This window comes from Desulforamulus ruminis DSM 2154, from assembly GCF_000215085.1.
Classification (GTDB): Bacteria; Bacillota; Desulfotomaculia; order Desulfotomaculales; family Desulfotomaculaceae; genus Desulfotomaculum; species Desulfotomaculum ruminis.
Genome location: NC_015589.1, coordinates 2,191,519 through 2,249,189, shown reverse-complemented (window position 1 = coordinate 2,249,189; position 57,671 = coordinate 2,191,519). Strand labels below are relative to the sequence as shown.

The following is a 57,671-nucleotide window of genomic DNA, read 5'->3' as shown; positions in this document are numbered from 1 at the left end:
CATTATGGTGGCAACGGGCAAAGGGGCTGAATTGGGCATTCTCATCAAGGGCGGCGAATATTTAGAAAAGGCTTACCAGCTCAATACCGTAGTGCTGGATAAAACCGGTACCATTACCCATGGCAATCCAAAGCTTACGGAGATACTGGCCTTTGGCGCCTATGAAGGCCGGGAGGCCGAACTGCTGGCTTTGGCCGGAGCGGTGGAAAACAGCTCGGAACACCCCCTGGCCCGGGCCATTGTGGAAGCGGCGGCGGAAAAAACCGCTGGGCTGGCCGCGGTTTCTGATTTTACGGCCATACCGGGACACGGGATACAGGCCAGGGTAGAGCAGAAGGAGGTCCTGCTGGGCACCGTTAAGCTGATGAAAGATCATCAGGTGGATTTCACGCCCTGGCAGAAAAACCGGGAGGAATTGGAAGAACAGGGTAAAACGGTGATGCTGATGGCGGTGGACGGTTCGCCCGTTGGTTTAATTGCCGTGGCGGATACCGTGAAGGAAGAATCTGCTTCGGCCATCCGGCAAATGCTGGCCATGGGCATTGAAGTGTGGATGCTGACCGGCGACAATCAGAGAACCGCCCGGACCATTGCCGCCCAGGTGGGCATCCAACAGGTTATGGCGGAGGTGCTTCCGGAAGATAAGGCACAAAAAATACGGGAGCTTCAGGAACAAAATAAAATTGTCGGCATGGTGGGGGACGGCATCAACGATGCTCCGGCCCTGGCTATCGCAGATGTTGGGTTTGCCATCGGCACCGGGGCCGATGTGGCCATGGAAGCTGCGGATATCACGCTGATGCGCGGGGATCTCTGGGGGGTTGTGGACAGCATTATCCTATCCAGAGCCACCATTCGCAATATCCGACAAAACCTGTTTTGGGCTTTATTCTATAACACCGTTGGTATTCCGGTGGCGGCCTTTGGCCTGCTCAATCCGGTTTTAGCCGGAGCGGCCATGGCTTTCAGTTCTGTTTCGGTGGTAACCAACGCCCTGAGATTAAAAAGATTTACCCCCCATCACCGGGGTTAGAGAGGACAAAGGAGGAGAATACTAATGTCAAACACTATAAAACTGCAGGTACGGGGAATGAGTTGCGGTCATTGCAAGGCGGCCGTTGAGAAGGCGGTTAAAAAGCTCTCCGGCGTGCAGACCGTAGAGGCTACCCCGGCGGAAAACCAGGTGGTGGTTACCCATGACGGGTCCACGGATTTAAAAACCGTTAAAGAGGCCATTACCGACGAGGGTTATACGGTGGTAGATTAGACCAAAAAGGATGAGGTGGTAGAGTGGCAGACAGTTCGGAATCCATTCATGAGCTTTATGACCTGGCCGTGGTTGGTTGCGGTCCCGCCGGCCTGGCGGCGGCTTTAAACGGAACCATTCGCAAAAAGAAAATCATTTTGTTTGGAACGGACTTTTGCAGCCCTAAACTGCATCACGCTCCTAAAATTGAGAATTACCTGGGTTTACCCAATATTACCGGAGAGGAACTGCGTAAAAAATTTTTAGCGCATCTTCAGGAAGTAAAATTAAAGGTAAACCAAAACAAAATCAGCGGCATTTATCCTGAAGGGGAAAACTTTACCCTGCAATCCAGAGACAAATTTTTTAAAGCCAGGGCAGTGATCCTGGCCACAGGCGTGAATACCGTAAAACCCATCCAGCGGGAACTGGATTACCTGGGGCGCGGGGTCAGCTATTGCGCCACTTGCGACGGCCCTTTGTATAAAGACCGGAAGGTCATTGTACTGGCTTACAACCGCGATGGACTGGAAGAGGCCAACTTTCTTTCGGAAATTGCCTCGGAAGTGTTGCTGGTGCCCCTGCTTAAAGAAGAAGAGGCCGCCCGGGTGCGGTTGAATGAGAAAATAAAAGTTGTTAAAGGCAAAGCCATGGGCATTACCGGAGAAATGTGGGCCACCGGGGTTGCGCTGGAAGACCAGCAGCTTACGGCGGACGGCGTGTTCATTGTTCGTGAATCGGTGCTGCCGGATCAGTTGGTGCCTGGTTTAAAGGTGGGCAGCCAAGGGATTGAAGTGGACCGGTGGGGAGCAACCAATATTCCCGGCGTTTTTGCCGCAGGGGACTGCACCGGAGCGCCCTACCAGCTAAGTAAGGCCACCGGGGAAGGACAGGTGGCAGCTCTCAGCGCCGCCAAATATCTCGATGAATTAAAGAGCAAAGTGAAGGAAGACAGACCCCTGGCCACCGTATAAATTTGCAGGCATTAAAAAAGAAGGCCCTCATAGGGTCTTCTTGGCCTTTCCGGAGGAAGAACTAGACAAAGCGTTTAATCATAGGGTAATTTTCATCATCAAAAGCATAGCTTACATAAGAAAAAAATCCTTGCCGGCCCCAGAAACCCACGGTATTATCCTTTGGATTTGAGGAATTAACTCTGGCTTCTAAAGCAATGGATTTGCATCCCTGGTTTCTTACCACTTCCTCAAATAACTGGTAAATTTGCCTGCCCATGCCTTTATTTCTTAAATGAAAGGGAATCTGAAAAAAATGAATGTAGGCTTGAGAGAGACCCATGGGGTCTTTTTTTAGTTCGTAAATTAGATAGAAATTCTCCTCCTCAATGTCATTGTTATGATCGGCGTCCGTTATGTATACACAGCGGGGAAATAATATGTGTTCGATAAAACAAAGGCGGGTTTGCAGCAATCTTTCCAGCCGCAGGCGAAATATGTCCAGGTTCGGGTCAGGAGCAGGTAAATAGTGCACCCGTATCTTACTCCTTTTATGATGATTTCCTTATAAATATAGCACTAACCCCTTTTTAAAGGAACAAAGAACAACAAATAATTCTAAAATTCTTTTATTAACAGAAAATTGTCAAATATTAAAAGGATTTGACATACGAATTAAGGAAAAAATGGAAGGATTATCTATTTTTTGAGAGAATTATTTTTGACAGAGAAGGGAAAGGAGTGATGCCCGATGTGGAAGCCCAGCGATTTTTTAGCCAGGGCTGTTTATAAGGGAGGCTTTTGGCAAGTGGTGGCTTGTTTGTTTGAGGCAGCCGGAGCAGGCAAACCCGCCTTGCGTTCTCTGGAAAAGGCCCTCCAGAAGAACCCCCGTCAGGCGGATCTTCATTTGCAGGCCAGCCGGATCTATTTGAAAATGGGGCAGGTGGATCAAGCGGCCCTGCATTGCAAAAAAGCTGCCTCCGGGTTGGGACCCGGCAGTTTTTTATACTGGCTGGACCGAGCCTCCAACGGAGGCATAAAGCCGCACCGCTGGGATGAACTGGAGATTCAGGAGCACCACCAGGAGGATTTTTCTACGAAAGTCGAATGCTCCGGGGGCGACCGGGTTTCCGAATTTAATAACAGCGGTCTTTATCTTTTGGAAATGGGGCGCTATCGTGAAGCCCTGGCCTGCTTCCAGCAGTCCCGTGAGCTGGGCGGCAATGATCCGGCCATCTCATTTAACACCGGGCTGGCCTTAAGTAAAATGGATCGGCATCAGGAAGCCCTGGATTTTTACACCGAAGCTCAATCGCAGGGCTTTTCCAGTCCTGAACTCTTAAATAACAAGGGCTACAGCTTGTTTTATTTAGCCCGGTACGAGGAGGCGCTGGTCTGCTATGAAGTGGCCAGACAATACCTGCCCCGGGATCTCGGCCTGTTAAGCAACATGGCTTCCTGCTATCATCAAATGGGGCGGGTGGAAGAGGCCCAGGGCTGCTACCGCAGCGCCATCAAAGCTTGTCCCCATGACGGGACCCTGCACAATAATCTGGGGGTTTGTCTGGAAAAGATGGAAAAAGTGAAGGAAGCCCTGGAATGTTACCGGAAAGCCGTTGAGTGCTCTCCCCGCAACTGCACTTTTTTGTTAAACCTGGCGGAATGCTTGTTTCGACTCAACCGGTTGGACGAAACCTATGGTCTGGTGGAGCAAATCCTCGATTATGAACCCAATCATTATCAGGCCTGGGGGTTGCGAGGAGAAATATTGGTGGAACAAGGGAAGATGAGAGAAGCGGCGGAGTGTTATGGAAAAGCTCTGGGTATCGCCGTTTAAAAGGGACATTGGAGAAGCGACTTTGCATAGCGTCTGAAGAACGGCAGATAACCCAGGGAACAACCGGACTAATAAGAAATAGAATACGGATTGAAAGGATGACACGGAATTACGCGGATTTCAATTAAAAAATCCGTGAGAATCCGCGTTCTATTCTCTTTTTATTTTTGGACAATAAAGGGCTGCGCAATTCAACCATTCCGGTTTTTTTGCGATAGCCCTATTTTTTCTGTGACCCGCTGGAGAAGGTTATTGTAGAAAAAAAGAAAAAATCCTTCTTTGCGGCAGGGAGAAAGCCAACGGAGGCGAAATATAGTAAAGTTCAGTACCGGGAGAAATACTACCATTCGAAGGAGGAGGATGCATGTACGAGTTAACGGTTAACGGCAAATTCTCCGCTGCTCATCGTCTATGCGGTTATCCCGGTGATTGTGCCCGATTGCATGGACACACCTGGACCGTCCAGGTAAAGGTCATTGGCGAAGAACTGGACCCGCTGGGAATGCTGGTGGATTTTAAGGAGATCAAGAAACATCTGGCAGCGGTCATTGACCGGCTGGACCACCAGTTTTTAAACGAAATTCCCGGCTTTGGACAGGGGGGAGTCAACCCCACGGCGGAAAACCTTTCTTTTTATATATATCGGTTACTGGAAAAACCCATTCTAGAGATCAAGAAGGGCATAAGATTAAAGGAAATTTCCGTATGGGAATCGCCGGATGCCTATGCCACTTACCGGGAGGAATAAGTGTTGAAGGCTGTTGTTTTGTTATCGGGAGGGCTGGATTCCGCTGTCTGTCTGGCCTATGCCAGGACGGAAGCTTCCGTTGAATTGGCCTTAACCATGGATTATGGGCAGCGTTCCGCAGAAAAAGAAATTGCCGCCGCCGCCCAATTGGCACGGTATTATCAAATTCCCCATAAAGTTATTGCCTTGCCCTGGTTGGCAGAGATCACCCATACCGCGCTGGTGCAGAGGGAAGAGGATCTGCCGGAACCGGCTGCAGCGGATTTGGACAACCTGGAGCTGGGAAATCAAACGGCTGCCGCCGTATGGGTCCCCAACCGGAATGGACTGTTTCTCAACCTGGCCGCCTGCTTTGCCGAGTCTCTGGGCTGTTCCCTGGTCATCGCCGGTTTTAACCGGGAGGAGGCCGCCACTTTCCCGGATAATACGCCTGAATTTACCCTGGCGGCCACTGCGGCCATGGCTTACTCCACCGCCAACAAAGTAAAGGTGGTCAGTTATACCGGGCACCTGGATAAGGGGGAAATTGTGGCCCTGGGAAATCGCCTGGGAGTGCCTTGGGAGTCCATCTGGAGCTGCTACCGGGGAGAATCAAGCATGTGTGGAAGTTGTGAGAGCTGCCGGCGTTTGATCAGGGCCTTTGCCACTGCCGGGCTGACCCTTCCCGCTTCTTTAAAGGATTTTGCAACCACCGGAGGTGAGGCCAATGCTGGTTAGGGTTGAAGAGAAAGAGATAAAATATGACGGAAGGCAGTTGTCTTCCCTCTGGGCTTTTCGAAATTTTGGTCTGCAGGGGGACAGTATAGTTTGCTTCCGGGGAGGCTGTCAGGTAGAATTGACCGAAATGGTGGACCTGGCCGATGTGAGGGCCAATGCCCCCATTTATAGTGAAGATATGCTGCATTTTATCATTGAACATTTTGATATGGATCTGGAAAAAGCGGTGGTCAGGCAGCGTTTATTTATCGCCATCATCAAGGATTGCCTGAATCGGCAGGCCAAGGTTGATTTAATCCGCCGGGGCGACGATCTGTATTGCGGGGAGCGCAAGCTTTCGGTGTCTATTGCCACGGCCAGCCCGGTATCCACCTTAATCCATACCGGACTGAACGTATCCTCCCGCAACACCCCGGTGCCCGCCATCGGTTTACTGGATATGGGCTGGCCTTCCCAAGACATTTTAAAACTGGGCCAGACCATTGCCCGGGCCTACCAGGAAGAAACCGGGGGCATCCGGTTGGCTCGTTGTAAAGTCAGGGGTGTGGGTTAATGGACGGGTACTTGCAGGAAATTTTTTCTTCCGTTCAGGGAGAAGGCCCCTATGTGGGGGTGCGGCAGGTTTTTGTGCGTTTTGCCGGATGTAACTGGGATTGTGCCTATTGCGACACGCCCAAGCAGGCGACGCCTCCTTCATGCCTCGTCGAACCAATACCCGGCCAGCCGGAGCTTGTGCATTTGGCGAATCCCCTGGAACCGCAGCAAGTGGCCGAACTGATTCGGCAATATTTTACTTTAGCCCTGCATCACTCGGTGAGCTTAACCGGCGGAGAGCCTTTACTACATGCAGATTATATTCAGTCCCTGGCCAAAGAACTGGCCGGAACCCAACGGGGAATTTTTCTGGAGACTAATGGAACCTTGCCGGAGGAATTGCTAAAGGTACTGAACGACATTGCCATTATTAGCATGGATATCAAGCTGAAAAGTTCCACCGGAACCGAAACCCCCTGGGAAGTGCAGGAAAAATTTCTGGAGATCGCCGCCCGCAAGGAAGTTTACGTAAAAATCGTTATTACAGGCGCTACCAGCGATGAAGAAGTACAGAAGGCAGGGGAAATGGTAAGCCGGCGGGCTCCCCAAGGGGCATTGATTTTGCAGCCGGTTACCCCCAGGAACGGCGTTTTGGCGCCCACTGCCGGCCGGGTTCTTCATTTGCAGGAATTGGCGTTAAAATATGTACAAAATGTAAGAGTTATCCCACAAACACATTTAATGATGGGGCAGCGATAAGGAGTTGACAACCATGTTTGATAAACCGAAAATAGAGCAAGCCGTTCGGATGATTCTTGAGGCCATTGGGGAAGACCCGGACCGGGAAGGGCTGTTGGAAACACCGGCCCGGGTAGCCAGGATGTACGAAGAAATTTTTGCCGGGCTGTCTCAAGATCCCCGGGAGCATCTAGGCAAAACCTTTTCCGAAGAACATGAGGAAATGGTGCTGGTGAAGGATATTCCCCTGTACAGTGTTTGTGAGCATCATTTAATCCCCTTTATCGGTAAAGCCCATGTTTGTTACATTCCCAGACATGGCAATGTAACGGGACTTTCCAAACTGGCCCGGCTGGTGGAAGGATATGCCCGGCGTCCGCAGTTACAGGAAAGGCTGACCAAGCAGATTGCCGACGCCGTTATGGAAGAGCTGCGGCCCTACGGCGTGGCGGTTGTGGTTCAGGCGGAGCACCTCTGCATGTCCATGCGGGGCGTACGGGCTCCCGGAGCCCATACCGTGACTTCCGCCGTACGGGGAATATTCCAGAAGAATGAAGCTTCCAGAGCGGAGGCCATGAGTTTAATTTTGAAAAGTGAATGATGGTTTGTTTGATGGAGGGAACCCTGTGGAAAAGAAAATGACATCAGGGAAATTGGAACTGGTGGCTGCCAAGAAATTTGCTCCCTATGGGGAAATGTACAAAGTAGTGGATTTTTTAAACAAAACCCTGAAGGATAAGCAGGTCATCTTTGGTTTAACCAAGGATGAGAAGGGTCAGATGACCCTATCCATTTATGAAACCTAGGAGGACCTATGCGCGTTTTAATTTCTAATGATGACGGCATTTATGCCGACGGCATTGCTGCTCTCAGAAAGGCCATGGAAATGGTGGCGGACGAAGTCTACGTGGTGGCGCCGGACCGGGAACGAAGCGCCTGTGGACATGGCATTACCGTGACCCGTCCCATCCGGGCCAAGGTACACCGGTTTAAATCCGGCCAGGCCAAAGGCTGGGTGGTGGACGGCACGCCGGCGGATTGTGTCAAACTGGGGCTGGAATCTTTACTGGAAGCCCCGCCGGATCTGGTTGTGTCCGGCATTAACCTGGGGCCTAATTTAGGCACCGATGTTTTGTATTCCGGAACGGTTTCCGCCGCCTTTGAAGGAGTAATTAACCACGTACCTGCCATTGCGGTTTCGCTGGCAGCCTGGGAAAACTTAGATTATACGGTGGCGGCGGAATTTATGAAAGAATTTGTGCCCAAAGTAATGGCCAACCCCTTGGAACCAGGCATATTGCTGAATATCAATGTCCCCTTGAATTATGACGGCAAAGGCATTCAAGTTACTCGCTTGGCCCGTCGGCGCTACATTAATGTTTTTGACAAACGGGTGGATCCCCGGGGGAAAATTTATTTTTGGATGGCCGGAGAGCCTCACAACCTGGACGAGGACGATTTGGAAACCGATGCTGCAGCCGTAAACAACGGCTATGTTTCTATTACGCCGCTGCACTTGGATTTAACCGATTACTCTTATCGCAAAAAAATGGCCGGCTGGCTGCCGGCCAAATAAAAGTTATGAAGCTCTCTGCAACAGAGGGCTTTTTTATACCAGTTCATTGGCCTTGGCCAGGGCGATCTTCACAAAATTACCGCACTGGCGGGAAGTAAGATTGCCGTAATCACTGTGTTCCCCCAGGATTAATCCTTCTACTCCCTGGGCATTGGCAGCATAGTGTTTCATTTTCCAGTTCATCACCTTGTCACGTGCCATTGTTATTCCTCCTTTTAAAATTTTAAAATTGTCTTTCACATCGGAATACCATCTGCCCGGTTTTATCCCGTGATGGACGCTCCAGACCGATTTTTTTCCGACAGGTGAAAAAATCCATTCCTTTTGCCAGGCTTTATCCAGAAAATCCATTTAAAACAAACAAATATTATTTCCTTTTTCTATGGCTAGTATGCTGCAAAAACAAACAAATTATTTTACTAAGAATCTGGTGCTAAAACCATGAATTTATTTTTAAAAAAATTGCTGGCCTTTAGCTAAAAGAAGCGATCTCCCAAAGCGCCTTTAATGCGCAGAAAATCTTTCCGGTGAATACCGCCCAGCAAAAATAAAAGGAGCAGATAAACAAAGCCGCCGGCAATTAAAGAAACGATTAAAGTTAAAAGGGAAGAATAGGGCAAAAGAAAAATTTTAATTTGCCAAATAACCAGGCCCATGCCGCCGGATGCCAAAAGCGGTTTGATAATATCGTGGGACAGGTTGATTTGATAGCCGATCAGTTTTTTCAAATCATAATAATTTAACAAGGCCATCAAAATATAACAAAGATTCAGAGCCAGACAGGAACCCAGAATACCCAGTTTGGGTATAGAAGTTAGATAATAAAGACCGAATATTTTAAAAACCGATGCCAACATTAAGTTTTTAAAAGGACGCATGGCTTCTCCCATGCCCTGCAGAATGCCGGTGGTGGTCTGCTGGAAATAGAGAAAGGGACCGCCAATGGCCAAGACCCAGAGAATTTTGCCCGCTTCCTTGTAACCAAATAAAACACCGCACATTTCCTGGGGCAACAGGAAAAAAGCCACGGCACAGGGTAGACCCACTCCGCAGGTAATGCGCACGGCCACGGAGGTTCTGTTTCTCACCAACTGGCGGTTTTCCAAGGCTAAAGCGTCCGAGATAGCCGGTATCAGAGCGGTGGCCAGAGCAATGGTAATCATGGTAGGGGTAAATAACAGGGTTTCCGCCACGCCGATCAACAATCCAAAAACCGAAGTTGCTTCCGTTAAACTGAGGCCCGCTGCCTGGAGGCGCTGGGGGATAATCACCGCGTCCGCCGACATAAGCAGGGTGCTGACAAAGCGGGACAGGGTGACCGGAATACCCAGGTTAAAAATCCGGGAGCAGGACTGCTGAAAGGGCTCCGGCAGGCTGCCGGAAGTCCGGTTGATTTGAGAGCGTCCTTTAAAATAAAAATAAAGCATGGTGAGGCAGCCGGTTAATTCCCCGATGACAACCCCCAGAGAGAGACCAATGGCCGCATATTCAATTCCCCGGGGCAGCAGAAAATAAGCAATGCAGAGGCCGGCCGACACACGCATTAACTGTTCCAGGGTTTGGGTAATGGCCGTGGGAGCCATTTGCTGCAGCCCCTGAAAATAACCGCGAAAAGCGGAACAGATGGAAACCAGAAATACACCGGGAATTAAGCAAAGAAAAATATAATAGACCTTGGGATTGGGAAAAACATATTTCAGTAAAAGAGGGGATCCTACTACCAGCAGAGCCGTAAGTAAAAGGCTGGAGCTAATTAAAAAGAATAGACAGATGCGGAAGATCCGGTGGGCTCCCCGGTAATTTTTTTTGGCAATTTCCTCGGCCACCAGTTTGGAAATGGCAACCGGAATGCCCAGGCTAGCCAGTACCAGCATGAGAATATAAACTGGGAAGACCATGTTGAAGAGTCCGATGCCTTCCGGTTTGATCAAGCGGATCATAATCATCTGGTAGATAAAACCGATGACCCGGTTAATAAAGCTGGCTGTTAAAAGAATTAAAGCCCCGTAAACAAAAGATTGTCGAGACATGTCCATTTTCCTTTCGTGTATTGGCCAAGCCGGTGGCTCACTACCTATTTTTATGTATGGACAGGGGCTTGTATGAGCCTTGCAAAGAAAAAGGAAGGGGACAAAAATAAAAACTCAATTTTTAGTAAATTAAGAGGATTTGCTTAAAATATGTAGAAACATTTACATAATTTTAATTCCCTTGACCTTGATTTCTGGGCTTGTTAGCGGGTAAAAAGCTACCCCTGAAAAGGGGTACTTTTATGCCAATTTGCCCAGGATTTGGTTGAAGGTATAGAATTAGTTGATCGGGGAAACCATTATTTACAAAGGAGGCCTGAATTTTGAAAAACTACCAGTCTAGCCAACTCCGCAACGTTGCAGTGGTGGCCCACGGCGGTTCCGGAAAAACTTCCCTGGTGGAAGCCATGTTATTTAACACTGGAACTCTTTCCCGCCTGGGACGAGTAGAAGACGGAACGACAACCTCTGATTATCATCCAGAAGAAACAGCCCGTAAAATGACCATTCACACCAGCCTGGTGCCGGTTGAATGGAATAACACAAAAATTAATTTACTGGATACTCCGGGCTTTTCAGATTTTATTGGTGAAGTAAAAGGCGCTCTCCGGGTAGCTGATGCAGCTTTATTTGCCGTTTCTGCAGTGGACGGCGTTCAAGTTCAACATGAAGTGATCTGGGAAATGGCCGAAGGGCTGCCCAAGATCGTGATTATTAATAAAATGGATCGTGAAAATGCGAACTTTGATAAAGTTCTTGATAATCTCAAAGAGAAATTTGGGGCAAATTTTGTTCCCGTACAGATTCCCATCGGTTCCTTTAACGACTTTAGCGGCATAGTGAGCGTGATGGACCGCAAGGCCTTTAGCGGCGACGGTAAGGGCAAAGAGATCCCGGTGCCCGGTGATCTGGAGGATGCGGTTGAAACCTACCGGGAATCCCTAATTGAAGCGGCCGCAGAAGGGGACGACGAGCTCACCATGAAATACCTGGAGGGCGAAGAACTGACCCCTGAGGAAATTAAAGACGGTTTTCGCAAAAGCATCGCCACCGGCAAAGTGGTTCCGGTGCTGGCTTGCTCCGCTACTAAAAACATTGGTGCCGCTCAAATCCTGGATTTCCTGGCTTATTACGCCCCGGCTCCCCAGGTCGAGGAAGGGCCCATGGCTGCCCTGGTATTTAAAACCATCGCCGACCCCTATGTTGGCAAGATGAATTTTATAAGAGTCTTCCGGGGTCAATTTAAGAGCGATACACCGGTTGTCAATGTGAAAAAGGATAAGCCGGAAAAGATTGGTCAAATCCTCTATGTACGGGGGAAAAGCACCGTGCAGACGGATACCGTTCCTTGCGGGGATCTGGCCGTACTGGTTAAACTTCAGGATACCGGTACCGGAGACACCCTGGCGGATAAAGATAAGCCCGTGGAATTAGAGGGCATTTCATTCCCGGCCCCCACCCTGACCACCGCGGTGGTTCCCAAGAGTAAGAACGACGAGGATAAACTGGGAGACGCGCTGTTAAAATTAACCGATGAAGATCCCACGGTGAAGGTGCAGAAAAATACCGAAACCAAGCAAACCTTGCTGATCACCATGGGTGAGGCGCAAACTCAGATTATGGTGGAGCGCCTGAAAAAGAAATACGGTGTGGACGTTGTACTGGAGGAGGCCAAGGTGCCTTACCGGGAAACCATCCGCAAAAAGGTTGAAGTGGAAGGCAAACACAAGAAACAATCCGGCGGCCGGGGGCAATACGGCCATGTTTGGATTCGTTTTGAACCCACAGAGGAGCATTTTGTATTTGGCGAAGAAGTATTTGGCGGCGCCGTACCCAGAAACTACTTCCCGGCCGTAGAAAAAGGCCTGCGGGAAGCGCTGGAGGAAGGGGTGCTGGGATTCCCTGTAACCGGTCTGAAGGCTACTTTGTATGACGGCTCCTACCACCCGGTGGATTCCTCTGAAATGGCTTTTAAAATTGCCGCTCATCTGGCCTTTAAGAAGGGTTGCGACCAAGCCAGCCCCGTACTGCTGGAACCTATTCAAAATGTTGAGGTTACGGTTCCGGAAAACTTTATGGGAGACATTATCAGCGATTTCAATACCAAGCGGGGCCGGGTGCTGGGTACAGAGCCCCTGGGCAGACTGGTAAAAATCCGCGCCCAGGTGCCTTTATCGGAAATGTACCGCTACGCCATCGACCTTAAATCCATGACCCAGGGCCGCGGTTCCTTCACCATGGAATTCTCCAGCTATGAAGAATTCTCCGGCCGGGAAGCGGAAATGGTCATTAAGAAAGCCAAGGAAGAAAAAGAAGCCAAATAGAACAAAAAACAGGAGTTCCCGCCGGGACTCCTGTTTTATATTTTAATCCGACGGCCGTGTATTCTTATTGCGCTTGGCAAAGCCGGCCATCTCATGTTCAATTTCACAACCGGCCCATTCCTGAGGGGCCGTTAAATCAGGAGCCTTTTTCGATTTTATTTCCGGTTGAATTTCCTCTGCGGATTCCTGGTGATACTGGCCGGGATTAAATTTAAAAAAATGCCCCATGGTCACCAACCTTTCTAATACAATTTTGCAAAAATAATTTGTGAGTAGATAGTTCTATTTTGAGCAAAACTAGATGCAATATACTAGGAAAGAATAACAAAGACCAATAACACTTTGTAGATCGGTGTTGACTAATAAATGGCTCTCTGTTATACTAATTCTTGCGTCAGGCCAAACGAATACGGGGGTATAGCTCAATTGGTAGAGTAGCGGTCTCCAAAACCGTTGGTTGAGGGTTCAAGTCCTTCTGCCCCCGCCAAGCTAAAATTAGAGGTTGTGGAATTTTTCCACAGCCTCTAATTTTTTGTGTTTATAGGTCAAGAACATGCTTTAGAAACTATTGAACCACAATACACGTCACATTCCATGAGAACTCAAAATCCTCATAAGAACTAAACATTTGGTTCCAGAATCGGTGATTTGCCAAGGGTCACGGCTTTTAATATGGGGTTTAAAATTATTCCTCCATTCCCAAAGAGTTAGGGCAATCTTGCTTATCTAATATCTTTAGAATGATTTAATATAATCAATATTTATTTGATAATTAACTTTTAAATATAAACTTTAAAGTCATAATGTAATATTTTGTCGATTTATTAAACATAAAATAGATAATACCTATAATTTTGTTTATAAAAAAGCATTGACAATGATAATCATAATCATTATCATTAGTTTATGACGAAATAGGGAAAAAATGCTAAAAAATTAGAGGATATTATCTGGTTGGGGGATGAAAAATCGATGTGGGAATGGCTATCAAAAAACACACCAAAGGGTAAAAGAATGGGATTCTTTTTCTCTTTGGTTTTGCTTTTGTTGGGGACCGTTGGCTGTGGAAATACTTTAACTCTTACGGGCACGGTGGAATCCACACAAATTGATGTCAATGCGGAAGTACCCGGGAAGATTATTAAGATCCTCAAGGAAGAAGGCGATTTGCTCAAGGAAGGGGATGTGCTGGCGGAGGTGGATGCCTCCAACCAGGAACTGGTGATGGAGCAATACCAGGCCATGACGGAAATAAAAGAGGCAGCCTTTGCTGAGTTAAAAAAGGGAAATCGGGCTGAACAAATTAAGCAAGCCGAGGCACTGACGAAAGAAGCCAAGGCCCAGTTGGACAAACAAAAAGCCGCCAGTAACATTGAGGAAAAAAAGGTGGACGATGCCGAACAGACAGCCCGGGCAGCCATGGAAATCGCTAAGGCGGATTATGAATATCTGCTGGATAAATATACAAAGCTGGAAAAACTAAAAGAGGCGCAGGCGATTTCCGAGGATGAATTCCTGGCAGCCAAGCGTCAACTGGATACGGCAGAATATCAACTGACGATCAAGAAAGAAAACTTGGAATTTGCCCAGCGACAAGCGGTTTTAACCAAAAACGGGCTGAGCAGGCAATCCGTTGAAGCTGCGCAGGCTAATTATGAACAAGCCTTGGCTCAATTGGAGCTACTGAAAAATGGAGCCACCGAAGAGGCCGTTAAAGCGGCGGAAGCGGATCTCAAACAGGCTCAGGCAATGGCAGAGCAGGCCCGGCTCACCTTCTCTAAGTATCAAATAAAGGCTCCCGCAGAGGGCGTTTATATAGCCAAGCGCATTGCTCTGGGGGATATGGTTGGCGCCGGCGGCAATATTGGAACCATCTCCGACCTGAAGGATCTGTGGGCCAATGTATATGTACCTCAAAAATATTTAGGCAGTGTGAAGCTAAATCAAGAAATTAGGATGGAAGTAAAATCCATAAAAAGCAAAATGATAAAGGGGAAAATTATATTCATTGCTTCCCAGGCGGAATATACTCCCAAGAATCTGCAGACAGATAAAGCCAAAGAAAATACGGTCTTCCGGGTAAAGGTTAAAGTAACGGACGGCAATATTAGTACATTGAAACCGGGAATGATTGTCAATGTGCACATTCCGATCAAGGAGTAAGGACATGCAATATGCCATTGAAGTGGAACAATTGACTAAAAAGTTTGGTGAATTCGTAGCGGTGGACAATATCAGCTTTAAAATTCCCAGGGGCAGCGTTTTTGGATTTTTGGGACCCAATGGATCAGGCAAATCAACAACCATCCGGATGCTTTGCGGTGTACTGACGCCAACCTCCGGAAAGGGTTTAATCCTGGGAAAAGATATCGTCGCCGAAACCGAAGAGGTTCGACAAAATCTAGGCTACATGTCGCAAAGATTCAGCCTTTACGAAGAGTTAACGGTAAATGAAAATCTAGACTTTTATGCAGGCGTTTATGGCTTGGATGCCCAGGAAAGAAGCGCAAGAAAAGAGGAACTTATCCATATGGCCAATTTAAAGGGCAAAGAAAAAAGCCTGGCCCGCAATCTTTCCGGCGGTTGGAAACAACGCCTGGCCTTGGGATGCGCCTTGATTCACAAACCCCGGCTGTTAATATTGGATGAACCTACCGCGGGGGTTGATCCGGTAGCCAGGAGAGTGTTTTGGGAGATCATCCATGGACTGGCCAAGCAGGGGATTACCGTATTGGTGACCACCCATTATATGGATGAAGCGGCAAGCTGTGATATTGTGGGCTTTATCTTTGATGGCAAAATGATTAACATTGCTTCTCCAAAGGAACTCATACAGCAAGAAAAGGTGGATAATCTTGAAGACATTTTTATTACTTACGTGGAGACATTATCCGGTATCAATGTACATCCTGATTTTACAGCCATAAAATTCTTGTCCAAGGCAGATGAAAGAGCAGATAAAAAGGTAGATTAATTGATGAAAAAATGGGTAGAAAAGTTGCTAAAAAAGGATCAATTCAGTTTTAAACGCTTTTTGGCCATTGCCAAAAAGGAGTTTATTCAAATTATTAGGGACCCCTTTAGTCTTAGAATCCCCATTAGTATGCCTATCTTGTGGATGCTTCTGTTCAGCTATGCCACTACAACGGATGTGGAGCAATTATCCACTGTGGTATTTGATCAAAGCAGGACTCAGGAGAGTCGTCAATATATCGAGAGGTTCACGGCTTCCAATTATTTTCTAGTCAATTACTATGTGGCCAGTGAGCAAGAACTCATTGACTTGATTGATGATGGCAAAGCAAAGGCGGGATTAATTATTCCCCCAACCTATACGGATAATATCAAAAGAAATAGACCTGTCCAAACCCAGTTAATCATTGACGGCACTGAGCCTACCACGGCGAGAACCGCTTTAAGCAGCGGAGCTTCGGTCTCTGAGGTTTATGCCAAGGAGAAAAAAGAAGCAAGCTTAAAACGCCTGGGCGTGTCTACCTCGGGAGGGATGCCGGACATACAAATGAATACCAAGATTTGGTATAACCCGGGTATGGAAAGTAGAGTTTTTATTATACCCGGTCTCATCGGCCTTATATTGCAAAACATCACTACCTTGTTGACCGCCTTTGCCTTGGTCCGGGAAAGAGAGCGGGGAACCATAGAGCAGTTAATCGTGACCCCGATAAAATCCGCCGAGCTAATTTTGGGAAAACTTCTTCCTTATGTGGCGGTTGGGTGTATCGACTTATGCTTTACGATTATCCTCGCAGTGTTTTGGTTCCACGTCACCATTGCCGGCAGTTTAACTTTGTTTTTAGTCATTGGGCTGCTGTTCATCGTATGTTCTCTTGCTTTAGGAATCCTCTTGTCCACGGTGGCTTCCAATCAGATGCAGGCATTGTTTTTAACGCTGATCGTATTGCTGCCCAGTATACTGCTATCGGGCTTTATATTTCCCAGGGAAGCCATGCCTTTACCGATTTATGCCATAACGAATTTTATCCCCCTGACCTATTTTATTAATATAACCAGGGGCATTTTCTTAAAAGGGGTTGGTTTAGAGCATCTATGGAGTGATGTATTGTTGTTGGGAATGTTCACCATGGTTTTATTAACCATCGCCATTCGTAAATTCAAAAAAAGTTTAGATTAAGGGGTGAATTGATTGGAATTAAAAGCCAATGCTCTGGTGGTCCGGCTTATGGTCATTGCTTTCTTCCTTTCCTGGCTGGAACACATCATTGAACGGACCATGTCTTTTATGGGGCTTCCTACGCCAACTAGCCTGGTAATCTATGTTTCGGTGCTGATGATCTTTTATAGTTTAACCCATAGCGGATTAACCTTGGGTAAAAAAAATTTATTGGTATTCCTAGGCATAACTTTTGTTGGAGCCTTTGCCGTTGAACTCATCAAAGTGAACACTGGATTTTTAATTTATACTACGGGGATGGGCGGCAAAATAGGGGGGGTTCCCTTTACTTTACCTTTGTGGTTTTTTATCTTGGCTTACGCCGCTTACTTTACCACAAACCTGATCTTTCCCCAGGACGGGGTCAGCCCTTCCCTGGGCAGAATTGCTTTTTTAAGCTTAGTGGACGGAATTGTCTGCAGCTCTTGGTTTACCATGGAGGATCCCATTAATGTTGCCCTGGGCAATTGGTCTTGGGGCATCCCGGGAGATTATTTTGGCTCACCCATTTCTATTTTCTTAATCTGGATCGCCACCTGCTCCTGCGTTACCTTTCTTTATCGGATTTATGAACGAAAACAGCAGCCGGTTTCCCGCCTTAAGGACACGCCGGTCATTGCTAAATATTTGCCTTTCTTTTCCTACACTTGGTTGGCCTTTAGCGCCTCGGTGGGTTCGGTTTCTTTGCAGGTGCCCAGTGCGGCGGTGGTCGGTTTCTTTGCCTCGGCCCCCTTTGTTGCCATGGGATTCTACCAGATTTATGAGCAAGAAAAACCAGCTTTTAAAGCAAGGCGAAGTATAAACCTGATGCATAGGGAGTTTTAAGATGAAGCAAAGAAAAGTGGTGGTTACGGGGATTGGCGTCGTCTCGCCCTTAGGAACGACTGTGCCGGAGTTCTGGGGAAATTTAACCAAGGGTGTTTCCGCAATCGAAAGAATATCAAGATTTGATCCAGATTGCTTCCGGTGTCAGGTGGCGGGCCAAATTCGGGATTTTCAAATTGAACGGTATTTTAAACGGAGAGACGTGCAAAACATTGATCTAGCCATTCAATATGCTTTGGCTGCTGCCAAAATGGCTTTAGCGGACGCAGAAATCCGAGAGGAACAGATTGTCCGTGAAGAATGGGGCGTTATTCTGGGCCAAACCGTGGGGGGTGCCTTAACCGGAGAAAAGGTGTTAAATGAGCAACAGCTCTTTCAGAATCACAACTTATATTTAAATTGCGTCATGGAGTCTAATTTGTACTGGTTTGCCAATGTGTTCGGGTTTTCCGGCTATGCCAGCATGATATCCACCGGATGTGCGGCAGGTACCGACGCCATCGGCTGCGGCTTCCATAAAATAAGAGAAGGGTTTATGGACATTGCAGTTGTGGGCGGTATGGAAGCGCCCATTGCTCCGTTAACATTGGCTTCCTTTGATGTGATTGGCGGCTTGGCCAAGAACAATCAATACCCGCAAAGGGCTTCTTGCCCCTTTAGCGTGGAAAGGGACGGCTTTGTTCCTGCGGAGGGAGCCGGCATATTGATCCTGGAAGAGTTGGAGCATGCCAGGCAGAGAGGGGCCAAAATTTATGGAGAAATCAAGGGATATGGCAACAATTCAAATGCTTACCATATGACAGCTCCTTTGCCTGAAGGAGAAAGGCTGGGAGAAGTCATACAGGAAGCCATTATGGATGCGGGCATTGAAAAGGAGGAAATCGGATATATCAATGCCCACGGCAGCTCTACGCCTTTGAATGATATAGCCGAAACCAAGGCCATTAAATACGCCCTATCAGAACACGCCTATCAGGTTTCCATCAGTTCAAACAAATCCATCATGGGACATCCCTTAGGAGCGGCGGGAGCCTTAGAGTTTATTACAGTGATTTTATCGGTGAATAGTGGCATGATTCCCCCCACAATCAATCTGGATCATCCCGATCCGGAATGTGATTTAGACTATACGCCGAACCAATGTAAATGCCGGAAGATAAAGCATGCCATGTCCATATCCTCTGGATTCGGGGGAGTCAATTGTTCGTTAGTTTTTTCAAAATATGCCTAGGATAGTTGGGGAATGGAGAATGGTATGATGAAAAACAGAGCAGTGCTGACAGGGATGGGAATGGTATCCCCCATGGGCTTTGGGGTAGAGGAAAATTGGTGCAAAATAAACCGTCCGGATGGCAAGTTATGTGAGGTGAATTTTTCCACTTATCACCTGGAGGATCCGCCGGATATCCAATATTATGAAGTAGACAAAAACAGAGTTAAAGAGTATTTTCCCAGTCAGTTGATGAAAAGAATGGATTATTTTATCGCCTATGCGTTAATTGCCTCAAAAGAAGCCATTCAAAAGGCTCAATTAGATCAAGAGATCAAAGAAAATGCGCAAAGAATCGGTGTTTCCATCGGTTCTACCTTTGGCGGCATGGGTTTTGCGGAAAGAGAGTCTTTGCGATTTAAACAATATGTTCAGAAGCATTGTTATCCTAAAATCAGTCCCTATCTGTCCATTGCCATGTTTCAGTGCGCTGCTTCGGGACAAGTCTCTATTTTAAACGGTTTGCAAGGGAAAATATATTCCATTCCCAATGGCAATACTTCCGGCATTGACACCATTATTAATGCCGTCCAATGTATTAACACAAACAATGTGGATGTGATGCTGGTGGGTAGTTCCGAAGCGCCCATTACCCCTTTTTGCCTTTCTTCTTTGTTTGAACTGGGCAAGCTGAGCCAAGAGGGGCCGGATCATCACCCTTACATTTTTTCAGAGCAAAACAAAGGATTCTTTTTAGGAGAGGGCTCCGGCATGCTGGTGATTGAAAATTATGCCTATGCCCAAAAAAGAAAGGCTAAGATTTATGCGGAAATCCTGGGTTGTTATTCTACCATGGACAAGGACGTAACTATTGCCGGCAAAAGATGCCTGGAAAAGATATTTAAACGATACGACATTCAAAAGAAAGACATTGATTTGATTATGGCGTATGGGGAAGGCACATCCAATGATAAAAAGGAAATCGAAATATTGGCGTCGGTGTTTGGAGAGGAATTGTTAAGCAATATCCCCATAACCGCCAATAAGTGCATCATGGGCCACGCTTTGGCCGCTTCCAGTGCCTTTGATATGATATTGGGGAATTTATGCATGCAATATAATCACATTTTCCACATGAATCAGGGCGATGACAGGCAATTAATTAATGAAAATCAATGGAACTATGTTAAAAATAAAAAGTTACAAAAGGATATCCGTTGCGTGCTGTGCTATGCGATTAGTTTTGGCGGTAATTTTTCCGCAGTAATCTTTAGAAAAATGGATTAACGGGGGGGATATGATGGATTTTCGCAAGCAGCAACAACTTAATAAAGCGGAAGAGCAGATTATTGCCGGCTTTAAAGGGTACAAAATCGATGAGGAATATACGGTTAATATTTATGATCGGGGCCAAGGGGAAGCCATTTTATTTACACCGGTGTTTGAAAATACCAACTTTATTTACGCCAATCAAATTAAATATTTTGAAAAGAAATATCGTGTGATCACCTATAGTGCCAGGGAATACAAAAGCAAAGAAATTAATGTGGATTTACTATCAAACGATATTTTGTCCATACTGGATATTTTACAACTGAAAAAAGTAAATGTGGTAACCATGTGCATTACCACCGGCAACGCCTTGCTTGCCTGCCTAAAGAGACCGGAGCTGTTTCAATCTTTTTTTATCACCAATGCCTTTGTACATATGCCTATTCCCGAATGGGAAAAGGTTTTGGCCAAGTTTTTAATTAGTATACTGCCGGATGCCATGGTAAAAAAGGTGCTGGTTAAAAAAATAGCGATCCCAGAAGAAAGGGTTTTTTTCCTCCCCAGGTTTCTGCCGGTAAAAAACTTTAAAGAAAAATTCAATCACAATGTCTTACCCATGCTGAATGCTGATCTAAGAAATCAGATTTACCAAATTGATGTCCCCGCCAGAGTGATTACCACAGAATATGATCCTTTTATCCCCATTAAATATACCAAGTTCATCCATGATCAGATGAAAAACTCAACTTTTACAGTATTGAGCGGACGCAAAGGACATTTTCTTTCTTTGCTTGACCCTGATTACTTTAACCAAGAGTTAGAGCTGTTTTTAACAGAAGTATTAGCAAGAAAGGTAAGTTAAGACCATGAGGCTGCATATAAGAGAATTTAAAATGATGAATACCTGGCCCAGAAGGTTTGTGCAGAAGCACTTGGAATGGAGAACTTTTCAACGTTTTGGATTGAATCCCTGGCAGAAAGAAGTGTTGGAAATTGGCTGTGGATCCGGTTACGGGGCTTGCCTGCTGCTCAATTCCTCACCAAAAGATTATGTGGGGATTGATTTAATGCCGGAACAAATTGCTTTGGCCCGGCAAAGGGGCTTGAAGAACGCCTCCTTTTTAAAAATGGACGCCGCAGATTTAAACCACTTTGCAGATGAAAGTAAGGATTTGATCGTCATCTTTGGCATTTTGCATCATGTACCGGAGTGGAAAAAGGTTATTAAAGAATGCTACCGGGTTTTGCGCAGGGATGGAGATTTTTACGTGCAAGAACCCTGCAAAAGGTTTTTGCAAATTTGGGATTTTTTCCTGCGCTGGCATCATCCCCTGGATAGTTGCTTTAGCTTAAAGGAGTTTGAAAATCAACTGGTTGCAGAAAAGTTTACTATATTACACCGAAGAAATTTTGCTGGCATGGGGCTGTACCGAGCCCATAAAAAGTGTAAATAAAAACATGCTGAACAGGGAGGTCCGGGCTTGCCTTATGGTATCGTAATACCCCTTTTAGTGGGGATAGCCGGTCATTTACTGGTGAAGATTTACAATGTGCAAGGGGGGGAGGCCCCGGGGATTGTTCATCTTCTTTCTGCGGTTAGCTTTATTGCATATTCCTTTTTACATGGAATCCGCTACCAGGGGTATAAACAAACAATCTGGTTATTCCTGGTCTCATTTTTGGTATCGGCTGTGTTCTTGGGGGGACTGCACCGACAAGGATATATGTTTTTTTCCAGTCATATGCTCTTGTTTGGGTTTCCCCTGCCGGTTATTTTCTGGTTCTTTGCCCTGATATATAACAGTATTATGCTGGCGGAATGGATTGTAGGCGAGGTAAACAGAATCATAGACAGGACCGTGCAAGCCTTATTGGCCTCCTTTATCAGCAGCGCTTATTTGCTGGTTGCTTGCCCCTTGATGTGGTTGCGTAAAGACTGGGGTTTCACAGTGGAAGGCAGCTTTTATCATACCCCCATTGACCAGTACTTCCTTTGGTTAGGTATGACTTTTGCTATCGCCCTTTTATATGAGCGGGTTGGCGTAAAAATGGAGAAGAGAGAGCATGGTTTAGGAAAAAATGGTTATGGTTATGTGCTGATATTCTATGCCTGGTTAATGTTTTCAGCCATGCTCACGGCTTTTATCTATGAACTGGAGGGGTTGTTTCTTATCTCCTTATTCGGCATGGGCCCGTATATCTTGCTTTATTACAGAAGAAGGGCATGCTCAAGACGGGGATAGGAAAAATGGGTTCACTCAGTAACTTGAAATAGGTGATGGAATGCAGCGGGTGTTTGTAACGGGGGGTACCGGATTTATAGGATATCATATTGCAAAACGATTGTTGCAGAACGGATATAATGTACGCCTATTGGTGCATAGCTCCCGTAGAAAGCTGGATATTCTTTTCCATCCAAAGGTTGAAGTGGTAACCGGTGATATTTTGGATGTGGATGGGTTAAGACAGGCCATGAGGGGATGCGGCATCGTTTATCACGCTGCGGGAATTGTAACCTTTAATCCTAGTCTGGCCGTTAGAAATTATGCTGTAAATGTGCAGGGAACAGAAAATATTTGCCGGTTAGTCTTAGAGTTAGGTATAGAAAAATTGATTTACACCAGTTCAGCCGCAACCATCGGCAAGAATCCCTCGGGTTTATCCGATGAAACAACAGCTTTTAATTTATGGGATATTAGCAGTCATTACAAAAAATCCAAGGTATTGGCTGAAAACAAAGTAATGGAGTTTTATAAAAATTTTGCTTTGCCGGTGGTCATTGTAAACCCTTCCGTTCCCATTGGCACCCATGACTTTAGACCGTCTCCCTCCGGAAGCCTGGTGATCAACCATTTGAAGAGCAAAAAGCCGTTGATTTATGCCGAGGGCGGTATGAACTTTGTCGATGTGGAAGATGTGGCCCTGGGGCACCTTATGGCGGAGAAAAAGGGGAAAGTGGGAGAACGGTATATTTTAGGCAATCAAAACCTAAGCATATACCAATTTTATAATTTACTGGACACCGTCAGTGATAAAAAAACCATTAAGGTGAAATGTCCTTACTGGGCAGCCTTGCTGGTGGGAAAGTTATCCCAGCAAAGAGTTAGACACAGCACCCGCGAGCCGAAATACGCCAGCGAGGGCGTTAAGCTTATGAGGAAGAAAATGTTTTATGATGTGAGCAAGGCAAGGAAGGAGTTGGGTATTTCCTTTACTCCCCTGGAAAATGCCTGCCGCAAGGCCTTGAGGTGGTTTGCCACGGAATATGGCCGCGCAGGTGAGGATAGATAACCATGCGTTATAGAATAAGGATAAATTAAGAAAGAATAGGGTTAACCATGAGAGTGATAGAGGAGATTATCATCCAGGCTTCTTTGGAGGATGTGTTTCAGGTGGTTTCCGATTATCAAAGGTGGCCGGAGTTTCTTTCGGTGAATAAAAAAGTAACTCTCTTAAAAAGGGAAGCGGGCCAAGACTTCTATGAGGTGTTTCATCAGAGAAACGGAACACTGGAAAAGTCCATCTGCGTGCGGGAAGAAATCAGCAAGCGGCATATAAGGTTCCAATTAACCAATCCCCATTTTACCTATCTCAAAGGGGAATGGATCCTGGAGCCCTCTGGTACCGGAGTGAAACTGATTAGCGTGCACGACTTTGAACTGAAAGTACCCTTGGCTTTTTCCTTTATCAAGGGTTTACTAGAGCGTTTACTGGTGAAAAGACTTTTTTTTGATAAAACAACCCCCGTCACGCTGCAGGAATTGAAAAAACGCGCTGAGGAAAAAGGAGTGGGCCGCATTGCTGAAAAGTAAACAGATGAGAGGCATACGAAGGGTGCCGGTGACCCTTAGGATTCTAGCGAACAAAGAAATTCGCAGGTTGCCCGTCAAGGTGGTTTTGGGATTAAGTGAACTCTTTAAAAATAGTAAAATAACCAAATTTGCAGGAAAATACTATATGAATTCCTTTACTCCGCCTTATCCTAGCCCGGCCTTTACACAATTCCTGAAGAGCATCCGGTACTTGAGGAGTGGACAAGGGATTCCTGTATATACGGATATTGCTATTACTAAAGTGTGTCCTTATCGCTGCTGGCACTGCAGCTATCAAAAAAGAGAAGTCGGGGAAGATCGCTCTTTGGAACAGCTTAAAAGGCTGATTGGCGATTTGCTGGATATGGGTGGCTGCATCATCGGGATAACCGGAGGAGAGCCACTGACCAGAAGGGATTTACCGGAACTGATCGCTTCCATTGATGAACGGGCAGCCTCCCTTTTGTTTACCACCGGATTTCTTTTAACCACTCAATTGGCAGGGCAATTGAAGGAAGCGGGTCTTACCATGCCCATTATCAGCCTGGACCATTATAAAAAAGAGGTGCATGATGAACTGCGGGGCTATAAAGGAGCCTTTGAACTGGCCATTGACGCCATCAAAATATTTAAGGAAAAGGGTTTTTACGTATGTTTGACCATGGCGCCAACGAAAGATGTGGTCAATGTAAAAAATGAAATCCACAAATATTTAACCTTTGTACAAGAGCTGGGTGTTCACGAAGTGAGGATCGCTGTTCCCTCATTGAGCGGCAATTTGCTGGGAAAGTCGGAACTGGAATTTGGGTATAACGAACGGCAGTTATTAAACGAATTGAACCTTTACTACAATACCAAAACCAACTACCCCAGCGTTTCTTCCTTTTCTTTAATTGAAGGAAAGGAACAATTTGGTTGCGGGGCGGGATATCATTTTTGTTTTATTGATCATTTAGGCAATGTATGCCCTTGCGATGTTTCACCCTTACGGTTTGGCAATATAAATGACAGTGCCTTCCGGGATATTTGGCGTAAAATGACAGGCTATTTTCATAGCCCCCGCAGCAGTTGCTATTCCAATGTGGTAAGCAAATCGGTGCAAGAATTGTTTGAGGGTTATTTACCCCTGAGCCAACAATCATCGGAAGAAATCGTGAAAAAAATGCCGCCTACTGTTGTGGAGTATGAATTGCCTGATTTTTATAGAAAAATTGGCTTTAAAAAAAGGCGGATTGATGGAGTAGAAACCTATGAGAATAGTCGATTTAACCAGCCCTTTACACACCCAAAGCGTTGCTCCCACGAAGGTAAGGATTAAACGGGTAAACCATATCAAAGGAGCTAAGTTGCTTGCTCTGGAAGCCCTGGTTGCTGAAAAGAGTATTGTTAAAAAACTACGAAACATTTTCTTGTTTTTGCTGGGATATAAAAAAATGGGCCCCAAAGACTTTCCCCATCAAGAAGGGCTTGCCTGGGAAACCATCCATACCATGACCCACAGGGGCACACACATGGATGCTCCCTATCATTTTGGTTCCATGTGCGGCCAGGAAAAGGCAAAAACCATTGAAGAAGTTCCTTTAGAATGGTGCTTTAGGAACGGGTTGCTATTGGATTTTACCCATAAAAAAGCGGGAGAATGGATCCTCAGGCAAGAGATTATTGAACAATTACAAAAAATCCGTTATGAAATAAAACCCTTGGATATTGTACTGATCAAAACCGGTTGCGATCAATATTGGAATAAGCCTGCCTATTTGACGGCATATCCCGGCTTGTCTAAGGATGCTTTATATTATTTGTTGGACAAGGGAGTAAAAATCATTGGCATCGACAGTTATAGTTTAGATCGACCTTCCTTTATAATGATGGAAGAATATAAAGAGAAAGGTAGGAACCATGATGCCTTGTGGCCATGCCATTTTGCAGGCCGGGATAGGGAGTATTGTCATATCGAGCAATTGGCCCACTTAGATAAAATCAATATGCCCACTGGTTTTAAAATTTGTTGTTTCCCCATGTTGATTGAAAAGGGAAGTGCCGGATGGTGCCGGGTGGTGGCCATCATTGAATAAATTTATGAGGAGTCCTGGCGGGAAGCCCTGGGTGGACGGTGGAGTGGGACAGATATTGCTACATAACGGCCGAAAACCCCCTCAACGAGTATCTTCGGTGTGAGGGGGGGTTGAAACTTGGAGCGAAATGGATACTTCACTGTTTAAAGTATCGGGTTGTTTATGCTTATCTAATTTAAGCAGCAACACTCCAAAGATAATAAGAAATGCACCGGATAGTTGTATGGTTGATAGTCGTTCACCTAAAATTAAAAAAGCCAATACTGTTGCTATTACAGGTTCTATGGTACTTAAAATAGAAGTTTTGCTGGCCCCTAAAAGGGCTATCCCTTTTTGATAACAACAAAGAGGCATAATTGTAGATAGTATGGCTGTTCCAAGGCCTACGATCCACATGGGCAACTGGGAATGTCCCGAGGGAAAATTTATTGAGGGATAAACGGCAATAGTAACCAATAAACAAACAATTGTTGTATAAGCTGAAATAGTAAAAGGATCCGACTTGTCGGAAAGATACTGTCCATTAATATTATAGATGGCATAAAATATGGCTGACAATATACCATAAAAAATACCTATCATGCTGATTTTCTGTCCAGATAGGTTCACAATATTGGCGACAAGCAGGCAACCGAAAAAGGCAATAAGTATCGTTGCTCCTTTAACTAAAGATATTTTCTCTTTAAAAATCAATGCCGACATAAGTACAACCATTAATGGATACGTATAAAGCAGTATATTTGTAATTGTGGCGGACGTATACTTAATTGATAGAAAATAGGCATACGTACATCCAAAGAACACGAAGCCTTGGATGACTAATTGAATAAAATTTAATTTAGATATATTGAATTGACTTTTTTTTCTGACCAGCATTATAAGAATCATTAAGACACTGGCGATAAAAAAACGCGAAAATAACATCACGTCTTTGGTTAAACCAAGGTTATACCCCCATTTTATGAATATGGGCAAGGCCGCAAAACCTATAGCCGCTAAGATAATTAAGACATAGCCATTTAGCATTATTTCATTTCTCCCAACTAATTTGGAACAGGCTATCAATATGATAAAGCACTGTCAAATGATCCTTAATTCACAAGATCTAAATTAATTGTAAAAGCAAATTCCATTACTGTATAATACCTATCGCTTATACCGGTATAAGCAACAGGCGGGCCCTACGGTATTTGCGGCCCCATTGTACCCGATATACATATCGGCATTCTTCGCAGTCCATGAGATCACCCAAGGGGTAATATGCCAGGGAAGAGAAGAACCGTCCTGTTTGGACGGTTACAGACTGTCAAGTCTTAGGACTTGGCTTTTTTTGTTTTTAATCAGACATGAGTTGATGTGGGACCCTAAACTCCTGCAATCACTGCAAGTATTAGACTTCTGGAATCAAATCCCTGTAATATTTGTCCAGGAACGACACGGCCATACCGTGTCAAAACTGTAAATCCACGCTAAAATAAATGGTCTTTTCAATTCATATTTTTGGGAAGGATAATATAACAAAAAGGAAGGGCTTTCTGCCCTCCCTTATATTGTTTGAACTATTTCAGCTTGCTAAATATTTGTATTCATTTACTTATATTACCTTGGCATCGAAAAGTGTCTTAAGGTTTACTTCTTTGAAGATTAGTCCTTTCCACCTTAATTATAACATATAAAAAATTCTAAATGCAGACTATTTGTTCCCATTTGCTGCTGCTATAATGCAATAGTGCGTTAATGCGATTTGTTGGAAGGTATTATGGAAGAAGGAATGGCCAAAGGAGGGAAACGTATGAGTTCACTTGTTCTTGGTTTTCAGGATATTGACAAAACAAAAATCATGGTTGTTGGGGGTAAAGGCGCGAACCTGGGGGAACTTGCCAAGATTGAAGGAATACGCGTACCGGATGGCTTTTGTATTTCCACTGAAGCCTTTAAAAGAATCATTGGGGAAACGCCCGAGATTAACGAATTACTGGATCAGTTATCTCTTCTCAAGGTAGAAGACCGGGATAAAATCGGTGAACTTAGCGCTGAGATTCGCAGAATCATCGAAGGCATAGCCATTCCTCAAGACATTAATGAAGAAATCACCCGCCTTCTCTCCAGGCTTGGAGAGAAAAATGCCTATGCCGTACGATCCAGCGCAACCGCAGAGGATTTACCGACGGCCTCCTTTGCAGGCCAGCAGGATACGTATTTGAACATTATTGGAAAGAAGTCAATCCTAAAGCACATCGGCAAGTGCTGGGCGTCGCTGTTTACCGAGAGGGCGGTAACCTACCGCCTTCAAAACGGCTTCGACCACCGTAAAGTCCATCTGTCTGTAGTTATTCAAAAGATGATTTTTCCCCAGACGGCAGGAATTTTGTTTACTGCTGATCCCGTTACTTCCAGTAGGAAAGTGTTATCTATTGATGCCAGCTTCGGACTTGGTGAGGCCTTGGTTTCCGGCCTGGTGAATGCTGATAGCTATAAAGTGCGTAACGGCAAGGTGATCGATAAGAAGATATCCGCCAAAAAGCTGGCTATTTATGCTTTAAAAGATGGTGGTACGAAAGAACAAAAAATTGAACCTGAGCAGCAGAATAGGCAAGCGCTGACGGATGAACAGATTTTGCAGCTTGAGCGCATGGGCAGAAAGATCGAAGAACATTTCGGTTGCCCCCAGGACATTGAATGGTGTTTGGTTAATGATACATTTTATATTGTCCAGAGCCGGCCCATCACAACTTTATACCCCATCCCTGAAGCAAATGATCAAGAAAATCACGTCTATGTATCTGTCGGTCATCAGCAAATGATGACCAACCCCATGAAACCATTGGGGATGTCGATATTTCAGTTAACATCTTTTGGCCCCCGGTTTAAAGCTGGTGGAAGGTTGTTTGTGGATGTTACCCATATGCTGGCTTCACCCGATAGCAGAGAAATTTTATTAGATACCATGGGACAACACGATCCGCTCATGAAAGACGCACTCATGACCATCATAGAGCGAGGAGATTTTATAAAATCGCTGTCAAATGATAAAAAAGTACCGAGTGCCGGTAAAAGCAATAATGGTAAGCCTGGGGATTTTCTAACACAAATGGAAAACGATCCGGCAATCGTTTCTGATTTGATTAAGCGTACTCAAACATCCATAGAAGAGTTAAAACAGAACATCCAAACGAAATCAGGATCGGATTTATTTGATTTTATCCTGGAAGATATCCAGGAGTTAAAAAAGATTTTATTTGACCCTCAAAGTTCGGCTGTATTTATGGCTGCTATGGATGCTTCATCATGGATTAATGAAAAAATGAACCAGTGGTTAGGTGAAAAAAACGTAGCAGGCACCCTTTCTCAATCTGTACCCAACAATATTACTTCGGAAATGGGTCTGGCGTTATTGGATGTGGCAGATGTGATTCGTCCTTATCCGGAAGTCATTGATTATTTACAACAGGTAAAAGATGATAGCTTTTTGGAGGAACTGGTTAAGTTTGAGGGTGGACAGGAAATTCAAGACGCTATCTATGCTTATCTTAACAAATACGGAATGCGATGTGCCGGGGAAATCGATATTACTAAACCTCGTTGGAGCGAAAAACCAACTACACTTGTCCCCATGATTCTCAGTAACATTAAAAGCTTTGAGCCTAATGCCAGCCATCGGAAGTTTGAGCAAGGGCGACGGGAAGCTCTGAAAAAAGAGCAAGAGTTATTAGATCGATTGAAGCAATTACCGGATGGTGAACAAAAAGCCCAAGAAACAAAAAGAATGATCGACCTAATCCGGAATTTCATCGGTTATCGTGAATATCCAAAATACGGCATGATTAATCGCTACTTCGTTTATAAACAGGCTTTACTGAAAGAAGCCGAACAACTGGTACAAGCCAACGTTATTCATGAAAAAGAAGATATTTATTACCTCACTTTTGAAGAACTTCGCGAAGTCGTACGCACAAATAAACTGGATTACCCGTTCATCAACAAACGAAAAGACGAGTACAAATTATACGAAAAACTAACTCCCCCACGTGTTATCAGGTCTGATGGCGAAATTGTTACAGGTGAGTACAAACGAGAAAATCTCCCAGCCGAAGCGATTGTAGGTCTGCCTGTTTCTTCCGGAGTGATAGAGGGACGAGCACATGTCATCTTAAACATGGAAGATGCTGATCTGGAAGATGGAGATATATTAGTCACCTCCTTTACTGACCCTAGCTGGACACCATTGTTTGTATCCATAAAAGGCCTAGTCACCGAAGTTGGCGGACGGATGACCCATGGAGCAGTTATCGCACGTGAATATGGCTTACCGGCAGTTGTCGGAGTAGAAAATGCTACAAAACTGATAAAAGATGGACAGAGAATCCGGGTAAATGGAACTGAAGGCTATGTAGAAATTATATAATAATACAGGGGGACGGTTCTGTTGTGTCATTTAGAAAAATAAAATATAATTCTCCTGAGATGATAAAATGCCAACACAGGCACACCCAAAGAGCGAATATACCATGTCATCTAGAGAGGAATTAATATAGTATTACATGGGTTGTGCAGGTAATCTGATGCAGGGTTCGTTCTTGTGGAAATAGAATAAGCGGTGCTCTGAACAAAGGTGTGCTTGACCAACCAGTAAAGATGCAGGATAAAGGCCTGCGGTGGAGGTGCTCGAGTGGGAAGGAAAACGAATCATGAAGCCCAGCAGCCGGCCAAGGAAGTGGCAGCCCTAACTTTATCCGAGTTCGAATCCCAGGCCACGGCTTTGATTGACGAGATCCCCGAAAAATTTTGCAGCCAACTCAATGGAGGTTTTCTGCTGCTGCCCGAGGTAAAAAAAGACGGGGATTTTTATGTTATGGGTGAGTACGTGGAAGACGGTGTTATGGGATGCTCCATCATCCTCTATTACGGCTCCTTTGCCAAGCTGCTCCAGGGGGAAAGCCGCGCCGAATGGCTGAATGAACTGCGGGATACAATCCGGCATGAACTCAGACACCACCTGGAGTCCCTGGCCGGAGTGGAAGATCTTGTTCTGGAGGAGATGGCGGAGCTTGAGGCTTTTATGAAGGAGGACAAATAATAGTCGGTTGCCGGTGTAAAATTAAGAAGGGTTTTCTTTTATACAAATACTATAAAAAATAGGGACGAATACGTAGAGGTTATCCACAAATTTTTAAAGTAATAATTTTAGTTGAGTCAACTTTGTTATACAGACAGTGGGAGTCGTCCTTTGTCTTTGTCTCCCCTCATGTTTTGCTTGGGTCAACTTCATCATAAGAAAGTGTGGTAACTCTGGTTACATTTCCTTTTTGTTTATCTTCCTGACTGGCATCCTGGGACCAGGCTTCATCATTTCCGGGAGCAATAAGAGGCTTATGTTTTTTCATTTCAATCCTCCTCATTTTAGCGAATTTACTTATTATCATGCAGATTCGTGGTTTAAATTATTCTATCTAGTTTAAAGACGGGGGAACGGTTCTTTTGTTTTGCTATACTGCGCCAAGGACAAAAGAACCGTCCTATGTCTTGAACATTTTGGGGATACACAGACATTTTTATTTAGTCGTGCTATAACCGGCTTCCCATAACATGTGCCAAGCTTTTTCAGCCGAGAAGCCTCTGTTTTTCTCGGTTTGAGATTCCGTATCTCTGGGATTGGCCCCGTATTCCGCATAGAGCTGATTAACACCTGCTAACAGGGTCATAGGAGTAACTTCATGGGCATTCATGGCTCTTTGGGGAAGGGTAACAAGTCTGGCTACGGCAGCAATTTTGGTTAACTCGATTGCCGAAATTTGTCCTTTGTCATATAAGGGCGTTCCCTTTACGGGGATCCGTCTCATGACTGCCATAACTTTAACATGATAATCCCTCGCCCTCAGCATTTCCGTTGCTAATTCATCATAGGAATGCTCAGGACCGATTGGCTCCACACAGTAGTATAAATCTAAACCAGCGTCACGAATGGCGTTAAGGGTATTTACCCTAATTTCCGGATTGACGGTGGTATCAATACCCTCCCTCAAACGGTGAATATGGTAAGCTCCTGTAAACCCAACATTCTTAAGCTGCTTGGCGGTTTCTAAATTAAAATCGCCTATATTAGCAACAAATCGAATGGTATCAGGCAGATGCCTGCTTATGATTTTAGAAATTTCCAAAAATTCGCTAACTGGATAGTCGGCGGTGGTCATTAGAAAAAAGTCATTAATACCACTGGAAATCAGCAATTCTAGTTCCGATAAGATTTCGTGGGGTTCTTTTCTCCATGTAACGGGTAAGGCGTAATGGCCTTGTCCCATGGAACAAAATTTACAATTCACAGAACAAGGTTCCGCATTGATGCCTATCTGAGCAAAAACCAAACCTTTATTATGAAATTGAGTACGGGAAAGGTAATTTGCAGTGGATATTAATTCATAAAAGTCCTGACTCCGGCAGTCAATATTTAGTAGGGTCACTGCTTCTTCTTGGTTTAACAATTTCCCTTGTTTTACCGACGATAATAAGTTTGCGGTTAGCATACCATTCCTCCTTAGAAATGCTCTATTATTTTTAGGCACCATTTCACGCTTCCTAATTAGCATAAATCCGTTTACTTATCAAGATTAATTTTTTAAAGCAATATAGGATAATATCCTATATTAGATATAGTCTGTTATTAATAATATTAGTATGGCTTGGCTTAATTTTCTTGTCAAGCCTATTTTTCTGCTTATACAATAAAGGAAGGGGTATGGATTTTTCGGGAAATGAGATAGATTGAGGTAGGAAGTTCGTTTTAGTTTTTTGGTATGGGCTGATCCTTTTGTCTTATACAGTTAAATTAAGATATAATTTGCTTCTGAGTTGCAAAGGTGAAGCAATAAATGTTAGGGAAAAAAGAGGTACCCGATGAAGAAGCAAAAATGACCGCAAAGAGCAACGAATGGGGCGCAACTAAAGAAATACAACAGATAGAAGAAGATAATGTGATTAAGAGACTATCCATTAGATAGATTGTATTGGTTAACAATTTAACGTAACGTAGTAGCCAGAGCCTAATGATACAAGAGAACTGTCCATGTGTCTGGAGAAAAGTAAAATCCACCAGGTGTGGATTTTACTATGACATTCATTTTTAATTATGTTCTTGACTTTTTATCTACAATACCAGACCCGATAAGATAATTATGGAAAAAGTATTCACCTGCTGCTATTAGTACACCTAAAACTAAATAGGCTGTTCCGTTTACCCTGAGACCTGTAGTGGCCATATCTACCAGGAAGAGGAGGACCATTGCCAGAACTCCATCGGCTATTGAGGCCACGATATTGCCGTAGTTTGGAAGTACATAGAGGTCACCTAGCAGATAATTAACCACTGTTCCGAGAACCGCCACGATAAGAGCCCATGTCCAATTATTGCCGGCTATTAAAGAAACTGCAATCCAGGAAGCAACAAAGGTCATGACCAGTTTTATAATAAGCGCTGTTGTAGTCTTACCCATTATAATCACCTCCCTATAAAAAAATAGTTTATTCTTTGAACAACTCCCTTCTCTGATAATCTGGCTTGTTTTTAATAAAAGTATGTAAAATAAATGATGTTTGCTGTAAAGGTCACTTCTCCTCAAAATAAAAAGGCAAAAAGGATCTGCCGGAAATCCATAAATATCTTTACTATAGCTCCACGAAAACAAGCATGATATAATTGTTAAAAATTACAAACTACTTTGAATGCATTACTCGGAATCCGATTTTATTGCAATGACATGCAAATATTTTAATGAATGAAGGAGAGATAGATGAAATTAAAAGGTTTATTCATGCTGGCCATCTTTGCTTTTACCTTAGTCCTCCCTAGACCGGCTGCGGCTGCGCAAATTTTGGTTAATGGGCAAGAACTGAACGCTGTTACCGTAATTGAAAAGGGGACAACCTTGGTGCCCTTAAGGGCAATCTTTCAATCCCTGGGCGCTACAGTGGATTGGGATAACGAAACCCGGACGGTAACTGCGGTGAAAGGCGATATTATCCTCAAACTGCAAGTCGGCTCCCAAACAGCCTACCGCAATGGCCAGCCGTTGAACCTGCTGGTTCCGGGTAAGGTGATACAAGGCAGTACCATGGTACCGCTGCGTTTTGTGTCTGAAGCACTGGATGCAAAGGTGAACTGGGATTCTAGTGGAATCATTACGATTACATCACCGTCACAGTCCTTTGATGGAAAGGTGAATATCGTTCCGGTGAAAAGGGTGGTTAACAGCGATCCTTTGTACGAGGCGATATTAGCCGGACTGGAAGAGGTTAAGGATTCGGCTGTATTTGATTTGGATAATAAATATCAATACGATGTTAAGAAAGTAGAAGACATTTCCAAACAGGTGCTGGAAGATCATCCTGATTTAAGTTATATAAATTTTGTGGAAGTTAAAATAAAAACGGGGCCGGTTACTCGCGCGGAAATAAAGTATGATTACTCTTTTCCCACGGAAAAAGTAAAAGAGATGATAAAGGCGGTAGAGGCTAAGTCCAGAGAAATTATTAATGAAGTAATAAAACCGAGTATGTCTGATCTGGAAAAAGAAAAGGCGCTGCATGATTATGTTGTTCTCAATACAGCCTTTGATTATATCAATTATAAGAATAATACCATTCCCAAAGAATCCTATTCTGCCTATGGGGTTTTAATAAAGGGCGTTGGGGTTTGCCAGGGCTATGCGTCCGCCATGCATAAACTTTTAAACATGGCCGGAGTGGAAGCGAAATTCATTACCGGCACAGGAAAGGTTGAAAACCGTTCTGAGCCCCATGGCTGGAATCTCGTTAAAATAAACGGGCAGTGGTATCATTTAGATACAACCTGGGATGACCCGGCGCCGGATCGGCCGGGTAAAGTAAGCTATAAATATTTTAACCTTACCGATAGTGAAATGAGAAAAGACCATTCTTGGGAATGATCATGTAATATTGCCGTAAACAGAGGACGATTCTTTGATCTTAACTTGCGTTAGACCAAAGAATCGTCCTCTGTTTTGGTACGAAGCAAGCTGGTTTTAAGTTTTACGCCATCAATTTGTAATAAATATTCGTTATGATTACAGCAATAGATACTTCTTTTTGGGGGAGCCAGTGATGAATGCTGCCGGTACAGATTGAATCCCGACAATTTGAAAGGAGAAAAGTTTGAAACATTGTAGTATAAGCAGCCACCGGAAAAAGGGCGCAACAAACCAAGCGTCCAAAGGCGGCGAAAAATTAGAGGGAACGGCTATTGTGTAGGAACTGAAACAAGGTAACCTTGTCGCTGCAAGATAAAAATGGCCTGATCAACAGAAACTTCGCGGTGAACCGGGGGTCTATCCTCTTTGTGGTAAAGTTCCTGGTTGTACGGCTCGCTCTTTTTTAAAATGTTGTAGATGGCAGTCAGCAGCATTCTGGCAATAGCGATAATCGCTTTTTTGTGACCGCGGCGCTTTTTTAGAGAAATGTAACGGTTCCGGATTTCCGGGTTCTGCTTGGCGCGAATCGCACAGAGTGCACATTGTACGAGTAGCGGCTTGATGTAAGCCCCAGCCCGGTTGATTCTGGTGGTTTTCTTCTTAGCGGGGCTCTCGTTGTTCTGCGGCGTAAGCCCGGCCCAAGAGCATAAATGCTTGGAGCTGGGGAACACGGACATATCCACTCCGATTTCCGAGATAATGCCGATGGCGGCAAAGGATTGGATACCCGGGACCGTCAGGACAAGGTTGAGTTGAGGGAGATACTTTTCAGCAATGGAAAGGATGAGGGATTCCAGATTCAACTTGCACCGTTCGAGATTGTCCATGTGGGAACGGATGATGCGTAGCTTTTCAGCTTGCTCAGCGCACATCTCTCCGTCCACAGCAGCGAGGACTTGCTCATCGGTAGCCTTCATTCCCTTGGTACGAAAAGCGGATACGTCTGTCATTTTCTCGGATGGCTTTTCCAAAAGCCGAGAGGTAATCGCAGAGGCGGCTTTACCGAACACATCGGAGAATACATCATCCAGCTTGATGTTCGAGACGGTCAGACAATTCTGCGCCCGGTTTTTCTCTCCGCTGGTGAAACTGGTGAGCTTCCAGCGGTATCGCACTAAGTCCCGGAGCTGGCGTATGTCGGCAGGTGGAATGAAGCTGCCGGAAACCAAGTCGTGCTTGAAGATGTCGGCAATCCACTTGGCATCTTTCTTGTCGGTCTTCTTCCCCCGAATGGCCTTAACGTATTTGGGATGGGCAAGGACGATTTTGCATGTTGGCTCCAGTATGTTGTAAATGGGTATCCAATACTTTCCGGTGGATTCCATACAAACATCACAGCAGCCGTTTTCGGAAAGCCATACGGCACAACGTCGCAGGTCCCCTGTAAAGGTAGAGAACCGTTTGCTCTTATAGGCGGTAACGCCTTGGCCATTGGTGGAGGCGATACAAGCTACAAGAAAGGACTTGTGGACATCCACATCCCACAGCAGATAGGGTAAACGATTTTGAGCATAACACATCCCCTCGAAACAGTATTTAAGGGAACAAGCAGGGACTGGGCGCTCACTGAAAGATTGAAGTAGTCCGTCTCTCCAAAGATAAGTTTACAGGGTTCAAAGCCCTACTCATTTGTGCTTGAAAGAGCTCCCGGCACACATAAATATACGGTCTAGCCTTCGGCTGTGCACACTCACCTCCACGTGCTCTGTAGTGTGCCTGTTTCCTCAAGCACATTCTAACAAATTACGACCAGCTGCGTTAGAGGCATCGGTTTCATTTCTCTTTTGTGCCTTGCAGCGCAGCGGAAAGGTATGGTCATAAATATGGATCATCAGTTGATGATTGCTTTTGCCCTCTGTACCCTGGCGGGCTTAAGCACAGGTTTTGGCAGCCTTATTGCCTTTTTTACAGACCGGACCAATACCAAAATGCTGTCCCTAGGCCTGGGCTTTTCCGCAGGGGTTATGATCTATGTGTCTATGATGGATCTTTTACCCCAGGCCCGGCATCAACTGGTTTTAGGGGGAGAAGGAGTTCTTGCCGATTGGATGGTGTTGGGCGGCTTTCTGGGAGGCATGCTGCTGATTGCCTCCATTGATAAATTTGTACCGGAACCGGTTAATCCTCACGAGCTTCAACTGGTTGGAGATTTGGCCGGACCGGCGGAGGAGAAGGGCCAGGAGGGTTTAAAAAGGGTCGGCTTGTTTACCGCCCTGGCCATTGCCAACCATAATTTCCCCGAAGGAATGGCAACCTTTGTTTCAGCGCTGCAGGATCCTTCTATTGGGGTGGCCATTGCCTTGGCGGTAGCCATTCACAATATTCCCGAAGGGATGGCGGTGGCTTTGCTGGTGTTTTACGCCACAGGCAGCCGTAAAAAGGCTTTTTTGCATTCCTTTTTATCCGGTATGGCGGAACCGGTGGGGGCGGTGGCCGGATATCTGCTGCTCCTGCCTTACTTAAACTACATCACCTTTGGGATTGTTTTTGCGGTCATTGCAGGCATTATGGTATATATTTCACTGGACGAACTTCTTCCCGCTGCCAGGAAGTTCGGTGAGCACCATTTATCCATTTATGGAGTGATCGGTGGAATGATGATCATGGCGGTCAGTTTAATTTTATTATAATAAACAGCCTGGAAGGACTTTGAAAATTAAGCGGCCGCCATTTTATGCTTCCCATAAGGATTTTTAAAAAAGCATTGCCTCATAATAATGTAACAGCTATTTTGAAATGGGGTTAAAGGGAATGATCACCGGTGCTAAAGAACTGGTTTTGGAAGGTTTAAACTGTGCCTCCTGCGCAGCCAGGATAGAGGAAAGAATAAAAGCCTTGGATGGAGTTACGGATGTGCATGTAGATTTTACAGCCAAAAAACTTACCCTGGAGACCGCCGGGGTAGAGGATTTGGAACGGGTGATTACTGAAGTGAGGGCAATCATTCGTCAAATGGAACCGGATGTGGTGGTAACCGAAAAAAGGGTGGACTTTAGCCGGCAAAAGTCTTTTCTGTTGATGGGGCTGGATTGTGTCAATTGTGCCGCCAAGATTGAGCAACAAATAAAGAAAATATCCGGCGTCCAAAGTGCCGTAGTAAATTTCCCGGCTAAAAAATTGATGGTAGAACTAGCCCATAACAGCCCTGAGACCGAGATTTATCAACAGATTAAACAAAAAATAGACCGCATTGAACCAGGGGTTAAGGTTGAGCAATTGTCCCTGGCGGAAAAAAAGATGAATCCCCGGGAAGAAACCAAGGCTGAAAGGAAAGGGACCCTTCGCCTGGCTGCCGGGGCGGCGCTGTTTGCGGCAGCTTTAATCTTTAACTTTACCACTCCGGTGGAAATCGTCCTTTATGGGCTAAGCTACCTGCTGGTGGGCGGTGAGGTCTTATTAAAGAGCGCCCGTAATATTGCCCGGGGAGAGGTGTTTGACGAAAATTTTTTGATGAGCGTGGCCACCCTGGGCGCCTTTGCTATCCGGCAGTTTCCGGAGGCGGTAGCGGTGATGCTGTTTTACCAGGTGGGGGAACTGTTTCAGGACTATGCGGTGAACCGCTCCCGCAAGTCCATTGCCGCTCTGATGGATATCCGGCCGGACAGCGCCAACCTGAAGGTTGGGGATGAAGTCAAACCGGTTCCTCCGGAAAGCGTTAACATTGGAGATATCATCGTGGTAAAGCCCGGTGAGAAGGTACCTCTGGACGGCAAAGTTATTGAAGGAAAGTCTTTGGTGGACACCTCCGCCATGACCGGGGAATCAATGCCCCGGGAAGTGGTACCGGGGGCTGAGGTGTTGTCGGGTTTTATTAATAAAAGCGGCCTCTTTTCGGTGGAGGTCAGCAAACCTTTTGCCGAGTCCACTGTCTCTAAAATCCTGGATTTGGTGGAGAACGCCGCCGGCAAGAAGGCGCCCACAGAGAACTTTATCACCAAATTTGCGCGCTATTATACTCCGGTGGTGGTCTTCGGAGCCTTGGCCATCGCACTGCTGCCGCCCCTCTTAATTCCTGGAGCTACTTTCCAGCACTGGATATACCGGGCGCTGGTGGTGTTGGTTATCGCCTGTCCCTGCGCCCTGGTCATCTCCATCCCTCTGGGCTTTTTCGGCGGCATTGGCGGGGCCTCCAGAAACGGCGTGCTGATTAAAGGCGGCAATTATCTTGAAGCCCTGAATGATGTGAAAATTGCGGTTTTCGATAAGACCGGCACGCTGACCCAAGGAGTATTCAAAGTAACCGGAGTGGTGCCGGAAGAGGTCTTTAGTAAAGAGAAGCTGCTGGAATATGCTTCTTTTGCCGAGGCGCATTCCAGCCATCCCATAGCCCGGTCCATTGTCGAGGCCTATAACCGGTCGGTGGATACCGAGAAGATTGAGGACTATGAAGAGATTTCCGGGCACGGTATTAAGGTAAAGGTTGAGGGCGAGGAAATTCTGGCGGGCAATAGCAAGCTAATGCAGCGGGAAGGCGTTGCCTATTCCCAGGACAAAATCATCGGAACGGTAGTTCATCTGGCGGTAAATAAGAAATACGCCGGTTATATCGTGATATCGGACGAAGTGAAAGAAGATTCCGCCACGGTAATGAAAAGGCTGAAGGAGATGGGCGTGCGAAAACTGGTGATGCTTACCGGCGATAACCGGGAGGTCGGTCAGGCGGTGGGCCGGTCCCTGGGGCTGGACGAGATTCATGCCGAACTGCTGCCGCACCAGAAAGTGGAGCAGGTGGAGCGGCTAAATCGGGAAAAGGGACCAAAGGAAAAATTGTTGTTTGCCGGTGACGGCATCAATGACGCTCCTGTTTTAGCCAGGGCGGATATTGGTGTGGCCATGGGCGGCCTTGGTTCCGACGCCGCCATTGAAGCAGCGGATGTAGTCCTGATGACCGACGAACCTTCCAAACTGGTTTCCGCCATGCAAATAGCTAAAAGAACCAGAGGTATTGTCTGGCAAAACATTATCCTGGCTTTGGTGGTAAAAGGAATCTTTTTGCTTCTGGGAGCCGGCGGGGTGGCTACCATGTGGGAAGCGGTCTTTGCCGACGTAGGCGTGGCCCTGCTGGCCATCCTGAACGCCATGCGGGTGATGCGTTTCAATCCGGTGTAATAATAAATAGCGAATGGGAATAGAACACGAATTGAACGGATTATACGGATTTTTAAAGATTAAAAAAATCCGTATAATCCGTGTTTATTTTTTTATTTTTTAGAAAAGAAGGATTCTTGCAAAAGAACGGAGTTGTGTTCGTTTTGCAAGAGTCCCTTAATGTTTTATGGGGATAAAATAAAATTTAATGATCCATTACAAAAAACAGGTGACAAAAAGTAACTTCCGTAATATTATAATATTAAAGTGATTGTTTGAATGTTTGATTAAGAAAGTTTCTCAATAATGGTTAGAGGAGGGATGACTGTGCAAGGAATCCATAACCATAATCAAAAAACGCACGGCGGATGTGGCTGCGGCAATTGCTCCCATACCGCAGAAGAAAATGCGGAGGTAAAGGATGCGCAGATGGCCCATTCCGGCGAGGGAGTACTGCCTGATAAAAAGCGAAATCCTTTATCCGGTGTTACATTAGGGAAGATAGATTATAGTACGGCCCTGACCAGAGAGTCCCATAGCATGCCCCAAAAACCGGAGGCCCTTTTGGAGCAAAGACAGCAGGGGCAAAAGAGCCGGTTCCGCATAAGCGGCCTGGACTGTGCCGATTGCGCCGCTAAATTGGAGAAAAGAATCAAGGCCCTGCCCGGTGTGACAGAAGCCAGTATTAACTTCGGAGCGGGTAAAATGACCGTCAGCCACACCTCGGCTCTGTCATCCATCTTGGAGGCCGTGAAGGCCGCCGGCTACCAGGCTCACTTAGAGGGAGGACAAAAAACCACGGTTTTCCGGATAAGCGGGATGGACTGCGCCGATTGCGCCGCCAAGCTGGAAAAAAAGCTCCAGGTATTAAGCGGTGTGACGGAAGCAAAAATTAACTTTGGGGCAGGAAAATTGACAGCGAAGCACACAGCCTCGACAGAAACCATTTTGAAGGCCATCGAGAATGCCGGTTTTCAAGGCCGGTTGGCTAACGAAGAAAGGAAGCCGGTGACGAAAAGTTTCTTCGCAGAGATCAAGATGATTCTAACGGTTCTGTCGGGCTTATTGGTTGGGGCAGGCTTTATCCTTTCTTATCTTAACATGCCGGATTTCATGGTAACGGCGGTTTATCTTGCCGCTATGATCAGCGGAGGGTTTTACACAGCCAGGAGCGGTTTGTATTCCCTCAAGTCATTGTCCTTGGATATGAATTTCCTGATGATGGTGGCGGCCATCGGCGCGGCAGCCATCGGGGAATGGGCGGAAGGAGCCACGGTGGTATTCCTGTTTGCCCTGGGCAATACTCTGCAGGCTTATACCATGGATAAAACCCGCAACTCCATCCGGGCGCTGATGGATCTCTCCCCCAAAGAGGCTTTGGCACGGCGCAACGGTCAAGAGGTACACCTGCCGGTGGAGGAATTGGTGGTGGGGGACATCATCATTGTGAAACCCGGTGAGCGCATCCCTATGGACGGTGAAGTGCTGGCAGGACGAACCGATGTAAATCAATCCTCCATCACCGGGGAGTCCATGCCGGTGGAGAAAACTGTTGGCCATGAGGTTTATGCCGGTACCATCAACGGTCAGGGGTCCATAGAAGTTAAAGTCACCAAATTGGTAAAAGACACCACTCTGGCTAAAATCATTAATCTGGTGGAAGAGGCCCAGGCCCAGAAGGCGCCGTCCCAGCAGTTTGTGGATGTGTTTGCCGGATACTACACACCGGCGGTGATTGTCACTGCCGTCCTGGTGGCCTTGCTGCCCTGGCTTCTTTTCGGACAACCGTTTCAGCCTTGGTTTGAGCGGGCGCTGATTCTGCTGGTGGTTTCCTGCCCCTGCGCCCTGGTGATTTCCACCCCGGTGTCCATTGTAGCCGCCATTGGCAGCGCCGCCAAAAAAGGCGTGTTAATCAAAGGCGGGGCCTATCTGGAAGAGGCCGGAGCTTTAAAAGTAATTGCCTTTGACAAGACCGGTACACTGACCGACGGCAGGCCGGAAGTGAACGCCGTCATTCCTGTTGGCAGCTTTGACTCTCAACAGGTAATGGAAATTGCCGCGGCTATTGAAAACCGCTCCCAGCACCCGCTGGCGGAAGCCATTTTAAGATATGCCCGGCAAGAGAACATCCCGGTGCCGGAAGGCACGGATTTTCAATCCTTCACCGGCAAGGGCGCCGCATTGCGGTTAAAGGGTGAACAGTACTACATCGGCAACAGCCGGTTATTTGAAGAGATAAAGGTATCCCTAAACTATCTGCAAGAACAGATTACGGCATTGCAGCAACAGGGTCAGACCGTAATGATTTTGGGCAGCGGCCAAGAGGCTTTGGGTCTTATTGCGGTGGCGGATAAAATCAGGGAGAGCAGCCGGGCCGCAGTGGCGGGAATGTACCGGGCGGGCATTGCCAAATTGGTGATGCTAACCGGGGATAATGCCGGAACCGCCCGGGTGATTGCCGGGGAACTGGGCATTGACGATTTTCGAGCCGAATTGCTTCCTGAGCATAAGCTGACAGCCATTCAACAATTGCAGAAGGAGAGCGGTAAGGTAGCCATGGTTGGAGACGGAGTCAATGACGCGCCGGCTTTGGCCACTGCCACTGTGGGCATTGCCATGGGCGGAGCCGGTACGGATACCGCCCTGGAAACCGCAGACATTGTACTCATGGCGGACGACCTGACCAAATTACCCTATGCCATGCACTTGAGCCGCCGGGCTCTGAGCATTATTAAACAAAACATCGGCTTCTCCCTGCTGGTAAAGGCTGTCTTCCTGGTGGCCACTTTCCTGGGAATGGCCAATTTGTGGATGGCGGTTTTTGCGGATACCGGCACCGCCCTGCTGGTAATTGCCAACGGTATGAGGTTGATGAAGGTGGGAGATCCCTATACTGAGACGACTGTCCGGCCAAAGCAATCCACTGTAGCCTGCCCCAGCCTATAGAAAGTAAAAGCGTACTATAGCCCAAGCCCGCATCCATCGAACGGATGCGGGCTTTTGGCATGTTGTTTTAACAGAGGAAAACTTCTTTTGTTCTCTTTTATATTTTAATGCTGTCTCAACGCAAACCAAGGAAAAAGTACAGGGACGCTTTTGGCGGTTGCTGTATACAATAGACCACGAGAACCCTTTCGCAGGTCTTATGGCCGGATTTTTAAAGGGTATGGATATTATTTACAAACAACTTAATGCAAATTTAAAGTTGTTATATGGGCGGATTAGTGGTAAAATTAGAATATAATTATATAATCTATATTTTTTAGCATCATAGTAAAAGCCTTAAAGATAGAAAATTGTTCCAAGAAAGGGGGAGGACTTCGTGGTACCGGGAAAATCCCGGATTTAAAAAGAACCAACAGGAAATGATCCGTTGGTTAGTAAAGGAGGTATAAGTAAAAACACTAGCTGAATAGGTTTTACAGGCAATCTTACCGAGGATGGTCCTTGTTGTGGTAGCAGCCTGTATTTTTTTATCAGGTTTCATTGATCCGATGTCTGGCAATGATGAAAATCGGTCTCGGGTTATTCCTCCTAGGAGTAACGGCTGTGATGTTACCCTTAGGAGAAATAATCGGTTCCGAACTACCCCAACGGGATTCTTTTATCACTTGGAGTGTAAAAAGTGGTAGGGATTGTCTGCCTAAGAATCCTTAAAAGGGCGGTGATGCAAAAATGATGACAGTAGGATGTGTTTATAGAATTTTAGATACCACTCCCAACTTAATCAACCAAAACGCAACCAATCAAGAAGTCATTGATACCCTAATACAAAAAGGATCTCCTTTTATGCATTCAATTTATGTTGTTGATGATGATGAGCGATTAACGGGGATCATAACACTGCAGATTGTTTTAGACAGCATTATGCTTCGTTTAGGATATACTCCGCAAAATATTAAAATCACTGAAACACTTTTTAAATATTCGATTTTCGGGTCGGCAAAGGACATTATGAAGCATGCCCTAGGTATCTATGTAAAAAAAGAAACTTCATTAGAGGAAGCCTTGAAACTAATGGCTGATTATAAATTAAGTCAACTACCGGTAATTAATGATGATCGAAAGGTGATTGGGGACTTAAATATTTTTGAGGTGCTAAAGCACATTTACTAATAAGCAATTATAATGTTCCCAATCAGTAGACTAAAAAGAATTTTAAGTGTTTTAAAAGACGACGATGCCGGAGGTTGTAAAAAGCCTCCGGCTGTTCTTGGCAGGTCATTATCAGGGATTTCACCGTTTTAGGTGCGGTCCCATCCCTTAGAAAAGTAAGCGTCCTATCGAAGAACCTTTACTTCGTATCCACGATGGAGCCTCCTCGCCCTTCTAGTTCGGCGCAATTCGAATAGGGATATTTGGATTTTCACTTTTTTATAATATCAATTTTAAATTGGGTGGTGTGTTTCTTATCCCCTCTCTTGATTCTCAGTAAACTGCGTGCTGTACTGCTTGTCCAACAGGATACCAGGCAATTGGATTAAAGCTTGATATATGAGAGGAAGTTGCGAATGTCAAGAGAATTATTCAACAAATTAAAAGAATCCGCTCAATCGGTTTTACCGATTAGCTTTATTGTATTTGTTTTGCACTTTACCATATCCCCCATGCCCTTTGGAACTTTAATGCTGTTTATAACCGGCACCATTTTACTGATTGCCGGTATGAGTATCTTTACCTTGGGAGCGGATATGGCCATGATGCCCATTGGCGAAGCTATTGGTTCCGAATTAACGAAATCACGGAAACTTTGGCTGATTATTCTCAGCGGTTTTATTCTTGGCGTGGTGGTTACCATCGCTGAACCGGATTTGCAAGTCCTGACCAAGCAGGTTCCGGCCGTTCCCGATTTTGTTTTGGTAGCTTCCGTGGCATTTGGTGTAGGCCTCTTTTTGATGCTTGCGCTTTTACGGATCATTTTTCAGCTTTCCCTTTCCCGGATGTTTATCATATCTTATATTTTGGTATTTGCTGTTGCGGCCTTTGCGGCTCCGGACTATTTAGCCATTGGCTTTGATTCCGGGGGTGTGACCACAGGACCCATTACAGTTCCCTTTATTCTTGCCTTGGGTGTCGGTATTTCAGCAGTTAGAGGCGGAAAAAACTCGGAGGAAGACAGTTTTGGCATTTGTGCGCTGTGCTCAATCGGTCCGGTTCTGGCTGTACTGATTATGGGCATGTTCTTTGATTCATCGGCTTCCGGTTATGCCTTTGAAACCACAGAGAACGTCAACAGCTTTAAGGAACTGCTTGCTCTCTACGGCCTGGGTTTTTTACAGTTTTTCCAAGAGGTTTTAACGGTGCTACTGCCAATTTTAGTAATCTTCGGGCTGTTTCAGGTGGTACGCTTAAAGCTATCCAAAACAAAACTAATACGAATCGTAATCGGGATTGTTTATACACTGATTGGACTTTCCATCTTCTTAACCGGTGTAAATATCGGTTTTATGCCCGCAGGAACCTTCCTTGGCCGGGAGATCACTGATTTATCCTATAACTGGGTGCTTATTCCCCTTAGCGCGGTGATTGGCTTCTTTGTTGTATATGCGGAACCCGCAGTGCATGTGCTTAATAAACAGGTTGAAGATATAACCAGCGGCGCCATATCCAAGAAGATGATGATGTACGGCTTATCCATGGGTGTAAGTGTTGCCCTGATCTTGTCGGTGGTTCGTATATTGACGGGCATTAGTATCTGGTATTTCCTGATTCCCGGTTACTTGGCCGCTTTAATACTCACTTTTTTCACGCCTAAAATATTTACGGCCATTGCTTTTGATTCCGGCGGGGTCGCGGCGGGAACCATGACGGCTGCCTTTCTGCTTCCTTTCGCTGTGGGAATTTGTGAAGCCGTTGGTGGAAACATTATGACGGACGCCTTTGGCATTATTGGCATGACCGCCATGATGCCTTTGGTAACCATACAAATCCTGGGGTTGATTTATAACATCAAACTGCGTCACAATAAAGAGCTGGAGGCCGAATTGGAATTTTCCATGGAAGATTCATTAAATGACTATGATATAATAGGCGCAAAAGACCAAGGCCTTTTAACCGAAACGGCGGGTACAGATGAGGACCGAACAAGATGAAATCATAGAGCCCGGGATTAAAAAAGAAGTGGGTAAGAAAATCACTGAACCCCCGGTATAGGGCGAACGGGCAAGGACAGAAAAAGTGATTGACAGCGGTTGAAGAAAGCCTGTGGGTCAGATCGAAAGGAGGAGTCACAATGCCCCCAGATAAGTCTGAAACTGCATCGATGGTTCTCATGGTGGTCGTTGTTAACAGGGGAAAGGGAGAAAAGATTGCCAGCCTCTTTGTGGACCATGGTGTAACCTTTAATTTGCTTACATTAGGTAAAGGAACCGCAGATAAAAAAATATTGGTGTATTTGGGTTTGGGTGAAACAGAAAAAGATATATTGTACTGTACCATGCCCTTGGAAACGTCCAGGCTTATGTTTGAAAAGCTGAATGAGCTGAACCTGAGTAAACCCGGTAAAGGGATTGCCTTTAGTATACCCATCAGCGGTGTTGCAGACGCAGCCTCATGCAAGCGATTGCAGGGCGCAGCACAGAAACGGGGAGGAATATCGATGGAACTGCCCTTCAAATACAATTTAATCATCGCAGTTACAGGCCAGGGATATATGGATGAAGTCATGGACGTGGCAAAATCTGCCGGAGCCTCCGGGGGAACCGTGGTGCACGCCAGGGGAGTTGGCCTAAGGCAGGCCGAAAAGTTTTTCGGCATATCCATCCAGCCGGAAAAAGAGATGATTTTTATACTGGCCAAACAGGAACTTTGTCAAGGAATTATGGAGACAATTACGGAGAAGATGGGTCTTAAAACCGATGCCAAGACCATTGTCTTTTCTCTCCCGGTCAACGGAGTGGCCGGACTGCCGTCCTCCGACATTTAAGGAGTAGAAGGGCAAGAAGCCATGGGGCCGGCTGCATCATTCCCGGCTTAACATGAAAGACGGCCTCAGGCCGTCTTTCATGTTAAGCGGTAATTTGTGAATCGTCCCTTTCCTTGGCGGTGTCCAGCGGTCCGGCATATTTTTCCAGGGCCCTGCCCGCCACGGCGGGAGAGACCATGGTGCCGGGACCTCCAATGCAGCCTCCTTCGCAGGCCATGCCTTCAATAAAGGTAAAACCATTGCCATCGGTTTTTTTGGCTGAAAGCTTAAGGGTGGTCAAACACTGGGATAAACCCTGTACCTGGGATATATCAACAAGGATGCCCGATAGATGCCGCTGCACGGCGGCGCTGACCCCGCCGGAGCGGGCAAACAGCCGTCCATAAGGGGAGGCGTCCTGCATATCCGCAGGCAATTGGGCGGCCGGGTCGATCTCGGCGGCCTGCAGAAGGGCGGCCAGCTCCTCAAAGGTTAATACCCAATCAATTTCCCGGCTGTCCGCTGCCTCCGCTTTTTTGGCAATGCAGGGGCCGATAAAAACTGTGGTGACTTTATCTTCATATTGCTTTTTAACCAACTGACCTACCACCTTCATGGGCGACAGGCAAGCTGAAAGATTGCCGGTTAGTTCAGGCATTTTTTGTACGATGGCCCGGGCGTAGGCGGGACAACAGGAATTAGTCATTAAACCGGCATCGTAATGGGCTTTAATTTCTTCCGCTTCCTCTTTGGCTACCTGATCGGCGCCCAGAGCAGCCTCCACCACCCTGTCAAAACCAAGACGCAGCAGGGCGGATTTAATATGGCCGGGAGTCACCTTAGGTCCAAACTGTCCGGCAATGGCCGGAGCGATAATGGCCACCCGGGGCTGCTCCTGTTTACGAAGGGAATCAATGACATTGAGCATTTGAGAAGTGTCCGTGATAGCTCCGAAGGGACAAACGGTGACGCACATACCGCAGGAAACGCACTTATCCATATCCAAAACCGCCTTGCGGGAATCATCCACTTTGATGGCCTTGATGGTACAGGCCCGCTCACAGGGACGGGTAATCTCAATAATGGCATTGTAAGGACAGGCTTTCGCACACTTTCCGCATTCAACGCAGGAATTTTGATCAATAAAAGCTCTGTTTTGAATGACCGAAATAATCTTTTTGGGGCAACTGTTCCGGCAGGGATGGGCAACGCAATTTTGGCAGGCGTCGGTTACGATATATTTGTTTAAAGAGCAGCCGTTGCAGGCTTCTGAAATGATGGTGATGGGTGACGTTTTGGCTTCGCCGATAACAATACGAATTCGTTCTTCCACAATGGCCCGCTCTTTGTAAATGCAGCAGCGGTAACGGGCCGGACCGTCCGGAATCAGTTCCTTTACCAGAGCAGCCATGTCAATGCTAGAGGGTCCTTGATCCAAGGGCCTGTTGAGAGCCCGGCGGGCTACTTTGGTAAAGATATTGCGTCGCAGGATGGTGATTTCAGAAACTGGATTCATGGAATGCCCCCTCCAGTATGGAATTATATTAAATAAAATTATCGCATGCTGATTATAACTGTGTCAATTTCTAGACAATAAGTTGCAATTTCTTAAAATATCTGTTGATTTTGAAAATAACTATGTATTAAATTTGATATATTTTAAAAAATTAAGATAATTGGCAATAGAACGATTGTAAAAATACCAGAATCCGGCAAGGATTTTGTATCTTTCATAAGAATATATTAAAATAAACTATTCCATTTTGGAGGTGCTTAATTTGTCCTTATGCATCGGAGTTCTCTACGGGGGACGTTCTGCAGAAAGGGAGGTGTCATTAAACAGCGGAGAGGCCGTATATCAGGCCCTGGTAGCCGCCGGGTATAAAAAAGTGGTTAAAATAGATGTAGGTTATGATTTAGTTGAACAGCTAAAGGCTCAAAAGGTAGAGCTGGCTTTTCCCGTTCTGCATGGGAAATACGGGGAGGACGGAACCCTGCAGGGTTTGCTGGAAATGATGGATATCCCCTATACCGGAAGCGGTGTTTTGTCCAGTGCCCTGGCCATGAATAAAATTGTCACCAAAAAAATTTTTACCTTAGAAGGAATTCCCACTCCGGATTTTACGGTTGTGACCCGCCGCCAGGTTTTGGACCAAGGACTGGAAGCGGTGGCCAAAGAGGCTTTAGCAAAAATGGGGGTTCCGGTTGTAGTCAAAGCCAACACCCAGGGATCCACCATCGGTATTTCCTTTGTGCATAAAGAAGAAGAAATGGCTTCCGCCATTGAGTCTGCGTTAAAATATGACTCAGACGTTTTGATTGAAGAGTATATTGAAGGAATGGAAGTCACCGCTTCCATTTTAGGCAACGAGAATCCGGTTGCCCTGCCCCTGATTGAGATCACCTCGGTCACCGGCGTTTATGACTATCAGGCCAAGTACACTCCGGGCATGAGCCACCATATTATCCCCCCGGGGCTTCCGGAGGAGGTTCAGGAAAAAATTAAAAACCTGGCGGTTAGAGCTTTCCAGTCCCTGGGCTGCAGGGGGTTGGGGCGGGTGGACTTTATGGTGGGGGAAAAGGGGATTTATACCCTTGAGATTAATACCCTGCCCGGCATGACCGGCACCAGCCTGTTTCCCGATGCGGCGCGCTATGCGGGCATTGAATTCCCGGAAGTGGCAGACCGGCTGGTCAAACTGGCTTTAGAATTCAATAAGCATCAACCGGGCTAAAAATCCCGCCTCAGGGTTACAGAAAGGTGGAAATGGTTAAAGTTATAACATATACGGAAGGAATTTTGTCGCCCCTTACAGAATTGTCTTAATAATGAGCCCATTTAGGGCAACTAGGGGGGTGGCAAAGTGGAGGACAAGCAGCAAAAAGAACTTCGCTGTATCATGTGTGGACAAGTTTTAGAGGTTGAACCAACCAGTGAGTGGGAAGAGGAAGATGATTTTATTCCCAAACCGAAAAAAAGCGTATCCTTTTGCCAGTTGTGTGAGGCCAAACTGCGCAAAGAATCAGACGATCAAATGAAGGGAAGAAAGCCCATGTAGCTGGAGAGCCGCTGCATGGCAAAAGTAACCGGAGGTGTTCTTATTGAATCGTGGGTCACGATTTACTCTGGGCCTGACCATTCTGGTCATTGCCTTAATCGTGTCTTTAATAGGCTGGGGTGCCGGATTGTATATCGACTGGTTATGGTTTGGCGCGCTTAAATACCGGCAGGTCTTTATTACCACCATGGTTTCCGACATCGGCTTGCGGGTCCTGGCGGGTTTGGCCTTGTTCGGGCTGTTGTTCTTAAACCTGATGTTAACCAGGAACTCAGTGTTACAGGCCGTTAAAGCCATCAAATCCTTTCGGCCCTTTCATCCGGAAGACGACAATGTCATTACCATTAATCAAACCGACTGGAGGGAAAGCATTACCTCCGGAAGATTAACGGCTGCCTTTATGGTAATCAGCCTAATTATGGGATTTTTTTACAGTTCGACGGTCGCCGGGGACTGGCCCACGGTATTAAAATTCTTCAATCAAACCCCTTTCAACATTCAGGATCCCATTTTTAACCGAGATGTTGGTTTCTATATTTTCAGCCTGCCCTTTTATTTATTCCTATACCGATTGCTGGTTTCCGCCATTTTAATCAACGCCTTTTTTGTGGCACTGGTCTATCTGGTGACCGACACGGCGAGGGGTGGTTTGGCCAAGATATTCCGCTTTGCCAGTGCCAGAAATCACCTGTCCGCCCTGGCTGCCTTATATTTTATTGTCAGGGCCTGGGGTTACCGCTTAAATCAGTACAATCTGCTGAATTCATCCGGCGGGGCGGTGCACGGAGCCGGCTATACCGATATCCATGCAACCTTGCTGTCTTATAAGATATTGATCGTTCTTTCCTTATTAACAGCGGCTGTCATTCTGGCCAATCTGTTTCTCAAACGGGCCCGTTTAACCGCCTACGCCATTGGCGGACTGATCTTGGGTTCGGTCCTGCTAACGGGCGTTTATCCGGCGCTAATTCAGAAGTTTGTGGTGGTGCCCAACGAGTTTACCCGAGAAAAACCCTATATTACCAATAATATTAAGTTCTCCCAGATGGCTTATAATTTGAACGAAGTGGAACGAAAGTCCTTCCCGGCCGGCCGGACGCTGACTGCCGGGGATATCCAGGAAAACCAGAACACCATTGAAAATATCCGTCTTTGGGATTGGCGGCCGCTGCAGCAGACTTACGCTCAACTGCAGGAAATGCGGCTGTACTATGAATTTAAAAACATTGACATTGACCGGTATCAAATTGACGGCCGATACCGCCAGGTCATGCTGGCCATGCGGGAAATGAACCAGGAGCAACTGCCCGATCAGGCCAAAACGTGGATTAACCAGCGCCTGAAATATACCCATGGTTACGGTGTGGCCATGAGTCCCGTGAACGAGGTATCCGGCGAGGGGATGCCCCATTTCTTCCTGAAAGACATTCCCCCCACCGCCTCCACGGATATTAAAGTCACCAGACCGGAAATTTATTATGGAGAGTCTAACGACGGGTATGTCATCGTCAATACCAAAACCGAAGAGTTCGATTACCCCGAAGGGGATGAAAACGCCTACACCCGTTATGAGGGTACCGGCGGTGTCAAGATTGGCAACTTTTTTAACAGAATCATGATCGCCTTGGCCATGGGCGACTATAAAATGCTGTTAACCAGTGATATCACCGCAGAGAGTCAGGTTTTATTCAACCGCAACATCAAAGAGCGGGTTTCCAAAATTGCTCCCTTTTTAAGTTACGATAGCGATCCTTATCCGGTCATTAATACCAAGGGTGAAATCATCTGGATGTGGGATGCTTATACCTTGAGCAACATGTATCCCTATGCCGAACCCTTTGACAACAGGGGCAACAACTATATTCGCAATGCTGTAAAAATAACCATCAACGCTTATAACGGAGATGTCAATTTTTATATTGCGGACTCCAAGGACCCGGTGATTCAAACCTACAGCAAAATCTTCAAGGGCATGTTTAAGCCCATGGACCAGATGTCGGCTGATTTAAGGGAACATATTCGCTATCCGGAAGACATGTTCTTGATTCAGTCCCGGATGTATGCTTCCTACCATATGGCGGATCCGCAGGTCTTTTATAACCGTGAAGATAAATGGACCATTCCTACCGAGAAGGTAGGGGACGAAGAGCAGGTCATGGAAGCATATTATACCATCACCGTTCTATTGGGTGAACAAGAGCCGGAATTCGTGCTGATTATGCCCTTCAACCCCCAGAACAAAAAGAACATGGTGGCCTGGATGGCGGCCCGTTCGGACGAAGAGAACTACGGCAAACTGATCGTCTATGAATTCCCCAAACAGGAACTGGTTTACGGCCCTATGCAGGTTGAAGCCAGAATTGATCAGGATACTACCATTTCTCAGCAGTTGGCCCTATGGAATCAGAGTGGATCATCGGTTATCCGGGGTAATCTGCTGGTAATCCCGGTCAAGGATTCCCTAATCTATGTGGAACCCATCTACCTGCAGGCCAGACAGAGTAAAATGCCGGAACTGCGGCGTGTGGTGGTAGCCGCAGGGGACCGGGTAGTCATGGAACCCACCCTGGATCTGGCGTTACAGAGGATTTACGGCGAGAATGTAAGTTTGCCGCCCAGTACAGGTCAGGCTCCCCAGGAAGAGACAGGGCAGCCGGAAGTTCCGGCATCTCTTCAGGAACTGGCCGGGGAAGCCGGCCGCCTCTATGACGAGGCCCAGAACAAACTAAAATCCGGAGACTGGGCAGGATACGGGCAATCTTTAGACCAACTGAAAGCAGTTTTAGAAAAAATGCAAGCCCAATCTCAATAAGGGATAAAAGAGGTGGCGCCAGGCCTGGTGCCACCTCTTTCTGTGTCTGAAAATTGTACATATTATTGACCCCTTCTAGACATCTATTGGCTGACATTTTAGTTGACAGTTATTGCTTAACTAAGTAAAATTGTGATAAGTTCTTATACATAAAGGGGGCGTAGAATGGAAATCGAATTCTAAATGTTTTAACAAATTATCTGTTGAAAGAATGAACATGGAGGGGAAAAGATGAGGAGAGCAGGAGTAAAGAAGGGGTTATTTTTACTGGTGGTCTTGTTGATGGTGAGCTTCGTTTCCGGTTGCAGCGGCGGCGGACAGGAGTCCAAGGCCCAGGAGCAGGCTTCCGATGTCATTAAAATCGGCGGCAATTATGAGTTGAGTGGACAGGTTGCCACCTATGGGAATTCTGCCAAAAACGGTATTGAATTATATTTTGATGAGTTAAATGCCAAGGGCGGCGTATTAGGCAAGAAAATTGAGTTTATTTGCCTGGACAATAAAAGTGAGGCCACTGAAGCGGCCAACGTGGCTTCCCGTTTGATTAACCAGGAGAAAGTGGTGGCTATTTTAGGAAGTATCACTTCCGGCAATACCATGGGCTTTGCCCAAATTGCCGAGGACAATAAAATTCCTGCCATAACCTCCGGTGGAACTAACCCTGACATCACTGTCGATCCCAACACCAAAAAGGTTCGTGAGTACATTTTCCGGTCGGTGTTTATCGATCCCTTCCAGGGCACGGTGATGGCCACCTTTGCTACCAAGACCTTAAAGGCCAAAACCGCGGCTGTCTTTGTGGAAAATAATTCTCCTTACAGCAAAGGGTTGGCGGAGTATTTTATAAAATCCTTTGAAGAACAGGGCGGAAAAATTGTAGGCAACGAGGCCTTCCTGAGTGAGGATCAGGATTTCAATGCCACGCTGACCAAAATTAAATCGGCTAAGCCCGATGTGGTGTTTGTTCCCGCCTACTATGAGCAGGTGGGGAAAATTGTGAAGCAGGGCCGTGATCTTGGCATTACCGTACCCTTTATGGGCGGGGACGGCTGGGATTCTCCCAAACTGGCTGAAATTGCCGGAGCCAAGGCTTTAAACAACGGCTATTTCAGCAACCACTATTCTCCGAAACAGCAAGATCCCATTGTGCAGGACTTTGTAGCCAAATACGAAGAAAAATATAAACAAACTCCGGATGCTTTAGCGGCTTTGGGTTATGATGCCGCTATCCTGCTGGTGAAGGCCATTGAAACGGCCGGCAGTGCAGAGCCTGAGAAAATTAAGGACGCTTTGGCAGGTCTGAAGGATGTGCAGGCTGTAACCGGTAAGTTTACCTTTGACGAAAATCATAACCCGGTTAAGGGTGCCGTAATTCTTGAAATGAAAGACGGCGAACAGGTATTTAAAGAGCAGATCATCCCCTAAGGAAGAGGCAAAAATCAACCTCCATGGCCACAATTGCGGTTATGGAGGTTTTGTTTTTTGAACCTTCATTTCATTTGCCATGTTGCCCCGGTGGTGGGCAAGAATAATTCGGGATGCCATCATTCTCGGGTTATGGTAAAATAAGTTAGCAACAATGAACGGGGGTGTAGAATATGGTTGGGCGTATCGCGGTATTGACCGGCGGGGGAGATGCTCCCGGCTTAAATGCGGTTATCCGAGCCATTGTAAAAACAGCCGTCCGGCAGTACGGTATGGAAGTGATCGGCTTCCGGGATGGATTTAAAGGGGTTATGGAAAATAATTTTTATCCGTTGACAGAAAAAGAAGTTTCCGGAATCTTACCCCGGGGTGGCACCATTTTGGGTACCACCAACCGTGATAATCCCTTTCACTATCAAGTGGCCAAGGGGCAGTTTGCCGACCGCTCGGACCAGTGTATTGAAACCATCAAAAAACATGCGGATGTGCTGATTGTGATTGGCGGCGACGGGTCCCTGGCCATTGCCCATGATTTAGCCCGGAAGGGTCTGCCGGTGGTGGGTTGTCCCAAAACCATTGATAATGATCTGGCAGTGGGACAGGCCAAAACCTTTGGTTTTGATACAGCCTATGCCTTTGCCACAGAGGCTTTGGACAGGCTGCATTCTACTGCGGAGTCCCATCACCGGGTAATTGTTTTGGAAGTCATGGGCCGCTATGCAGGCCATATCGCTTTGTATTCCGGCTTGGCCGGCGGAGCCGACATTATATTAATTCCTGAAATTCCCTTCCACTATCATAAAATTGCTGCCAAGATCCAGGAGCGGCTGGATCATAACAAGCGATTCAGCCTGGTGGTGGCTGCTGAAGGGGCCAAGCCCGTTGACGGCCAGATGGTTGTCAGCAAGATGATTGCGGACAGTACCGATCCGGTTCGTCTAGGCGGTATTGGTGAAGTGGTGGCGCACAAACTGGAAGAACTGACCGGCATTGAAACCCGGGTTACCGTGTTGGGTCACCTGCAGAGGGGCGGCAGCCCCACACCTCTGGACCGTATTTTGGCCACCCTGTATGGTGCGGCAGCCGTGGATTTTGTGGCCAGGGGAGCGTTTGGCCAGGTAGTTTCTTTGGACGAAGATCAAGTTGTTCCCATCCCGCTGTCCGAGGTAGCCAAAGGAATTCGCCGGGTGGATGCCCAGGGAGAGATGGTCCTTACGGCCAAAAAAGTGGGAATCTCCTTTGGCGACTAAGGTTAAACCTAAGGAAAAGATCAGGAGGGATAACGATGATTCGCAATTACATTGAACTGGCTGTAGAAGAAACATTGGATGATGTATTAAACCGATATGCTTTGAATCATCCCGGAACCTGTACCTGTGCAAGATGCCGGCTGGATATTATGGCTATTGCTTTGAATAACCTGCCAACCCGTTACGTGGTAACCGATGTGGGCGGCATTTTTACCAAAGTAGCCCTGGACCAGGTTGCCGGAAGAGCTCAGGTGATTGCCGCCATATTAAATGCCATACCCATTGTGCAAAAGAACCCCAGACACGAAACAAAAGAATAATGGTTTAGACTTCCACTCCTTTGTTTATACTTTTAGCAGTATATATCTTAGGGGTGACTTTTTTATGCGCATTGGATTCTTTACCGACAGCTATAAACCTTATATTAGCGGAGTGGTGCACTCCATTGAAACCTTTTCCAGGGAATTAAAAAAACTGGGCCATGAGGTGACCATCTTTGCCCCCAATTATCCTACCGCGGCAGAGGAAGAGAAGGTTTTCCGTTTCCCGTCCATTCCCGCAGTGCGGCATCCCGGTTTTTATATTTCCATTCCCCTGGCTCCCGGTCTAACCCGTTTTCTGGAAGAAAATGCCCCGGATATTGTTCACGTCCATTCACCCTTTATTATGGGCCGGGTTGGCGCCAGAGTTGCCAAAAGCCGTCATCTGCCCCTGGTGTTCACCTATCATACCCTTTATGATCAATACACCCACTACGTACCCTTTGCCCGTCAGATTAGCAGGGATTTAACCCGGAAATTCTGCATTGATTTTTGTAACCGCTGTGATTTGGTGATTACCCCCACCGGAGTCATTGGCAAACAAATTAAGGAAATGGGCGTAAGCGCTCCTATTCAAAGCCTGCCCACCGGCATTAACCAGGAAGAGTTTGCCGGAGCGGACAGGGATTGGCTGCGCAGGACCTATGGCATAAAAGAAGAGGAGTTTGTTTTGCTCTTTGTAGGCAGAATGAGCCGGGAAAAAAATGTTGGTTTTTTAATTAAAGTTTTAAAATTAATTATGGGAGGGTACGGGCTGTCGGCAAAACTGGTGCTGGTAGGGGAAGGACCCGAGACCGAGAACTTGAAAACCTTGGTGGCTGAACAAGGGCTGGTGCATCAGGTGATTTTTACCGGAAAAATAAGCCGGGAAAATCTTATCCGGGCTTACAGCGGCGCCGACCTGTTTGTTTTTGCCTCGGTGACTGAAACCCAAGGCCTGGTTATTGGAGAAGCCAAAGCAGCGGGAGTTCCTGTAGTGGCGGTGGACGCCTTTGGCGTTTCAGAGATGGTTGTGAATGGGGAGGAGGGTTACCTGGTGCCTCAGGATGAACAACTCTTTGTATCAAGGGTGGTTACTATCCTCAAAAACCCGCAATTAAGACAAAAAATGAGCAGACAGGTTCTGGTCAATGCCGCCAACCTGTCCGCTCAAGCTTGTGCTCAAAAATTAGCTCATTTTTATCAACAACTTCATGAGAGATACGCCCAGCAGCGGACATCCTCCCTTGGTTAAGTTACTTCTGGGGCTGTTCTTGCTTCAATTCCTGCTTTAGCTGGGAGAGCAAGGTGATTAATTCATCCAATTGATCTTCATAGAGTTCAAAAGATACGTTTTGTCTGTTGGCGTGGTCCAGATTATCCTTTACGGTGAGTTTTACCAAGAAGCTGGAGAGGGCGGGAAACTGTCCGCTGGGGGGTTTTACCACCCTTTGGGCCACAAACTGTTCCATGACATTGGAAATACAGGTACGATAAAAATAATAGGCCTGCTGTAATTTGGGGTTAATAATTTTTTCTTTAATAATTTTAATTTTTTGCTCCATAATGGCCTGGACCGTATGGCCTTCCTTGGCCGCGTCGCTTAACAACTGCTCTTCCCGATTATCCAGCAGCATCAAAGTGATGTCAACTACTTCTTCAATGGTATCCTGCACCCGGTCGGGGTCATAATGGGCAAAAACCTCCTCCACTTCCGGAACGGAATCAAGATTGATGACGGTTTCCTGATAATCAAAGGAAAAG

General features: G+C 46.2%; 53 protein-coding genes, 1 tRNA gene and 1 pseudogene (2 of these 55 only partly in view). 44 read left to right on the top strand and 11 right to left on the bottom strand.

Annotated elements, in window-relative coordinates:
* The 3 genes in view from DESRU_RS11260 to DESRU_RS11250 are tightly spaced (at most 24 nt apart) and all read left to right on the top strand, a layout consistent with a single transcriptional unit that may run on beyond the window.
* Positions 1-1,033, top strand: the 3' portion of a protein-coding gene (locus DESRU_RS11260; RefSeq protein WP_013842233.1) for a heavy metal translocating P-type ATPase. The gene continues 1,394 nt to the left of window position 1, outside the view; only the last 1,033 of its 2,427 coding nucleotides appear in the window; its start codon lies beyond the left edge, outside the window; the stop codon is at positions 1,031-1,033.
* Positions 1,034-1,057: 24 nt separating this feature from the next.
* Positions 1,058-1,267 carry a cation transporter gene (locus DESRU_RS11255; RefSeq protein WP_013842232.1) on the top strand — a complete coding sequence of 70 codons (210 nt, stop codon included), beginning with the start codon at positions 1,058-1,060 and terminating at the stop codon, positions 1,265-1,267.
* A gap of 23 nt (positions 1,268-1,290) precedes the next feature.
* Positions 1,291-2,220: an NAD(P)/FAD-dependent oxidoreductase gene (locus DESRU_RS11250; protein WP_013842231.1), complete on the top strand. Its 930-nt coding sequence runs from the start codon at positions 1,291-1,293 to the stop codon at positions 2,218-2,220.
* A gap of 61 nt (positions 2,221-2,281) precedes the next feature.
* Here DESRU_RS11250 and DESRU_RS11245 read toward each other — a convergent pair whose 3' ends face one another.
* Positions 2,282-2,734 (bottom strand): N-acetyltransferase, encoded by a 453-nt coding sequence (locus DESRU_RS11245; RefSeq protein ID WP_013842230.1) that lies wholly within the window; start codon positions 2,732-2,734, stop codon positions 2,282-2,284.
* Between the two features lie 216 nt (positions 2,735-2,950).
* Here DESRU_RS11245 and DESRU_RS11240 point away from each other — a divergent pair, with 216 nt between their 5' ends.
* The 8 genes from DESRU_RS11240 (at position 2,951) to surE (ending at position 8,349) form a co-directional block, all read left to right on the top strand.
* The gene (locus tag DESRU_RS11240; RefSeq protein ID WP_013842229.1) at positions 2,951-4,036 is read left to right on the top strand and encodes a tetratricopeptide repeat protein; all 1,086 of its coding nucleotides are present in this window, start codon (positions 2,951-2,953) and stop codon (positions 4,034-4,036) included.
* 364 nt (positions 4,037-4,400) lie between these two features.
* The gene (queD, locus tag DESRU_RS11235) at positions 4,401-4,784 is read left to right on the top strand and encodes a 6-carboxytetrahydropterin synthase QueD (protein WP_013842228.1); all 384 of its coding nucleotides are present in this window, start codon (positions 4,401-4,403) and stop codon (positions 4,782-4,784) included.
* Between the two features lie 3 nt (positions 4,785-4,787).
* Positions 4,788-5,501, top strand: coding sequence for a 7-cyano-7-deazaguanine synthase QueC (gene queC, locus DESRU_RS11230; RefSeq protein ID WP_041275389.1), 714 nt, complete (start codon positions 4,788-4,790; stop codon positions 5,499-5,501).
* A complete protein-coding gene (locus DESRU_RS11225) occupies positions 5,491-6,054 on the top strand; it encodes a DUF366 family protein (protein WP_013842226.1) in 564 nt (187 codons plus the stop codon). The genes queC and DESRU_RS11225 overlap by 11 nt, the downstream gene beginning before the upstream one ends.
* Entirely contained in the window at positions 6,054-6,794 is a 741-nt protein-coding gene (locus tag DESRU_RS11220) for a 7-carboxy-7-deazaguanine synthase QueE (RefSeq protein WP_013842225.1), read from the top strand. Before DESRU_RS11225 ends, DESRU_RS11220 begins: the two co-directional genes overlap by 1 nt.
* Positions 6,795-6,807: 13 nt before the next feature.
* Positions 6,808-7,374: a GTP cyclohydrolase I FolE gene (folE, locus tag DESRU_RS11215; protein WP_013842224.1), complete on the top strand. Its 567-nt coding sequence runs from the start codon at positions 6,808-6,810 to the stop codon at positions 7,372-7,374.
* A gap of 37 nt (positions 7,375-7,411) precedes the next feature.
* The gene (locus DESRU_RS11210; protein WP_081462073.1) at positions 7,412-7,579 is read left to right on the top strand and encodes a YpmA family protein; all 168 of its coding nucleotides are present in this window, start codon (positions 7,412-7,414) and stop codon (positions 7,577-7,579) included.
* Between the two features lie 8 nt (positions 7,580-7,587).
* Positions 7,588-8,349, top strand: a complete 762-nt coding sequence (surE, locus tag DESRU_RS11205; RefSeq protein WP_013842222.1) for a 5'/3'-nucleotidase SurE — start codon at positions 7,588-7,590, stop codon at positions 8,347-8,349.
* A 33-nt stretch (positions 8,350-8,382) separates the two neighbouring features.
* Here surE and DESRU_RS11200 read toward each other — a convergent pair whose 3' ends face one another.
* Positions 8,383-8,550: a hypothetical protein gene (locus DESRU_RS11200; protein WP_013842221.1), complete on the bottom strand. Its 168-nt coding sequence runs from the start codon at positions 8,548-8,550 to the stop codon at positions 8,383-8,385.
* A gap of 275 nt (positions 8,551-8,825) precedes the next feature.
* Positions 8,826-10,379: a stage V sporulation protein B gene (gene spoVB, locus DESRU_RS11195; RefSeq protein WP_013842220.1), complete on the bottom strand. Its 1,554-nt coding sequence runs from the start codon at positions 10,377-10,379 to the stop codon at positions 8,826-8,828.
* Positions 10,380-10,702: 323 nt separating this feature from the next.
* Between spoVB and fusA the strand changes: the two genes are divergently transcribed.
* Positions 10,703-12,703, top strand: a complete 2,001-nt coding sequence (gene fusA / locus DESRU_RS11190; RefSeq protein WP_013842219.1) for an elongation factor G — start codon at positions 10,703-10,705, stop codon at positions 12,701-12,703.
* A gap of 42 nt (positions 12,704-12,745) precedes the next feature.
* Here fusA and DESRU_RS11185 read toward each other — a convergent pair whose 3' ends face one another.
* Positions 12,746-12,931 carry a hypothetical protein gene (locus DESRU_RS11185; RefSeq protein WP_013842218.1) on the bottom strand — a complete coding sequence of 62 codons (186 nt, stop codon included), beginning with the start codon at positions 12,929-12,931 and terminating at the stop codon, positions 12,746-12,748.
* A gap of 183 nt (positions 12,932-13,114) precedes the next feature.
* On the opposite strand from DESRU_RS11185, the gene DESRU_RS11180 reads away from it, so the two are divergent.
* The 14 genes from DESRU_RS11180 (at position 13,115) to DESRU_RS11115 (ending at position 26,089) form a co-directional block, all read left to right on the top strand.
* Positions 13,115-13,190 (top strand) — tRNA-Trp (locus tag DESRU_RS11180).
* Between the two features lie 557 nt (positions 13,191-13,747).
* Positions 13,748-14,866, top strand: coding sequence for an HlyD family secretion protein (locus tag DESRU_RS11175; RefSeq protein ID WP_187290564.1), 1,119 nt, complete (start codon positions 13,748-13,750; stop codon positions 14,864-14,866).
* Between the two features lie 4 nt (positions 14,867-14,870).
* Positions 14,871-15,677 carry an ABC transporter ATP-binding protein gene (locus DESRU_RS11170; RefSeq protein WP_013842216.1) on the top strand — a complete coding sequence of 269 codons (807 nt, stop codon included), beginning with the start codon at positions 14,871-14,873 and terminating at the stop codon, positions 15,675-15,677.
* 3 nt (positions 15,678-15,680) lie between these two features.
* Positions 15,681-16,856 carry an ABC transporter permease gene (locus tag DESRU_RS11165; protein WP_013842215.1) on the top strand — a complete coding sequence of 392 codons (1,176 nt, stop codon included), beginning with the start codon at positions 15,681-15,683 and terminating at the stop codon, positions 16,854-16,856.
* Between the two features lie 12 nt (positions 16,857-16,868).
* A complete protein-coding gene (locus DESRU_RS11160) occupies positions 16,869-17,720 on the top strand; it encodes a carotenoid biosynthesis protein (RefSeq protein ID WP_013842214.1) in 852 nt (283 codons plus the stop codon).
* 1 nt (position 17,721) lies between these two features.
* Entirely contained in the window at positions 17,722-18,951 is a 1,230-nt protein-coding gene (locus tag DESRU_RS11155) for a beta-ketoacyl-[acyl-carrier-protein] synthase family protein (RefSeq protein WP_013842213.1), read from the top strand.
* 24 nt (positions 18,952-18,975) lie between these two features.
* Complete coding sequence (locus tag DESRU_RS11150) at positions 18,976-20,217, top strand: beta-ketoacyl-[acyl-carrier-protein] synthase family protein (RefSeq protein ID WP_013842212.1); 1,242 nt, start codon at positions 18,976-18,978, stop codon at positions 20,215-20,217.
* A gap of 10 nt (positions 20,218-20,227) precedes the next feature.
* Complete coding sequence (locus DESRU_RS11145; RefSeq protein WP_143758777.1) at positions 20,228-21,064, top strand: alpha/beta fold hydrolase; 837 nt, start codon at positions 20,228-20,230, stop codon at positions 21,062-21,064.
* A gap of 31 nt (positions 21,065-21,095) precedes the next feature.
* The gene (locus tag DESRU_RS19880; protein WP_049786750.1) at positions 21,096-21,656 is read left to right on the top strand and encodes a class I SAM-dependent methyltransferase; all 561 of its coding nucleotides are present in this window, start codon (positions 21,096-21,098) and stop codon (positions 21,654-21,656) included.
* A gap of 27 nt (positions 21,657-21,683) precedes the next feature.
* On the top strand, positions 21,684-22,445 hold the full coding sequence (locus DESRU_RS11135) for a carotenoid biosynthesis protein (protein WP_013842209.1): 762 nt from the start codon (positions 21,684-21,686) through the stop codon (positions 22,443-22,445).
* 40 nt (positions 22,446-22,485) lie between these two features.
* Positions 22,486-23,493, top strand: coding sequence for an NAD-dependent epimerase/dehydratase family protein (locus tag DESRU_RS11130; protein WP_013842208.1), 1,008 nt, complete (start codon positions 22,486-22,488; stop codon positions 23,491-23,493).
* Between the two features lie 47 nt (positions 23,494-23,540).
* On the top strand, positions 23,541-24,014 hold the full coding sequence (locus DESRU_RS11125; protein ID WP_013842207.1) for a type II toxin-antitoxin system RatA family toxin: 474 nt from the start codon (positions 23,541-23,543) through the stop codon (positions 24,012-24,014).
* Positions 24,001-25,332, top strand: a complete 1,332-nt coding sequence (locus DESRU_RS11120) for a radical SAM/SPASM domain-containing protein (RefSeq protein WP_013842206.1) — start codon at positions 24,001-24,003, stop codon at positions 25,330-25,332. Before DESRU_RS11125 ends, DESRU_RS11120 begins: the two co-directional genes overlap by 14 nt.
* On the top strand, positions 25,265-26,089 hold the full coding sequence (locus DESRU_RS11115) for a cyclase family protein (protein ID WP_143758776.1): 825 nt from the start codon (positions 25,265-25,267) through the stop codon (positions 26,087-26,089). The genes DESRU_RS11120 and DESRU_RS11115 overlap by 68 nt, the downstream gene beginning before the upstream one ends.
* An 81-nt stretch (positions 26,090-26,170) precedes the next feature.
* On the opposite strand, the gene DESRU_RS11110 is transcribed toward DESRU_RS11115, so the two are convergent.
* The gene (locus DESRU_RS11110; protein WP_013842204.1) at positions 26,171-27,115 is read right to left on the bottom strand and encodes a DMT family transporter; all 945 of its coding nucleotides are present in this window, start codon (positions 27,113-27,115) and stop codon (positions 26,171-26,173) included.
* 766 nt (positions 27,116-27,881) lie between these two features.
* On the opposite strand from DESRU_RS11110, the gene ppsA reads away from it, so the two are divergent.
* Together ppsA and DESRU_RS11100 are read left to right on the top strand one after the other, a co-directional pair.
* On the top strand, positions 27,882-30,494 hold the full coding sequence (ppsA, locus tag DESRU_RS11105) for a phosphoenolpyruvate synthase (protein ID WP_013842203.1): 2,613 nt from the start codon (positions 27,882-27,884) through the stop codon (positions 30,492-30,494).
* Between the two features lie 264 nt (positions 30,495-30,758).
* Positions 30,759-31,166, top strand: coding sequence for a metallopeptidase family protein (locus tag DESRU_RS11100; protein WP_013842202.1), 408 nt, complete (start codon positions 30,759-30,761; stop codon positions 31,164-31,166).
* A gap of 166 nt (positions 31,167-31,332) precedes the next feature.
* On the opposite strand, the gene DESRU_RS20875 is transcribed toward DESRU_RS11100, so the two are convergent.
* Positions 31,333-31,473, bottom strand: a complete 141-nt coding sequence (locus DESRU_RS20875) for a hypothetical protein (RefSeq protein WP_013842201.1) — start codon at positions 31,471-31,473, stop codon at positions 31,333-31,335.
* 168 nt (positions 31,474-31,641) lie between these two features.
* Complete coding sequence (locus DESRU_RS11095; protein WP_238446278.1) at positions 31,642-32,652, bottom strand: biotin synthase BioB; 1,011 nt, start codon at positions 32,650-32,652, stop codon at positions 31,642-31,644.
* Positions 32,653-32,955: 303 nt separating this feature from the next.
* Here DESRU_RS11095 and DESRU_RS21485 point away from each other — a divergent pair, with 303 nt between their 5' ends.
* Positions 32,956-33,084, top strand: a complete 129-nt coding sequence (locus DESRU_RS21485) for a hypothetical protein (RefSeq protein WP_013842199.1) — start codon at positions 32,956-32,958, stop codon at positions 33,082-33,084.
* Positions 33,085-33,210: 126 nt separating this feature from the next.
* Here the strand turns inward: DESRU_RS21485 and DESRU_RS11090 are convergent, their stop codons facing one another.
* Positions 33,211-33,576, bottom strand: coding sequence for a DUF2512 family protein (locus DESRU_RS11090; RefSeq protein ID WP_013842198.1), 366 nt, complete (start codon positions 33,574-33,576; stop codon positions 33,211-33,213).
* A gap of 297 nt (positions 33,577-33,873) precedes the next feature.
* Between DESRU_RS11090 and DESRU_RS11085 the strand changes: the two genes are divergently transcribed.
* On the top strand, positions 33,874-35,028 hold the full coding sequence (locus DESRU_RS11085) for a stalk domain-containing protein (RefSeq protein ID WP_013842197.1): 1,155 nt from the start codon (positions 33,874-33,876) through the stop codon (positions 35,026-35,028).
* Positions 35,029-35,339: 311 nt separating this feature from the next.
* Here the strand turns inward: DESRU_RS11085 and DESRU_RS11080 are convergent.
* Positions 35,340-36,583: pseudogene (locus DESRU_RS11080) on the bottom strand (IS110 family RNA-guided transposase).
* Positions 36,584-36,881: 298 nt separating this feature from the next.
* On the opposite strand from DESRU_RS11080, the gene zupT reads away from it, so the two are divergent.
* The 7 genes from zupT (at position 36,882) to DESRU_RS11050 (ending at position 47,083) form a co-directional block, all read left to right on the top strand.
* On the top strand, positions 36,882-37,700 hold the full coding sequence (gene zupT / locus DESRU_RS11075) for a zinc transporter ZupT (protein ID WP_013842196.1): 819 nt from the start codon (positions 36,882-36,884) through the stop codon (positions 37,698-37,700).
* Positions 37,701-37,806: 106 nt separating this feature from the next.
* The gene (locus tag DESRU_RS11070; RefSeq protein WP_013842195.1) at positions 37,807-40,179 is read left to right on the top strand and encodes a heavy metal translocating P-type ATPase; all 2,373 of its coding nucleotides are present in this window, start codon (positions 37,807-37,809) and stop codon (positions 40,177-40,179) included.
* A 300-nt stretch (positions 40,180-40,479) separates the two neighbouring features.
* On the top strand, positions 40,480-43,104 hold the full coding sequence (locus DESRU_RS11065; RefSeq protein WP_238446277.1) for a heavy metal translocating P-type ATPase: 2,625 nt from the start codon (positions 40,480-40,482) through the stop codon (positions 43,102-43,104).
* 540 nt (positions 43,105-43,644) lie between these two features.
* Complete coding sequence (locus DESRU_RS21775; RefSeq protein ID WP_419763369.1) at positions 43,645-43,815, top strand: DUF1538 family protein; 171 nt, start codon at positions 43,645-43,647, stop codon at positions 43,813-43,815.
* 18 nt (positions 43,816-43,833) lie between these two features.
* Positions 43,834-44,274, top strand: a complete 441-nt coding sequence (locus DESRU_RS11060; protein ID WP_013842193.1) for a CBS domain-containing protein — start codon at positions 43,834-43,836, stop codon at positions 44,272-44,274.
* A 395-nt stretch (positions 44,275-44,669) separates the two neighbouring features.
* Positions 44,670-46,250 (top strand): DUF1538 domain-containing protein, encoded by a 1,581-nt coding sequence (locus tag DESRU_RS11055; protein WP_013842192.1) that lies wholly within the window; start codon positions 44,670-44,672, stop codon positions 46,248-46,250.
* Between the two features lie 140 nt (positions 46,251-46,390).
* Positions 46,391-47,083, top strand: coding sequence for a P-II family nitrogen regulator (locus tag DESRU_RS11050; RefSeq protein WP_013842191.1), 693 nt, complete (start codon positions 46,391-46,393; stop codon positions 47,081-47,083).
* A gap of 82 nt (positions 47,084-47,165) precedes the next feature.
* On the opposite strand, the gene DESRU_RS11045 is transcribed toward DESRU_RS11050, so the two are convergent.
* A complete protein-coding gene (locus tag DESRU_RS11045; RefSeq protein WP_013842190.1) occupies positions 47,166-48,578 on the bottom strand; it encodes a monomeric [FeFe] hydrogenase in 1,413 nt (470 codons plus the stop codon).
* 262 nt (positions 48,579-48,840) lie between these two features.
* Between DESRU_RS11045 and DESRU_RS11040 the strand changes: the two genes are divergently transcribed.
* From DESRU_RS11040 to DESRU_RS11010, 7 genes are all read left to right on the top strand, one after another.
* Positions 48,841-49,797 (top strand): D-alanine--D-alanine ligase, encoded by a 957-nt coding sequence (locus DESRU_RS11040; RefSeq protein WP_013842189.1) that lies wholly within the window; start codon positions 48,841-48,843, stop codon positions 49,795-49,797.
* 129 nt (positions 49,798-49,926) lie between these two features.
* A complete protein-coding gene (locus DESRU_RS11035; protein WP_013842188.1) occupies positions 49,927-50,121 on the top strand; it encodes a hypothetical protein in 195 nt (64 codons plus the stop codon).
* 43 nt (positions 50,122-50,164) lie between these two features.
* Entirely contained in the window at positions 50,165-52,933 is a 2,769-nt protein-coding gene (locus tag DESRU_RS11030) for a UPF0182 family membrane protein (RefSeq protein ID WP_013842187.1), read from the top strand.
* A 231-nt stretch (positions 52,934-53,164) separates the two neighbouring features.
* Positions 53,165-54,358, top strand: a complete 1,194-nt coding sequence (locus DESRU_RS11025; protein WP_013842186.1) for an ABC transporter substrate-binding protein — start codon at positions 53,165-53,167, stop codon at positions 54,356-54,358.
* Between the two features lie 173 nt (positions 54,359-54,531).
* Positions 54,532-55,608, top strand: a complete 1,077-nt coding sequence (locus DESRU_RS11020; protein WP_013842185.1) for a 6-phosphofructokinase — start codon at positions 54,532-54,534, stop codon at positions 55,606-55,608.
* A 35-nt stretch (positions 55,609-55,643) separates the two neighbouring features.
* A complete protein-coding gene (locus DESRU_RS11015; protein WP_013842184.1) occupies positions 55,644-55,928 on the top strand; it encodes a late competence development ComFB family protein in 285 nt (94 codons plus the stop codon).
* A 64-nt stretch (positions 55,929-55,992) separates the two neighbouring features.
* Entirely contained in the window at positions 55,993-57,162 is a 1,170-nt protein-coding gene (locus DESRU_RS11010; protein WP_013842183.1) for a glycosyltransferase family 4 protein, read from the top strand.
* Position 57,163: 1 nt separating this feature from the next.
* On the opposite strand, the gene DESRU_RS11005 is transcribed toward DESRU_RS11010, so the two are convergent.
* Positions 57,164-57,671: the 3' portion of a hypothetical protein gene (locus tag DESRU_RS11005; RefSeq protein WP_013842182.1), read on the bottom strand. 119 nt of this gene lie beyond the right edge of the window; the window shows 508 of its 627 coding nt (coding positions 120-627); its start codon lies beyond the right edge, outside the window; its stop codon occupies positions 57,164-57,166.

Excerpts from the sequence above, each read along its gene's own strand:
- DESRU_RS11255 (WP_013842232.1), top strand. The coding sequence starts at position 1,058 with ATGTCAAACACTATAAAACTGCAGGTACGGGGAATGAGTTGCGGTCAT.
- DESRU_RS11240 (WP_013842229.1), top strand. The coding sequence starts at position 2,951 with ATGTGGAAGCCCAGCGATTTTTTAGCCAGGGCTGTTTATAAGGGAGGC.
- queD (WP_013842228.1), top strand. The coding sequence starts at position 4,401 with ATGTACGAGTTAACGGTTAACGGCAAATTCTCCGCTGCTCATCGTCTA.
- DESRU_RS11225 (WP_013842226.1), top strand. The coding sequence starts at position 5,491 with ATGCTGGTTAGGGTTGAAGAGAAAGAGATAAAATATGACGGAAGGCAG.
- DESRU_RS11220 (WP_013842225.1), top strand. The coding sequence starts at position 6,054 with ATGGACGGGTACTTGCAGGAAATTTTTTCTTCCGTTCAGGGAGAAGGC.
- folE (WP_013842224.1), top strand. The coding sequence starts at position 6,808 with ATGTTTGATAAACCGAAAATAGAGCAAGCCGTTCGGATGATTCTTGAG.
- DESRU_RS11210 (WP_081462073.1), top strand. The coding sequence starts at position 7,412 with ATGACATCAGGGAAATTGGAACTGGTGGCTGCCAAGAAATTTGCTCCC.
- surE (WP_013842222.1), top strand. The coding sequence starts at position 7,588 with ATGCGCGTTTTAATTTCTAATGATGACGGCATTTATGCCGACGGCATT.
- DESRU_RS11200 (WP_013842221.1), bottom strand. The coding sequence starts at position 8,550 with ATGGCACGTGACAAGGTGATGAACTGGAAAATGAAACACTATGCTGCC.
- spoVB (WP_013842220.1), bottom strand. The coding sequence starts at position 10,379 with ATGTCTCGACAATCTTTTGTTTACGGGGCTTTAATTCTTTTAACAGCC.
- DESRU_RS11185 (WP_013842218.1), bottom strand. The coding sequence starts at position 12,931 with ATGGGGCATTTTTTTAAATTTAATCCCGGCCAGTATCACCAGGAATCC.
- DESRU_RS11170 (WP_013842216.1), top strand. The coding sequence starts at position 14,871 with ATGCAATATGCCATTGAAGTGGAACAATTGACTAAAAAGTTTGGTGAA.
- DESRU_RS11165 (WP_013842215.1), top strand. The coding sequence starts at position 15,681 with ATGAAAAAATGGGTAGAAAAGTTGCTAAAAAAGGATCAATTCAGTTTT.
- DESRU_RS11155 (WP_013842213.1), top strand. The coding sequence starts at position 17,722 with ATGAAGCAAAGAAAAGTGGTGGTTACGGGGATTGGCGTCGTCTCGCCC.
- DESRU_RS11150 (WP_013842212.1), top strand. The coding sequence starts at position 18,976 with ATGATGAAAAACAGAGCAGTGCTGACAGGGATGGGAATGGTATCCCCC.
- DESRU_RS11145 (WP_143758777.1), top strand. The coding sequence starts at position 20,228 with ATGATGGATTTTCGCAAGCAGCAACAACTTAATAAAGCGGAAGAGCAG.
- DESRU_RS19880 (WP_049786750.1), top strand. The coding sequence starts at position 21,096 with ATGATGAATACCTGGCCCAGAAGGTTTGTGCAGAAGCACTTGGAATGG.
- DESRU_RS11130 (WP_013842208.1), top strand. The coding sequence starts at position 22,486 with ATGCAGCGGGTGTTTGTAACGGGGGGTACCGGATTTATAGGATATCAT.
- DESRU_RS11125 (WP_013842207.1), top strand. The coding sequence starts at position 23,541 with ATGAGAGTGATAGAGGAGATTATCATCCAGGCTTCTTTGGAGGATGTG.
- DESRU_RS11115 (WP_143758776.1), top strand. The coding sequence starts at position 25,265 with ATGAGAATAGTCGATTTAACCAGCCCTTTACACACCCAAAGCGTTGCT.
- DESRU_RS11110 (WP_013842204.1), bottom strand. The coding sequence starts at position 27,115 with ATGCTAAATGGCTATGTCTTAATTATCTTAGCGGCTATAGGTTTTGCG.
- ppsA (WP_013842203.1), top strand. The coding sequence starts at position 27,882 with ATGAGTTCACTTGTTCTTGGTTTTCAGGATATTGACAAAACAAAAATC.
- DESRU_RS20875 (WP_013842201.1), bottom strand. The coding sequence starts at position 31,473 with ATGAAAAAACATAAGCCTCTTATTGCTCCCGGAAATGATGAAGCCTGG.
- DESRU_RS11095 (WP_238446278.1), bottom strand. The coding sequence starts at position 32,652 with ATGGTGCCTAAAAATAATAGAGCATTTCTAAGGAGGAATGGTATGCTA.
- DESRU_RS21485 (WP_013842199.1), top strand. The coding sequence starts at position 32,956 with ATGTTAGGGAAAAAAGAGGTACCCGATGAAGAAGCAAAAATGACCGCA.
- DESRU_RS11090 (WP_013842198.1), bottom strand. The coding sequence starts at position 33,576 with ATGGGTAAGACTACAACAGCGCTTATTATAAAACTGGTCATGACCTTT.
- DESRU_RS11085 (WP_013842197.1), top strand. The coding sequence starts at position 33,874 with ATGAAATTAAAAGGTTTATTCATGCTGGCCATCTTTGCTTTTACCTTA.
- zupT (WP_013842196.1), top strand. The coding sequence starts at position 36,882 with ATGGTCATAAATATGGATCATCAGTTGATGATTGCTTTTGCCCTCTGT.
- DESRU_RS11070 (WP_013842195.1), top strand. The coding sequence starts at position 37,807 with ATGGGGTTAAAGGGAATGATCACCGGTGCTAAAGAACTGGTTTTGGAA.
- DESRU_RS11065 (WP_238446277.1), top strand. The coding sequence starts at position 40,480 with ATGACTGTGCAAGGAATCCATAACCATAATCAAAAAACGCACGGCGGA.
- DESRU_RS11060 (WP_013842193.1), top strand. The coding sequence starts at position 43,834 with ATGATGACAGTAGGATGTGTTTATAGAATTTTAGATACCACTCCCAAC.
- DESRU_RS11055 (WP_013842192.1), top strand. The coding sequence starts at position 44,670 with ATGTCAAGAGAATTATTCAACAAATTAAAAGAATCCGCTCAATCGGTT.
- DESRU_RS11050 (WP_013842191.1), top strand. The coding sequence starts at position 46,391 with ATGCCCCCAGATAAGTCTGAAACTGCATCGATGGTTCTCATGGTGGTC.
- DESRU_RS11045 (WP_013842190.1), bottom strand. The coding sequence starts at position 48,578 with ATGAATCCAGTTTCTGAAATCACCATCCTGCGACGCAATATCTTTACC.
- DESRU_RS11025 (WP_013842186.1), top strand. The coding sequence starts at position 53,165 with ATGAGGAGAGCAGGAGTAAAGAAGGGGTTATTTTTACTGGTGGTCTTG.
- DESRU_RS11020 (WP_013842185.1), top strand. The coding sequence starts at position 54,532 with ATGGTTGGGCGTATCGCGGTATTGACCGGCGGGGGAGATGCTCCCGGC.
- DESRU_RS11015 (WP_013842184.1), top strand. The coding sequence starts at position 55,644 with ATGATTCGCAATTACATTGAACTGGCTGTAGAAGAAACATTGGATGAT.
- DESRU_RS11010 (WP_013842183.1), top strand. The coding sequence starts at position 55,993 with ATGCGCATTGGATTCTTTACCGACAGCTATAAACCTTATATTAGCGGA.